At 72.1% G+C, this 57,671-nt stretch carries 50 protein-coding genes (2 of these 50 only partly in view); 37 read left to right on the top strand and 13 right to left on the bottom strand.

The window, feature by feature from the left end; genetic code table 11:
• The 4 genes from ABGB11_RS11980 to ABGB11_RS11965 form a co-directional block, all read right to left on the bottom strand.
• A protein-coding gene (locus ABGB11_RS11980) for a serine/threonine-protein kinase (RefSeq protein WP_347631853.1) crosses the window boundary here: on the bottom strand, nucleotides 1-1,009 show its 5' portion. Its footprint begins 527 nt before the window's first position; the window shows 1,009 of its 1,536 coding nt (coding positions 1-1,009); it begins with the start codon at nucleotides 1,007-1,009; its stop codon lies beyond the left edge, outside the window.
• Between the two features lie 34 nt (nucleotides 1,010-1,043).
• Nucleotides 1,044-1,577 carry a TrmH family RNA methyltransferase gene (locus ABGB11_RS11975; protein WP_347631851.1) on the bottom strand — a complete coding sequence of 178 codons (534 nt, stop codon included), beginning with the start codon at nucleotides 1,575-1,577 and terminating at the stop codon, nucleotides 1,044-1,046.
• 183 nt (nucleotides 1,578-1,760) lie between these two features.
• Nucleotides 1,761-2,603 carry a PAC2 family protein gene (locus tag ABGB11_RS11970; protein ID WP_347631850.1) on the bottom strand — a complete coding sequence of 281 codons (843 nt, stop codon included), beginning with the start codon at nucleotides 2,601-2,603 and terminating at the stop codon, nucleotides 1,761-1,763.
• Between the two features lie 178 nt (nucleotides 2,604-2,781).
• Nucleotides 2,782-3,243: a universal stress protein gene (locus tag ABGB11_RS11965; protein ID WP_347631848.1), complete on the bottom strand. Its 462-nt coding sequence runs from the start codon at nucleotides 3,241-3,243 to the stop codon at nucleotides 2,782-2,784.
• Between the two features lie 160 nt (nucleotides 3,244-3,403).
• Here ABGB11_RS11965 and ABGB11_RS11960 point away from each other — a divergent pair, with 160 nt between their 5' ends.
• The 7 genes from ABGB11_RS11960 to ABGB11_RS11930 all read left to right on the top strand — a co-directional run bounded on the left by ABGB11_RS11960 (nucleotide 3,404) and on the right by ABGB11_RS11930 (nucleotide 11,242).
• Nucleotides 3,404-4,060, top strand: coding sequence for an HAD family phosphatase (locus ABGB11_RS11960; RefSeq protein WP_347631846.1), 657 nt, complete (start codon nucleotides 3,404-3,406; stop codon nucleotides 4,058-4,060).
• A gap of 168 nt (nucleotides 4,061-4,228) precedes the next feature.
• Entirely contained in the window at nucleotides 4,229-4,660 is a 432-nt protein-coding gene (locus ABGB11_RS11955) for a hypothetical protein (RefSeq protein ID WP_347631844.1), read from the top strand.
• Nucleotides 4,661-5,098: 438 nt separating this feature from the next.
• On the top strand, nucleotides 5,099-6,091 hold the full coding sequence (locus ABGB11_RS11950; protein ID WP_347631842.1) for an ABC transporter permease: 993 nt from the start codon (nucleotides 5,099-5,101) through the stop codon (nucleotides 6,089-6,091).
• Between the two features lie 53 nt (nucleotides 6,092-6,144).
• Nucleotides 6,145-7,899 (top strand): ABC transporter substrate-binding protein, encoded by a 1,755-nt coding sequence (locus ABGB11_RS11945; protein WP_347631840.1) that lies wholly within the window; start codon nucleotides 6,145-6,147, stop codon nucleotides 7,897-7,899.
• 105 nt (nucleotides 7,900-8,004) lie between these two features.
• The gene (locus ABGB11_RS11940; RefSeq protein WP_347631838.1) at nucleotides 8,005-9,018 is read left to right on the top strand and encodes an ABC transporter permease; all 1,014 of its coding nucleotides are present in this window, start codon (nucleotides 8,005-8,007) and stop codon (nucleotides 9,016-9,018) included.
• The gene (locus ABGB11_RS11935; RefSeq protein WP_347631836.1) at nucleotides 9,018-10,085 is read left to right on the top strand and encodes an ABC transporter ATP-binding protein; all 1,068 of its coding nucleotides are present in this window, start codon (nucleotides 9,018-9,020) and stop codon (nucleotides 10,083-10,085) included. Before ABGB11_RS11940 ends, ABGB11_RS11935 begins: the two co-directional genes overlap by 1 nt.
• A 95-nt stretch (nucleotides 10,086-10,180) precedes the next feature.
• On the top strand, nucleotides 10,181-11,242 hold the full coding sequence (locus ABGB11_RS11930) for an ABC transporter ATP-binding protein (RefSeq protein ID WP_347631970.1): 1,062 nt from the start codon (nucleotides 10,181-10,183) through the stop codon (nucleotides 11,240-11,242).
• Between the two features lie 115 nt (nucleotides 11,243-11,357).
• Here ABGB11_RS11930 and ABGB11_RS11925 read toward each other — a convergent pair whose 3' ends face one another.
• The 5 genes from ABGB11_RS11925 to ABGB11_RS11905 form a co-directional block, all read right to left on the bottom strand.
• Nucleotides 11,358-13,859, bottom strand: a complete 2,502-nt coding sequence (locus tag ABGB11_RS11925; protein WP_347631834.1) for an ABC transporter permease — start codon at nucleotides 13,857-13,859, stop codon at nucleotides 11,358-11,360.
• Nucleotides 13,856-14,686, bottom strand: coding sequence for an ABC transporter ATP-binding protein (locus ABGB11_RS11920; protein WP_347631832.1), 831 nt, complete (start codon nucleotides 14,684-14,686; stop codon nucleotides 13,856-13,858). Before ABGB11_RS11920 ends, ABGB11_RS11925 begins: the two co-directional genes overlap by 4 nt.
• Before the next feature lie 281 nt (nucleotides 14,687-14,967).
• A complete protein-coding gene (locus ABGB11_RS11915) occupies nucleotides 14,968-15,648 on the bottom strand; it encodes a response regulator transcription factor (protein ID WP_021593612.1) in 681 nt (226 codons plus the stop codon).
• Between the two features lie 132 nt (nucleotides 15,649-15,780).
• Nucleotides 15,781-17,004 carry a sensor histidine kinase gene (locus ABGB11_RS11910; RefSeq protein ID WP_347631830.1) on the bottom strand — a complete coding sequence of 408 codons (1,224 nt, stop codon included), beginning with the start codon at nucleotides 17,002-17,004 and terminating at the stop codon, nucleotides 15,781-15,783.
• A 96-nt stretch (nucleotides 17,005-17,100) separates the two neighbouring features.
• The gene (locus ABGB11_RS11905) at nucleotides 17,101-18,024 is read right to left on the bottom strand and encodes a PD-(D/E)XK nuclease family protein (RefSeq protein ID WP_347631828.1); all 924 of its coding nucleotides are present in this window, start codon (nucleotides 18,022-18,024) and stop codon (nucleotides 17,101-17,103) included.
• Between the two features lie 104 nt (nucleotides 18,025-18,128).
• On the opposite strand from ABGB11_RS11905, the gene ABGB11_RS11900 reads away from it, so the two are divergent.
• The 12 genes from ABGB11_RS11900 (at nucleotide 18,129) to ABGB11_RS11845 (ending at nucleotide 31,351) form a co-directional block, all read left to right on the top strand.
• Nucleotides 18,129-19,310, top strand: a complete 1,182-nt coding sequence (locus ABGB11_RS11900; RefSeq protein ID WP_347631826.1) for a M50 family metallopeptidase — start codon at nucleotides 18,129-18,131, stop codon at nucleotides 19,308-19,310.
• A gap of 62 nt (nucleotides 19,311-19,372) precedes the next feature.
• Nucleotides 19,373-20,296, top strand: coding sequence for a tRNA (adenine-N1)-methyltransferase (locus ABGB11_RS11895; RefSeq protein WP_347631824.1), 924 nt, complete (start codon nucleotides 19,373-19,375; stop codon nucleotides 20,294-20,296).
• Nucleotides 20,297-20,531: 235 nt separating this feature from the next.
• Complete coding sequence (gene arc, locus ABGB11_RS11890; protein WP_347631822.1) at nucleotides 20,532-22,295, top strand: proteasome ATPase; 1,764 nt, start codon at nucleotides 20,532-20,534, stop codon at nucleotides 22,293-22,295.
• Between the two features lie 132 nt (nucleotides 22,296-22,427).
• Nucleotides 22,428-23,945, top strand: a complete 1,518-nt coding sequence (gene dop / locus ABGB11_RS11885) for a depupylase/deamidase Dop (RefSeq protein WP_024935909.1) — start codon at nucleotides 22,428-22,430, stop codon at nucleotides 23,943-23,945.
• Between the two features lie 296 nt (nucleotides 23,946-24,241).
• Nucleotides 24,242-24,451, top strand: coding sequence for a ubiquitin-like protein Pup (locus ABGB11_RS11880; RefSeq protein ID WP_089325987.1), 210 nt, complete (start codon nucleotides 24,242-24,244; stop codon nucleotides 24,449-24,451).
• A gap of 85 nt (nucleotides 24,452-24,536) precedes the next feature.
• On the top strand, nucleotides 24,537-25,733 hold the full coding sequence (locus ABGB11_RS11875; protein ID WP_347631819.1) for an endonuclease VII domain-containing protein: 1,197 nt from the start codon (nucleotides 24,537-24,539) through the stop codon (nucleotides 25,731-25,733).
• 168 nt (nucleotides 25,734-25,901) lie between these two features.
• Nucleotides 25,902-26,747 carry a proteasome subunit beta gene (prcB, locus tag ABGB11_RS11870; protein ID WP_347631817.1) on the top strand — a complete coding sequence of 282 codons (846 nt, stop codon included), beginning with the start codon at nucleotides 25,902-25,904 and terminating at the stop codon, nucleotides 26,745-26,747.
• Between the two features lie 21 nt (nucleotides 26,748-26,768).
• A complete protein-coding gene (gene prcA / locus ABGB11_RS11865; protein WP_347631815.1) occupies nucleotides 26,769-27,551 on the top strand; it encodes a proteasome subunit alpha in 783 nt (260 codons plus the stop codon).
• Between the two features lie 172 nt (nucleotides 27,552-27,723).
• Nucleotides 27,724-29,082 (top strand): Pup--protein ligase, encoded by a 1,359-nt coding sequence (pafA, locus tag ABGB11_RS11860; RefSeq protein WP_021593623.1) that lies wholly within the window; start codon nucleotides 27,724-27,726, stop codon nucleotides 29,080-29,082.
• 121 nt (nucleotides 29,083-29,203) lie between these two features.
• The gene (locus ABGB11_RS11855) at nucleotides 29,204-30,130 is read left to right on the top strand and encodes an FKBP-type peptidyl-prolyl cis-trans isomerase (RefSeq protein ID WP_347631812.1); all 927 of its coding nucleotides are present in this window, start codon (nucleotides 29,204-29,206) and stop codon (nucleotides 30,128-30,130) included.
• Between the two features lie 41 nt (nucleotides 30,131-30,171).
• The gene (locus ABGB11_RS11850) at nucleotides 30,172-30,825 is read left to right on the top strand and encodes a transcriptional regulator (RefSeq protein WP_347631810.1); all 654 of its coding nucleotides are present in this window, start codon (nucleotides 30,172-30,174) and stop codon (nucleotides 30,823-30,825) included.
• Nucleotides 30,826-30,856: 31 nt separating this feature from the next.
• A complete protein-coding gene (locus ABGB11_RS11845) occupies nucleotides 30,857-31,351 on the top strand; it encodes a DUF3291 domain-containing protein (RefSeq protein ID WP_347631808.1) in 495 nt (164 codons plus the stop codon).
• A 31-nt stretch (nucleotides 31,352-31,382) separates the two neighbouring features.
• Here the strand turns inward: ABGB11_RS11845 and ABGB11_RS11840 are convergent, their stop codons facing one another.
• Nucleotides 31,383-32,465, bottom strand: coding sequence for a DUF3866 family protein (locus ABGB11_RS11840; protein WP_347631806.1), 1,083 nt, complete (start codon nucleotides 32,463-32,465; stop codon nucleotides 31,383-31,385).
• Between the two features lie 95 nt (nucleotides 32,466-32,560).
• On the opposite strand from ABGB11_RS11840, the gene ABGB11_RS11835 reads away from it, so the two are divergent.
• The 6 genes from ABGB11_RS11835 to ABGB11_RS11810 all read left to right on the top strand — a co-directional run bounded on the left by ABGB11_RS11835 (nucleotide 32,561) and on the right by ABGB11_RS11810 (nucleotide 39,170).
• Nucleotides 32,561-33,589 (top strand): WYL domain-containing protein, encoded by a 1,029-nt coding sequence (locus tag ABGB11_RS11835; protein ID WP_347631804.1) that lies wholly within the window; start codon nucleotides 32,561-32,563, stop codon nucleotides 33,587-33,589.
• Nucleotides 33,586-34,590 carry a WYL domain-containing protein gene (locus ABGB11_RS11830; RefSeq protein ID WP_347631802.1) on the top strand — a complete coding sequence of 335 codons (1,005 nt, stop codon included), beginning with the start codon at nucleotides 33,586-33,588 and terminating at the stop codon, nucleotides 34,588-34,590. The genes ABGB11_RS11835 and ABGB11_RS11830 overlap by 4 nt, the downstream gene beginning before the upstream one ends.
• A gap of 156 nt (nucleotides 34,591-34,746) precedes the next feature.
• Nucleotides 34,747-34,968 carry a hypothetical protein gene (locus ABGB11_RS11825; RefSeq protein WP_347631800.1) on the top strand — a complete coding sequence of 74 codons (222 nt, stop codon included), beginning with the start codon at nucleotides 34,747-34,749 and terminating at the stop codon, nucleotides 34,966-34,968.
• 26 nt (nucleotides 34,969-34,994) lie between these two features.
• A complete protein-coding gene (gene tatA, locus ABGB11_RS11820) occupies nucleotides 34,995-35,357 on the top strand; it encodes a Sec-independent protein translocase subunit TatA (protein WP_347631798.1) in 363 nt (120 codons plus the stop codon).
• A gap of 55 nt (nucleotides 35,358-35,412) precedes the next feature.
• A complete protein-coding gene (tatC, locus tag ABGB11_RS11815; RefSeq protein WP_347631796.1) occupies nucleotides 35,413-36,276 on the top strand; it encodes a twin-arginine translocase subunit TatC in 864 nt (287 codons plus the stop codon).
• A 125-nt stretch (nucleotides 36,277-36,401) separates the two neighbouring features.
• On the top strand, nucleotides 36,402-39,170 hold the full coding sequence (locus ABGB11_RS11810; RefSeq protein WP_347631794.1) for a DEAD/DEAH box helicase: 2,769 nt from the start codon (nucleotides 36,402-36,404) through the stop codon (nucleotides 39,168-39,170).
• Nucleotides 39,171-39,191: 21 nt separating this feature from the next.
• Here ABGB11_RS11810 and ABGB11_RS11805 read toward each other — a convergent pair whose 3' ends face one another.
• Entirely contained in the window at nucleotides 39,192-40,091 is a 900-nt protein-coding gene (locus tag ABGB11_RS11805) for an oxygenase MpaB family protein (protein ID WP_347631792.1), read from the bottom strand.
• A 216-nt stretch (nucleotides 40,092-40,307) separates the two neighbouring features.
• On the opposite strand from ABGB11_RS11805, the gene ABGB11_RS11800 reads away from it, so the two are divergent.
• From ABGB11_RS11800 to ABGB11_RS11760, 9 genes are all read left to right on the top strand, one after another.
• Nucleotides 40,308-40,670 carry a hypothetical protein gene (locus ABGB11_RS11800; RefSeq protein WP_347631790.1) on the top strand — a complete coding sequence of 121 codons (363 nt, stop codon included), beginning with the start codon at nucleotides 40,308-40,310 and terminating at the stop codon, nucleotides 40,668-40,670.
• 177 nt (nucleotides 40,671-40,847) lie between these two features.
• On the top strand, nucleotides 40,848-41,864 hold the full coding sequence (locus ABGB11_RS11795; protein WP_347631788.1) for an ATP-binding cassette domain-containing protein: 1,017 nt from the start codon (nucleotides 40,848-40,850) through the stop codon (nucleotides 41,862-41,864).
• Nucleotides 41,861-42,694 carry an ABC transporter permease gene (locus ABGB11_RS11790; protein WP_347631786.1) on the top strand — a complete coding sequence of 278 codons (834 nt, stop codon included), beginning with the start codon at nucleotides 41,861-41,863 and terminating at the stop codon, nucleotides 42,692-42,694. The genes ABGB11_RS11795 and ABGB11_RS11790 overlap by 4 nt, the downstream gene beginning before the upstream one ends.
• A gap of 150 nt (nucleotides 42,695-42,844) precedes the next feature.
• Nucleotides 42,845-43,489, top strand: coding sequence for a TetR family transcriptional regulator C-terminal domain-containing protein (locus ABGB11_RS11785; RefSeq protein WP_347631784.1), 645 nt, complete (start codon nucleotides 42,845-42,847; stop codon nucleotides 43,487-43,489).
• Complete coding sequence (locus ABGB11_RS11780) at nucleotides 43,470-44,237, top strand: ABC transporter ATP-binding protein (protein ID WP_347631782.1); 768 nt, start codon at nucleotides 43,470-43,472, stop codon at nucleotides 44,235-44,237. Before ABGB11_RS11785 ends, ABGB11_RS11780 begins: the two co-directional genes overlap by 20 nt.
• The gene (locus tag ABGB11_RS11775) at nucleotides 44,234-46,603 is read left to right on the top strand and encodes an ABC transporter permease (RefSeq protein ID WP_347631780.1); all 2,370 of its coding nucleotides are present in this window, start codon (nucleotides 44,234-44,236) and stop codon (nucleotides 46,601-46,603) included. Before ABGB11_RS11780 ends, ABGB11_RS11775 begins: the two co-directional genes overlap by 4 nt.
• Nucleotides 46,604-46,670: 67 nt before the next feature.
• The gene (locus ABGB11_RS11770) at nucleotides 46,671-49,715 is read left to right on the top strand and encodes an FAD-linked oxidase C-terminal domain-containing protein (protein WP_347631778.1); all 3,045 of its coding nucleotides are present in this window, start codon (nucleotides 46,671-46,673) and stop codon (nucleotides 49,713-49,715) included.
• A 175-nt stretch (nucleotides 49,716-49,890) separates the two neighbouring features.
• Complete coding sequence (locus ABGB11_RS11765) at nucleotides 49,891-50,370, top strand: MarR family transcriptional regulator (RefSeq protein ID WP_347631776.1); 480 nt, start codon at nucleotides 49,891-49,893, stop codon at nucleotides 50,368-50,370.
• 85 nt (nucleotides 50,371-50,455) lie between these two features.
• Nucleotides 50,456-51,163, top strand: coding sequence for a DUF4142 domain-containing protein (locus ABGB11_RS11760; protein ID WP_347631774.1), 708 nt, complete (start codon nucleotides 50,456-50,458; stop codon nucleotides 51,161-51,163).
• 6 nt (nucleotides 51,164-51,169) lie between these two features.
• On the opposite strand, the gene ABGB11_RS11755 is transcribed toward ABGB11_RS11760, so the two are convergent.
• Nucleotides 51,170-52,033, bottom strand: coding sequence for an NAD-dependent protein deacetylase (locus tag ABGB11_RS11755; protein ID WP_347631772.1), 864 nt, complete (start codon nucleotides 52,031-52,033; stop codon nucleotides 51,170-51,172).
• On the bottom strand, nucleotides 52,026-53,018 hold the full coding sequence (locus ABGB11_RS11750; RefSeq protein WP_347631770.1) for a DUF3068 domain-containing protein: 993 nt from the start codon (nucleotides 53,016-53,018) through the stop codon (nucleotides 52,026-52,028). The genes ABGB11_RS11755 and ABGB11_RS11750 overlap by 8 nt, the downstream gene beginning before the upstream one ends.
• A 220-nt stretch (nucleotides 53,019-53,238) precedes the next feature.
• Between ABGB11_RS11750 and nirB the strand changes: the two genes are divergently transcribed.
• The 3 genes in view from nirB to ABGB11_RS11735 are tightly spaced (at most 24 nt apart) and all read left to right on the top strand, a layout consistent with a single transcriptional unit that may run on beyond the window.
• Complete coding sequence (nirB, locus tag ABGB11_RS11745; RefSeq protein WP_347631769.1) at nucleotides 53,239-55,740, top strand: nitrite reductase large subunit NirB; 2,502 nt, start codon at nucleotides 53,239-53,241, stop codon at nucleotides 55,738-55,740.
• Complete coding sequence (locus ABGB11_RS11740) at nucleotides 55,737-57,251, top strand: FAD-dependent oxidoreductase (protein ID WP_347631768.1); 1,515 nt, start codon at nucleotides 55,737-55,739, stop codon at nucleotides 57,249-57,251. Before nirB ends, ABGB11_RS11740 begins: the two co-directional genes overlap by 4 nt.
• Before the next feature lie 24 nt (nucleotides 57,252-57,275).
• On the top strand, nucleotides 57,276-57,671 hold the 5' portion of the coding sequence (locus tag ABGB11_RS11735; protein ID WP_347631766.1) for a gamma carbonic anhydrase family protein. The gene runs 126 nt beyond the window's last position; 396 of the gene's 522 nt are visible here — the first part of the coding sequence; it begins with the start codon at nucleotides 57,276-57,278; the stop codon falls past the right edge of the window.

The raw sequence follows: 57,671 nt of genomic DNA, 5'->3' as shown, positions 1-57,671 counted from the left end.
GGCCGAGCCGCCGCCTGCCGCGACGGCCGCCGTCGGGGTTCGGCGCGGTGGCCGCGGGCGGCAGCGTCGTGGAGCCGTCGCCGTCGCCGTCGCCGCCCGTGCCGTCCGCCGCGCCCTCGTCCGTGCCGTCCGGCGGGGGCACCGGCGGTGCGGGCGGGGGCCCGGCGGAGCCGGGCCCGGCCGGCGGCGACTCGAAGGCGTCCTCGTGCCCGACGAGCCGCAGCAGCAGCTGCGCCGCCGTCGGCCGCCGCGCGGGGTCCTTGTCCAGCGCCGCCGCGACCAGCTCGCGCAGCTCGCCGTCCAGGGCGCCGAGGTCGGGCTCGTGGTGCAGCACCCGGTACATGACCGCCGGGACGGAGTCGGACCCGAACGGGGGCCGCCCGGTCGCCGCGAACACCATCGTCGCCCCCCAGGCGAACACGTCCGCGGCGGCGCCGACGTCCCCGCCGGACACCTGCTCGGGCGCCATGTACGCGGGGGTGCCGACGGCGCGGCTGCTCACCGCGCTCGCGGCGTCCAGCACCCGAGACAGCCCGAAGTCGATCACCCGGGGCCCGTCGGGGCCGAGCAGCACGTTGTGGGGCTTGAGGTCGCGGTGCACGATCCCGGCGCGGTGGATGGCGGTGAGGGCGCTGGCGGTGCTGACGGCGAGCCGGTCCAGCGCGCCTCCGCGCATCGGCCCGTCCCGCGCGACGAGGCGGTTCAGCGCCTCGCCGGGGACGTACTCGCTGACGAGGTACGGGCTGTCCCCGGCGACCTCGGCGTCCAGGAACTGGGCGGTGCAGAACCGGGCGACCTGCTTGGCGACCTCCGCCTCCCGGACGAACCGGGCCCGCGCGGTGTCGTCCTCCTCGAACTGGACCCGCAGCAGCTTGACCGCGACGCGCTGCCCGTCGTCGCCCTCGCCGAGGTAGACCGTGCCCTGGGCGCCGGATCCGAGCCGCCCGAGCAGCGCGTAGCGGCCGAGGCGTCGCGGGTCGTGCTCGTTCAGCGGCCGGGGCTCCGGCAAGGTCCCGCGCTCCCTTCGGTCGGCGGTCGCGGGGTCACAGCAGGCCCGCCAGCTTGTACAGGACCAGCGAACCGGCGACCGCCACGTTGAGGCTGCTGCCGGTACCCACCATAGGGATCTCAACGGCGAGGTCGAGCAGGTCCAGTGCCTCGGGCGGGATGCCGGTCTGCTCGTGGCCGAGCACCACGACCGTCCGGACGCGCGCCGCGGGCAGGTCGGCGAGCCGCACCGCCTCGTCGGCCAGTTCCACGCCGGCGACCCGGGAGCCGGCCTCGCGCTGCCGCTCCAGCCAGCCGAGCGGGTCGTGCACCCAGTGGACGCAGGCGGGCCGGCGGAGGGTGTTGCCGCGGTCGAGGGCCTCCGGCACCCACGGGAACCGGGGGACGGCCATGCAGGCGCCGACGGCGTCGCAGGTGCGCAGCAGGGTTCCGAGGTTGGCGCCGTGCAGGGGCCACAGGGGCGCGACGACGAGGTGGTCCCAGCAGGTGTGGGCGCGGCCGCGGCGCTGGCGGCGCAGTTCGCGCGGCGTGCGGACGCGGATCGACGCGGCCGCCCGGCGGGGGCTCACCGGCCCCGGGCGCTACCGCCCTTCGGGAAAGAGGAGATCATGAGGGGGCGCACTTCGCGGCGTGCGCGGGCCATCGCCGGGGAGACTCGGACACGACCGAGTGTAGCCGCGCCCGCCCGGAGCCGCCCAGAGGCGGAGCCGCCGAGGAGCCGCCGGCCGGGGATCAGCCGGGGCCGCCGGGGATCAGCCGGGGTCGCGGCGGCGGAGGTAGCGCTCGAACTCCCGGGCGATGGCGTCGCCGCTCGCCTCCGGCAGCTCGGTGGCGTCCTTCTGCTCCTCCAGGGTGCGGACGTACTCGGCGACCTCGGAGTCCTCCTCGGCGAGCTCGTTGACGCCGTGCTCCCAGGCGCGGGCCTCCTCGGGCAGCTCGCCGAGCGGGACGGTCACGTCCAGCAGGTCCTCGACGCGGCGCAGCAGCGCCAGGGTGGCCTTCGGCGACGGCGGCTGCGCGACGTAGTGGGGGACCGCGGCCCACAGCGACACGGTGTCGAGGTCGGCCTTGGCGCAGGCGTCCTGGAGGACGCCGAGGATGCCGGTCGGCCCCTCGTAGCGGGCGGGCTCCAGGTGCAGGGTGTTGACGAGCCCGGCCTCGGACGCGGCGCCGGTGACCGGCACCGGGCGGGTGTGCGGGGCGTCGGCGAGCAGCGCGCCCAGCAGCACGACGTTGCGGATCTCCAGCTCGAGCATCAGCCCGACCAGCTCGCGGCAGAACGACCGCCACCGCATGTTCGGCTCGATCCCGTGCACCAGCACGACGTCCTTGCCGTTCGGCAGGCGCGCCCACGACACCCGGGTGGTGGGCCAGGTGATGCCGCGGGTCTCGCCGTCGGTCATCTCCACGATCGGGCGGGTGACCTGGAAGTCGTAGTAGTCGTCCGGATCGAGCTCGGCGATGGGCACCGCCTCCCAGGTCGACTCCAGGTGGGCGATCACCCCGCTGGCGGCCTCGCCGGCGTCGTTCCAGCCCTCAAAGGCGGCCACGAGCACAGGATCGACGAGTTCCGGCACGCTTTCGAGCTCGACCACGCGCTGCCTCCTTCCGACGCCCAGGTACAGCGTCACCGACGGGGGCCGTCATTCCCGGGGCGGGGGCCCCGCTCATGATCGGTGGCTGTCAGCCTACGTCCTGACAGTGACCTACCCCACCCCTCCGCAGGGCAGACCCCGCCCTGTACGCCCGCGGCGGAACCACGTCACGATCGGGTCACTTGCCCTTGGGGGTGGTGTGGACGATCAGCACGTCGCAGGGGGAGCGGTGCGACAGGTTGGCCGGCACGGACCCGAGGATGCGGCCCGCGAGGCTGTTGAGCCCCCGGTTGCCGATCACCAGCAGGTCCACCTCGCGCTCCTTGGCGAGCTTGGACAGCACGTCGACGGCGTCGCCCTCGACGGCGACCTGCTGGATGTCGGTGGCGCCGGCCGCGACGGCGCGCTCCCGCGCGGCCCGCAGCGCGTCGTCGGCGGGGGTGGACCCCTGCACCTTGTACGCCAGGTCGCCGAGCCGGTCGGCGGCGGAGGCGCGCTCGCGCTCGGGCATGGGGCTGTAGGCGGAGGCCAGCAGGAGCGTGGCGCCGGTGGCGGCGGCCAGCTGCGCGGCACGGTCGACCGCGCGGAACGAGGAGTCGGAGCCGTCGGTGCCGACGAGGACGATGCGGTACGCGCTCATGCCGTTCCTTACCCGTTGGTAGTCACTGGGGGAACGGTATCGGTCCGCCGACCCATCCGTCACGGCCTTCTTGCACGGCCCGTCCAAGAAGAGGCGCTGATCACGGCGGCTAGTGTGGAGGGCTGCATATCGACCCAGGATCGACCGGATGAGGAGAATCGTGACCCGTGGGGGCCTGCAGGCCGTGCTGTTCGACATGGACGGCCTGCTCATCGACTCCGAGCGCGTGTGGCTGGAGGTCGAGACGGAGGTCATGGCGTGGCTGGGCGGCGAGTGGAGCCCCGCCCACCAGGAGCACCTCGTCGGCGGCTCCCTCTACGTCGCCGCCGACTACATGCTGGAGCTGACCGGCGCCTCGGCCTCGCGCGAGGAGGTCGGCCGCCGGATGCTGGACGGCATGGCCGAGCGGCTGAGCGCCTGCGTCCCGCTGATGCCGGGCGCCAAGGAGCTGCTCGGCGAGGTCCGCGAGGCCGGGGTGACCGCGGCGCTGGTGTCCTCCAGCCACCGGCGGCTGATCGAGCCGGTGCTGGACGCCGTCGGCCGCGCCTACTTCGCGCTCAGCGTCGCCGGCGACGAGGTGGAGCGCGTCAAGCCCGACCCCGAGCCCTACCTGACGGCCGCGGCCCGGCTCGGCGCCGACCCCGCCCGCTGCGTGGTGCTGGAGGACTCGCCGAACGGCGTCGCGGCGGCGGAGGCGGCGGGCTGCGCCACCGTCGCGGTCCCCGGCGTCCTGCCGATACCGCCCGCGCCGGGACGCACGGTGGTCTCCTCGCTGCGCGAGGTCGACCTCGCGATGCTGCGCTCGCTCGCCGCCTGATACCCGCGCCGCCCGCCCCGCCTGATACCCGCGGGGTGGACCCTAGGGGGCGGGTACCGCCGAGGGAGGAGACGGCAGCGGGCGCAAACCGTCCGACGGGAGGAGCAGGACCGCCGCCTCGCGTGTGACGATGGAGGGAGCACCACCGCACGGAGTGAGGGGCCCGCCATGAGCGACGAAGTCATTTACGCGATCAGCATCGGGGTGACCCTGGTCGGGCTGGTGATCAGCTGGGGCGCCTTCCGCCGCAGGGGCGCCGGGGCCGGGATGCGCGGTGCCTCCCTGTCCCTGGTCCCGCTGGCGGCGGCGATGACCGGGGTGACCGGGTTCTTCGCCGACCTGGTGTTCAGCCCGGTGAAGTGGGCGGGCGTCGTCGTGGCCGGCCTGGCCGTCCTGCTCTACATGACGTCCGGGGCGATGCTGAGCCGCCGCGCCGGCGCGGCGGGCGGTGGGAAGGCCGCCGGGCGAGGCGCGGAGTCCAAGGCCGCGGGCCGCTCGGAGAAGAAGCAGAAGCGCGCCGTGGAGGGGCCCGCGCAGGGCGGCGGCGACCCCGAGATGGCGGAGATCGAGAAGATCCTGCGCGACCGCGGCATCTCCTGACCGCACCGCGGTCCCACCGCGCACGAGGCGCCGGCGGGCCGGGACGACCCCTTTCCAGGGGTGCGTCCCGGCCCGCCGTTTCTGTCCGTCGCGGCGCTGACCTGCGGACGTTCGATCTCGGAACGGACTCAGTACGGTAAACTTTCCCGGTCTAGACCGCCCGCGGCTTGCCTGTCCAGCTTGACACGTACGTACTATTCGCACGATTTGTCCGGCGTGCTGTACGAGCGCGTGTTGCCCAGATGACGACGAGATCACAAGTCAGATACGGGTACTGGCGAAGGTCGCTTCACGGATGGACAGTCGTGCCCGAAGGACTACGTTTCCCTTCAGCAAACGCGGCGTAACGGGCATGGAGGCAGCGGATGATCTCCGCGGCCGCCGGTCACGCGCCGACGCGTGGCCGAACCAGTGGCCGGACGGTAGGAGGTATGGAGCGTGGCCGCACCCATCGAGGTGAGCGGATCCGACACCGAGGCGCAACCGGAATCGGTCCTCGCCGGTGTCGACCGAAAGAAGATCCAGGGGCGTTCCCTCGGGCAGATCGCCTGGATGCGGCTGAAGCGCGACAAGGTCGCCCTGACCGGCGCGCTGATCGTCGTCCTGCTCATCCTGATCGCCATCTTCGGCCCGTACTTCGTGCAGAACCCGCTGACCTACCACCAGAACCTCATCGACCCGACCTACAACCGGCCGAAGTCGGGGTTCTGGCACTCGGGCATCAGCGGCGAGCACTGGCTCGGCGTCGAGCCCGGCACCGGCCGCGACATGCTCGCCCGGATCGTGCACGGCGCCCGGATCTCGCTGCTGGTGTCGTTCCTGGCCACCCTGCTGTCGGTGGTCATCGGCACGGTCATGGGGATCACCGCGGGCTACTTCGGCGGCTGGGTCGACTACCTCATCAGCCGGGCCATGGACGCGTTCCTGGCGTTCCCGCTGCTGCTGTTCGCGATCGCGCTGGTCGGCGTGGTGTCCGACGGGGCGTTCGGGCTGAACGGCAACGGCCTGCGGGTCTCGGTGCTGGTCGTGGTCATCGGGTTCTTCAACTGGCCCTACATCGGCCGCATCATCCGGGGGCAGACGCTGTCGCTCAGGGAGCGGGAGTTCGTCGACGCCGCCCGCAGCATGGGTGCCAAGAACGGCTACGTGCTGTTCAAGGAGGTCCTGCCGAACCTGGTCGCCCCGATCCTGGTCTACTCGACCCTGCTGATCCCGACGAACATCCTGTTCGAGGCGGCGCTGTCGTTCCTCGGCGTCGGCGTCATCCCGCCGACCCCGTCCTGGGGCGGCATGCTGACCCTCGCGGTGCCGATCTACTCCTCGGACCCGATGTACATGATCATCCCGGGTATGGCCATCTTCATCACCGTCCTCGCCTTCAACCTCTTCGGTGACGGGCTGCGGGACGCTCTCGACCCTCGGGGCAAGTGACTCGGGTTCATCCGACCCGTCTATTTGAAGGGGTGCGCCTGCACATGAACAAGATGAGACCAATCGCGGTCTTGGCGGCCGGGCTGGTCGCGGCCGCGGGGCTCGCCGCCTGTGGCGGCGGAGACTCCGAAGGGTCCGGGAGCGGGCCCGGCTACAACGCCGGAGTCAACGAGGTCGTCAACAAGTCGGACAAGAAGGGCGGGACGCTCAAGCTCGGCGACTCCGACGACTTCGACTCGCCGGACCCGGGCAACACGTACTACGCGTTCTCGCAGAACATCGCCCGCCAGTACGGGCGCGCGCTGACGACGTTCAAGCCCGCCGCCGGCACCGAGAGCAACGAGGTCGTCCCCGACCTCGCCACCGACCTCGGCCAGTCCAGCGACGGCGGCAAGACCTGGACCTACAAGCTGCGGACCGGCGTCAAGTACGACGACGGCACCACGGTCACGTCCAAGGACGTCAAGTACGCGGTCGAGCGCAGCAACTACACCAAGGAGCTGCAGCTCGGGCCGAAGTACTTCAAGCAGTACCTCGTCGACAACAAGCCCGCCTACAAGGGCCCGTACGACGACAAGAGCGACGCAGGCCTGAAGTCGATCGAGACCCCCGACGACCAGACGATCGTCTTCCACCTGAACACGCCGTTCCAGGAGTTCGACTACCTGGTCGCGATGTCGCAGACGATGCCGGTGCCGAAGGCCAAGGACACCGGCACCAAGTACGAGACCTCCATCGTCTCCAGCGGTCCGTACAAGGTCGACAACTACACGCGCGGCAAGTCGATGCAGCTGTCGCGGAACCCGCACTGGAACCAGAGCACGGACCCGATCCGCAAGGCGCTGCCCGACAAGATCGACATCCAGCTCAAGCAGAACGCGGACGACATCGACCAGCGGCTGCTGTCCGGCGCGCTGGACATGGACATCACCGGCGTCGGCGTCCAGTCGGGAACCCAGCCGAAGGTGCTGACCCCCGAGCAGAAGCCGTACGTCGACAACCCCGTCCAGGGCTTCCTGCGGTTCATGTCGCTGAACCAGCACGTCAAGCCGCTTGACAACGTCCACTGCCGCCTCGCCGTGCAGTACGCGACCGACAAGGTCGCCGCGCAGACCGCCTACGGAGGCCCGCTGGCCGGCGGCGACGTCGCCACCACGGTGCTGCCGCCGTCGGTGGAGGGCTACACCAAGTTCGACCTGTACCCGCAGAAGCAGGCCGAGGGCGGCGGTCTCGACCAGGCCACCCTCGACAAGGCCAAGCAGGAGCTGCAGGCCTGCGGCAAGCCGGAGGGCTTCTCCAGCAAGATCTCGGCGCGGTCCGACCGGCCGAAGGAAGTCGCGATGGCCGAGGCGATCCAGCAGAGCCTCGCCAAGGTCGGCATCAAGGTCAGCATCGTGCAGTTCCCGGCCGGTGACTACTTCAACAAGTACGTCGGCGTGCCGAAGTACGTGCACGACCACGGCATCGGCATGATGATCATGGCGTGGGCGGCGGACTGGCCGACCGGCTACGGCTTCCTGGCGCAGATCGTCCACGGTGACGCGATCAAGCCGTCCGGCGGCAACAACCTCGCCGAGCTGGACGACCCCGCGATCAACAAGGCGCTCGACGACGCGATCGCCAACCCGGACAAGGCCGCGCGCATGAAGGCCTACGGTGAGATCGACAAGCTGGTCATGCAGTCCGGCACGGAGGTCCCGCTGATCTACGCCAAGGCCCTGATGTACCGGCCGAAGCGTGTCACCAACGCGGGCATCACCTACGCCTACGGCGGCATGTACGACTACCTGAACATGGGCGTGGAGTGACACCTCCGCTCGTCCGTGCGTCCATCTGAAGGCAGGTGAAGGCGACGCCCGCCGGCCGGTCCGGGACCCACAGGTCCCGCCGGCCGGCGGGTGGGGCCGAGCAATGTGTTCGCATACATCATCCGGCGCCTCATCGGTGCCGTCATCATGTTGCTGCTGGTCAGCCTGGTGACCTTCGGCATCTTCTTCTGGCTCCCGAAGCTGGCGGGGCAGACCACCGACCAGATCGCGGCGTCGTACGTGGGCAAGGCCCCGACCGCCGAGGCCATCCAGGACACCAAGGAACGGCTCGGCCTCGACAAGCCGGTCATCGTGCAGTACGGCAACTACCTGAAGGCCATCGCGGTCGGCAAGGACTACAAGGCCGGCCCGGTCACCGACCACTGCCCCGCGCCGTGCCTCGGGTACTCGTTCCGCAGCAGCCAGCCGGTCCTGGAGACGCTCCTCGACCGCGCCCCGGCGACGCTGTCGCTGGCGCTCGGCGCCGCGATCGTCTGGCTCGCCGGCGGCATCACCACCGGCGTGGTGTCGGCGCTGCGAAGAGGAACGATCTGGGACAGAACGACAATGATCATCGCGTTGAGCGGTGTGTCGCTGCCGATCTACTTCACCGGCCTGGTGTCCCTCGCGCTGTTCTCCTACACACTCAAGATCTTCCCTGGCGGCGGCAGCTACACCCCGTTCACCGACAATCCGGTGCGGTGGTTCCAGGCGCTGGTGCTGCCCTGGGTGACGCTCGCGTTCCTTTACGCGGCGATGTACGCGCGGCTCACCAGAGCGGGCATGCTGGAGACGATGAACGAGGACTACATCCGCACCGCCCGCGCGAAGGGGCTGCCGGAGAGGACCGTCGTCACCAAGCACGCGCTGCGCGCGTCCCTGACCCCGATCCTGACGATCTTCGGTCTGGACCTCGGGCTGCTGCTCGGCGGCGCGGTGCTGACCGAGAACACCTTCGGGATCCCGGGGCTCGGGCAGCTCGCGATCAGCTCGATCCGGGGCGGTGACCTGCCCATGGTGCTCGGCGTCACGCTGCTCACGGCGACCTCGATCGTCATGATCAACCTGATCGTGGACATGCTGTACGCCATCGTCGACCCGAGAGTGAGGCTGGGCTGATGACCGGTACCGCTCCCGCCGCGGACACCGCGGGCACCGGCGACGCCCCCACGGCGTTCCTGGAGGTCCGCGACCTGAAGATCCACTTCCCGACGGACGACGGGCTGGTGAAGTCCGTCGACGGGCTGTCGTTCCAGCTGGAGCGCGGCCGCACCCTTGGGATCGTGGGGGAGTCCGGGTCCGGCAAAAGCGTCACCAGCCTCGGCATCCTCGGCCTGCACAACCGGCGCAACGCCGATGTGTCGGGCGAGATCTGGCTGGACGGCAAGGAGATCGTCGGCGCCTCGCAGGCGGAGGTGCGCAGGCTCCGCGGCCGGAACATGGCGATGATCTTCCAGGATCCGCTGTCGTCGATGCACCCCTTCTACACGGTCGGCCACCAGATCATCGAGGCCTACCGGGTGCACAACGACGTGTCGAAGGCGGTGGCCCGCAAGCACGCCATCGACATGCTCGGCAAGGTCGGCATCCCCAAGCCGGACAAGCGGGTGGACGACTACCCGCACCAGTTCTCCGGCGGCATGCGGCAGCGCGCGATGATCGCGATGGCGCTGTCGTGCGACCCGGAGCTGCTGATCGCCGACGAGCCGACGACGGCGCTGGACGTGACCGTCCAGGCGCAGATCCTGGACCTGATCCGCGACCTGCAGCAGGAGTTCAACTCCGCCGTCATCATGATCACCCACGATCTGGGGGTGGTCGCGGAGCTGTCGGACGACATCCTGGTGATGTACGCGGGCCGCGCGGCGGAGTACGCCTCGGTCGACGACGCGTTCCACCGGCCGCTGCACCCCTACACGTGGGGGCTGCTCGGGTCGATGCCGCGGCTGGACCGGGAGCGGTCGGAGCGGCTGCTGCCGATCGAGGGGTCGCCGCCGAGCCTGATCAACGTGCCGTCCGGGTGCGCGTTCCATCCCCGCTGCCCCTACGCCGACCTCAACGAAGGCAAGAGCACGACCAAGCGGCCGGAGCTGCTGGAGGTCGAGCCCGGCCACAAGGCGGCGTGCCATCTGCCCCTGGAGAAGCGGCGGCAGATCTGGAACGACGAGATCCGGGCGAAGCTGTGACGAGCACGGGTGGTAACGAGACTGTGAACACGACCAAGACGCCGGCCGGGCAGCCCGCCGCGGACGAGGAGACCCGCGCCCCGCGGGAGGGGGAGCTGCTGCTGGAGGTGGACAACCTCGGCAAGCACTTCCCGGTGACGGCGGGGCTGCTGCGCCGCCAGGTCGCGGCGGTGAAGGCCGTCGACGGGGTGTCGTTCTCGGTCCGCAAGGGCGAGACGCTCGGGCTGGTGGGGGAGTCGGGCTGCGGCAAGTCCACCACCGGCCGGATGATCATGCGGCTGCTGGACCCGAGCTTCGGGAAGATCACCTTCGAGGGTGAGGACATCACCCACATGTCGCAGGGCCGGCTCCGGCCGCTCCGCCGCGACCTGCAGATGATCTTCCAGGACCCGTACTCGTCGCTGAACCCGCGCAAGACGGTCGGCGCGATCGTCGGGGCCCCGTTCCGGCTGCAGAACATCGAGGCCCCGCAGGGCGTGAAGAAGGCCGTCCAGGAGATCCTGGAGCTGGTCGGCCTGAACCCCGAGCACTACAACCGGTACCCGCACGAGTTCTCCGGCGGGCAGCGGCAGCGCATCGGGATCGCCCGCACGCTGGCCCTGAAGCCCAAGCTGATCATCGCGGACGAGCCGGTGTCGGCGCTGGACGTGTCGGTGCAGGCGCAGGTCGTCAACCTGCTGGAGGACCTGCAGGACGAGCTCGACCTCACCTACGTGGTGATCGCGCACGACCTGTCGGTGGTCCGGCACATCTCCGACCGCGTCGCCGTCATGTACCTCGGCAAGATCGTGGAGCTGGCGGACCGGGCCGACCTGTACGAGCGGCCCATGCACCCCTACACCAACGCGCTGCTGTCGGCGGTGCCGATCCCGGACCCGAGCGAGCGCGGCGAGCGCAAGCGGATCCGGCTGCAGGGCGACGTGCCGAGCCCGCTCGACCCGCCGCCCGCCTGCCGGTTCCACACCCGCTGCTGGAAGGCGCAGGACATCTGCAAGCAGGTCGAGCCGCCGCTGGTGGAGCTGTCCCCGGGGCACCAGGCCGCCTGCCACTTCCCGGAGAACACCACGGTCAGCGCGACCGACGCGGTCGCCAAGGCCGCGGTGGCGCCCGCCCCCGCCGGCGACGGCGCGGCCGACGCCGCCGAGCCCGCGGAGTAGCCTCTCCCGGCGTGCCTCCCGCACGAGGAAAGACCCGGCCCCTCCTTCCGGGGGGACCGGGTCTTTCCGTTGCGGCTCCGTTGCCGCCGCTGCGCCTATGCCTGCCGCGTGCGGGTCACTCGGTGGAGATCGCCTTCAGGACGTCCATGCGCCCGGCCCGCCACGCCGGCCACAGCGCCGCGAGGACACCGATGACCGCGGCCACCACCAGGTAGACCACCAGCGTCCCGTACGGGACGGCGAGGACGCCGAGGCCCTGGTCGGCGAGCGCGTTCTGCAGCGCCGCGCCGAACGCCACCCCGATGCCCATGCCGAGCGCCGCGCCGAACACGGCGATCATGATGGACTCCAGCCGGACCATGCGGCGCAGCTGCCGCCGGGAGATCCCGATCGCGCGGAGCAGCCCGATCTCCCGGGTCCGCTCGATCACCGACAGCGCGAGGGTGTTGATGACCCCGACCGCCGCGATGATGACGGACATGACCAGCAGGATCGTCAGGAACGTCACGAACCCGTTGATCTGCTTGCGGGCGTCGGCCTTCAGCGACGCCTGGTCGGACACCTTCAGGTTCGGGTAGTCCTTCAGCGTCGACTCGATCGCCGTCTTCGTCGCCGCCGACGGCGCCGCGGCGTCCACCACGATCGCGTCGACCGAGGGCTTCACCGTGTGCCGCAGGTACGCCTGCTGGGAGATGATGCGGCTGCCGATCAGGTCGCTCTTGGCGTACACGCCCGTCACCGTCAACCGCTCGGTCTTCCCGTCGGTGAACTGCACGGGGACCGCCGTCCCGACCTTCCAGCCGTTGTCCTCCGCGGTCTTCTCGTCCACCATCATCCCGGTGCCGCCGATCGACGCCCCACCGGAGGTGATCTCCAGGTTGGCGCCCTTGACGACCGCCGGGACGTCGCCGGACATGTACGACGCCTTCTTCCCCGCGATCTTGGCGTCGCCCTCGTAGGTGGGGGACGCCGCCGCCACCCCGGGCACCGACCCGATCTTCTGCGCGACCTCGGCGCCGACACCGCCGGCGCCCTCGGCCTGGACGAGGTAGTCCGCGCCGAACTGCGCGTCCACCTGCTCGTCCACCGACGCCCGCATCGACGCGCCGAGCACGTTCACCGTGGTGATCAGCGCGAGGCCGATCATCAGCGCGGCGGCGGTCGCCGCGGTGCGGCGCGGGTTGCGCAGCGCGTTCTGCCGCGCGAGCCGGCCGGGCGACCCCATCAGCCGCGCGAACGGCGCGCCCAGCACCTTCATCACCGGCACGCTGATCACCGGGGCGAGCATCGCCACGCCGATGAACACCGCGAACGCGCCCGCGCCGACGGGGATCGCCGGGTTCCCGCCGTTCCCGGCGAGCCCGACGCCGATCAGCCCGGCACCGGCGAGGGTGAGCAGCGACCCGAGCGCGACACGGATCCGCAGCGACCGCTGCGGCAGCGCCACATCGTCGCGCATCGCCGCCACCGGCGGGATCTTCGCGGCGCGGCGGGCCGGGAAGTACGCCGACACGACCGTCACCAGGATCCCCACCGCGTACGACCAGATCACCGGGGTCGCTGTGAACGTCAGCCCGCCCTGCCCCGCGTCGCCCATCTGCGACTGCAGCAGCGACGCCAGGCCCGCGCCGGCCGCGAGGCCGAGGGTGGACCCGACCACGCCGACCGCGACGGCCTCGCCGATCACCGCCCGCGTCACCTGCGCGCGGGCCGCGCCGATCGCGCGCAGCAGCGCCAGCTCCCGGGTCCGCTGCGCGACCAGCATCGAGAACGTGTTGAAGATGATGAACGACCCGACGAAGATCGAGATGAGCGCGAACGCGAGCAGGAACGTGCGGAAGAAGCTCATCATCTGCGCGATGTCGCTCTTGGACTCCTCGCGGAGCTGCTCACCGGTGACGGCCTCCATGCCGGCCGGCAGCACCCGCGCGACCCGGTCGCGCAGCTCGGACTCCGGCACGCCGGTGGAGCCCATCTCGATGTCGCTGAAGTAGCCGGGCTTCAGCATCAGCCGCTGCGCCGTCGGGGTGTCGAACGCGGTGAGGGTCGCGCCCATCAGGTTCCCCGTGTCGACCAGCCCGACGATCCTCATGTTCGCGGGCGGCCCGGCGGTGACGACCCGGGTGGTGTCGCCGACGGCGAGCTCGCCCTTCTCCGCCGTCCTGGCGTCGATGACGACCTCGTTCGGGCCCTGCGGGGCGCGCCCCGACTTCAGGTCGTAGGACCCGCCGCCCGTCCAGTTCGCTCCGATCTGCGGCGGCCCGTCCTGCGCCGTCCCGACGATCTTCCCGTCCTTGCCGACGACGGCCGCGTACCCGTTGACGTTACCCTGCGGGTCCTTGACGCCCTCGACGCCCTGCAGCGCCTTCAGAACGGTCGCCGGCACCGGCTGCGCCGCCATGCCGTCGTCGTCGCCGTCCACGACCTTCTTGGCCCGCACGTCCACGGCGACGTTCGCGCCGACCCGGCTGAACAGCTCGTCGAACTGCTTGTTCATGCTGTCGGTGAAGATCAGCGTGCCGGCCACGAACGCGACGCCGAGGATCACCGCGACGGCCGTCAGCACCAGCCTGATCTTGTGCGCCGCGAGGTTGCGGAGCGTGACCTTGCCCATCATCGCGCCGACACCCCGGATTCCGGTGCGCCCGCGGGGCGGGTGTTGTGGCCGGCGGAGTCGAAGCCCTTCATGCGCTCCAGGACCCGCTCGGCGGTCGGCCCGGTCATCGTGTCGACGATCTGCCCGTCGGACAGGAACAGCACCTGGTCGGCGTAGGCCGCCGCGGACGGGTCGTGGGTGACCATCACGATGGTCTGGCCCATCCGCCGCACCGAATCGCGCAGGAAGCCGAGGACCTCGGCGCCGGACCGCGAGTCCAGGTTCCCGGTGGGCTCGTCCGCGAAGATGATCTCAGGCCGGGAGGCGAGGGCGCGGGCGCACGCCACCCGCTGCTGCTGCCCGCCCGACAGCTCGGTGGGCCGGTGCTTGAGCCGCGGCCGCAGCCCGACGGTGTCGATCACGCCGTCCAGCCAGTCCTTGTCGGGCCTGCGCCCGGCGATGTCCATCGGCAGCGTGATGTTCTCCAGCGCGGTCAGCGTCGGCACCAGGTTGAACGCCTGGAAGATGAATCCGATCTTGTCGCGGCGCAGCCGGGTCAGCTGCTTGTCCTTCAGCCGGGTCAGGTCGGTGTCCCCGATGAACACCTGCCCGGAGTCCACCGAGTCCAGCCCCGCCATGCAGTGCATGAGGGTGGACTTCCCGGACCCGGACGGGCCCATGATCGCGGTGAACCGGCCGCGGGGAATGCCGACGGTGACCCCGTCGAGCGCGACGACCTGGGCGTCGCCGCGCCCGTACACCTTCGCGATCTGCTGGGCACGAGCGGCGAATTCGCCCGCCCCGGGCGCGGTCTGCGCGCCGGCGGTCGATGGGGCGGTGTTCGTCACGTGATACTCCCGTGTGTGAGTGAGCCAGGAAAGGGGGCCCGGACCGCGTCGTTACCCCCGGCGGTCCGACACTTGAAACAGTAGAAGCCCGCTCTTCCCGTTTGATGCACCCAGGGAACGGACTTGGCCGTCCACCCACGGCAGGAGGAGCCGACCCTCCGTCGTCCTCCCGGAGTAGACCTCCACCCCCCGTGCGCCGGGGGTGCCTCAGGGATCCACGCTGAGGTCCACCCTGAGACCCCGGCCCCGCGGCACGCGGCCGACGGGCGACTCCGGCCCGGTCAGCTCTGGCCCGGCCTGCTCAGCCCCGTCTCGTACGCGTACACCACGGCCTGCACCCGGTCGCGCAGCCCCAGCTTCGCCAGGACGTTCCCCACGTGCGTCTTCACCGTCGTCTCGCTGACCACCAGCTCCGCCGCGATCTCCGCGTTCGACTGGCCGCGCGCCACGTGCGCCAGCACCTCGCGCTCCCGCTGGGTCAGCGTGTCCAGCCCCGGAGGCGGCGCCGCGTCCCGCACCGACGGCAGCCGGTTCGCGAACTTGTCCAGCAGCCGCCGCGTCACCGACGGCGCCACGATCGCGTCGCCCTCCGCCACGATCCGGATCGCCTGCACCAGGTCCTCCGGCGGGGAGTCCTTCAGCAGGAACCCGCTCGCACCCGCCCGGACCGCCTCGATCACGTACTCGTCCAGGTCGAACGTCGTCAGGATCAGCACCTTCGGGTCGTGCGACGCCGCGCCCTCCCGGATGATCCGCCGGGTCGCCTCGATTCCGTCCACACCCGGCATCCGGATGTCCATCAGCACCACGTCCGGCAGCAGCGACCGCGTCATCTCCACCGCCGCCGCGCCGTCCCCGGCCTCGCCGACCACCGCGATGTCGGCCTCCGCCTCCAGGATGAGCCGGAACCCCGTCCGCAGCAGCGGCTGGTCGTCGACGAGCAGCACCCGCACCGCGGTCATCGCGCCGCCCCAGCCCGCCGCAGTCCAGGACCGATCATCGCCAGCTCCTCGCCTCACCGGACCGCCGCTCCACGGCGGCCCTGCCAACCCTACGGCCCCGCCGGGCCCGCCGGACCCGGCGCCCGGACCGGCTCACGCCTCCAGCGGGAAACGGGCCCGCACGCCGAACCCGCCGCCGACCCGCGGCCCGATCTTCAACTCGCCACCGTACAGCGCGACCCGCTCGTACATGCCGACCAGCCCATGACCCGGATTGTCCCCGTTGTCCGCCATGAACGTCGCCGTGCCGCGCCCATCGTCCTCGATCTCCACCGTCAGGTCGTCGTCCCCGTAGTACAGCCGCACCCACGCCCGCGCCTGCGGGCCCGCGTGCTTCAGCGTGTTCGTCAGCGCCTCCTGGATCAGCCGGAACGCCGCCACGTCCACCCCCGGCGACGGCGACCGCGCCTCACCCTCGATCCACAACTGCACCGACAGCCCCGTCTCCCGCACATGGTCCAGCAACTCCCCGAGATCGCCCAGCCCCGGCTGCGGCGCCAGCTCCCGCCCCGCCCGGTCCTGGTCCCGGTCCGTCCGCAGCACCCCCACGATCCGCCGCATCTCGCTCAGCGCCGTCCGCCCGACCTCCTCGATCGTCGACATCGCCTCCCGAGCGCTCCCCGGGTCCTTGTCGATGATCCGCCGCGCCGCCCCCGCCTGCACCGTCATCACGCTCACATGGTGCGCCACCACGTCGTGCAGCTCCCGCGCGATCCGCGACCGCTCCTCGATCCGCGCCGCCCGCGCGTCCGTGCCCCGCGCCCGCTCCAGCCGCGCCGCCCGGTCCTCCAGCTCCGCGAAGTACGCCCGCCGCAGCCGCAGGTTCCGGCCCAGCACCCACACGCCGATCACCAGCGCGGAGTCGGTGATCACCACCACCGGCGAGATCGCCACCGGCAGCATCACCAGGTACACCACGAAATAGACGAACGCCGTCAGGCCCCCCAGCGCGCTCTGCGCCAGCCCCCGATGCGCCGCCACGCTGTACACCGCGATCAGGAACGCCGCCACATCCGGCACGGACGGCGGATACTGCGCCGCCGACAACACCAGCTCCCCGCCGATGATGAAGGCCAGCACCGGCATCGGATGCCGCCGCCGCCACACCAGCGCGAGCGTCACCACCGACACCAGCAGCCCGTCCCACACGTCCGGGTTCCGGAAGTCCTCCAGGCCGCCGCCCCGCGGGAACTCGCCCACGAACATCTGCGGCAGGCCCACCACCAGCAGCCCCAGCGCGAGCAACGCGTCGGCCGCCGTCGGACGCGCCTGCAACCAGGCGCGGACGGCGTGAAGTCCACGGATGCGGGGTGACACGACACTCACCCTAGGAGGCCGCGGCAGGTCCGACCCCCTCCTGGACGCGGATCCGCGGTCCTCCCCAAGGATGACCCGGGCACCGCCCGCCCCACCCTAGAGATCGTCGTGCTCTCGCACCAGCGCCGCACCCGCCCCCGCCGGCGCCCCCTCCAGGTCCGCCGGCGACGGACGGTCCACCGGCGCCGCCGGCAGCGGCGGGGGAGTGCCCCCGAACTCCGGGCACCGCTCCTTGTGGTCGCACCAGTCGCACAGCCGCCCCGCCCGTGCCCGCCACTCGCCCGACTCCATCGCCCGCCGGATCGCCGCCCACAGCGCCTCCACCTTCCGCTGCGTCGCCCGCAGATCCGCCTCGTCCGGCTCGTACCGCAGGATCTCCCCGTTGCCCAGGTACATCAGCTGCAGCAAACGTGGCACCCGCCCCCGCAACCGCCACAGCACCAGCGCGTAGAACTTCATCTGGAACAGCGCCCGCGCCTCGAAGTCCGCCCGCGGCGCCGTCCCCGTCTTGTAGTCCACGATCCGCACGTCACCGCTCGGCGCCACGTCCACCCGGTCGATGTAGCCCCGCAGCTTCAGCCCCGAATCCAGCACCGTCTCCACGAACAGCTCGCGCTCCGCCGGCTCCAGCCGCCGCGGGTCCTCCAGCGTGAAGTACCGCTCCACCATCCGCCGGGCCTGGCCCAGCCACTCCTCGCGGTCGGCGTCCCCGGCCTCGCCGTCCCCGAACAGCTCCGCCAGCTCCGGCTCCGCCTCCAGCAGCCGCTCCCACTCCGGCCCCAGCATCCCCAGCGCCGCCTCCGGCGTCCGCGCCTCCGTCGGCAGGTCGTACAGCCGCTCGAGCACCGCGTGCACCAGCGTCCCCCTGACCGCCGCCGCGCTCGGACGCTCCGGAATCCGATCTATCACCCGAAACCGGTACAACAGAGGACACGTCATGAAATCGCCCGCCCGGGACGGCGACAACGACCCCACCACCGCCACAGCCGAAACCCCGCCACCCGCCTCCGTCGTCGTCATGGCACAGCAGCGTAGGCGACACCGCCGACGAAAATCCCGCACCCGCCCCACACCCCGCACGCCCGGCACCACCCCGCCCCACCCGGGGCCGTAGCATCGAAGACGTGACACACAGCGCGCCCCCGACCCAGGGCACAACACCCGCCGGCGCCCCCGGCCCGGACGGCCACGGCCCCGAACGACCCGGCCTCCGCATGGGCCGCATCCTCGGCGTCCCCGTCTACGTCTCGCCCAGCTGGTTCCTGGTCGCCGCCCTCGTCACCGTCATGTTCGAAGGACAGGTCCACGACGTCGTCACCCGCCCCGCCAGCTACCTCGTCGCCTTCACCTACGCCGTCCTCCTCTACGGCTCGGTGTTCGTCCACGAACTCAGCCACGCCGTCACCGCCCGCGCCTTCGGACTCCCCGTCCGCTCCGTCACCCTCCACATCCTCGGCGGCGAAACCGCCATCGAACGCGAAGCCCCCACCCCCGGCCGCGAATTCCTCATCGCCTTCGCCGGCCCCCTCACCAACCTCCTCCTCGCCGGAGCAGGCCTCCTCGCCCACGCCACCCTCACCCTCCCCGACGTCGCACTCCTCCTCCTCGAAGCCCTCACCTTCGCCAACCTCCTCGTCGGCCTCTTCAACCTCCTCCCCGGCCTCCCCCTCGACGGCGGCCGCCTCGTCCGCGCCGCCGTCTGGAAAGCCACCGGAAACAGCCGCAACGGCGCCATCTTCGCCGGCTGGGTCGGCCGCGCCGTCGCCATCGCCTGCCTCATCGCCGGCGCCTACCTCGCCACCTACACCACCGCCGACGACGGCGGCATCGGCTGGCTCGCCCTCCTCTGGTCCGCCCTCGTCGCCTCCTTCATCTGGGTCGGCGCCACCCAGGCCATCCGCGCCGAACGCGTCCGCGACCGCATCCCCCACCTCTCCGCACGCCACCTCGCCCGCCGCGCCACCCTCGTCACCGCCGACACCCCCCTCGCCGAGGCCATCCGCCGCGCCCACGACGACCACGCCGGCGCCATCGTCATCACCGACCACGACGGCAGACCCCTCGGCCTCGTCAACGAGAAGGCCGTCACCGCCACCCCCGAACACCGCCGCCCCTGGATCACCGCCGGCGAACTCTCCCGCGGCATCGACGACGACCTCATCCTCCCCGCCACCCTCGCCGGCGAAGAACTCCTCGACGCCCTCCGCCGCGCACCCGCCTCCGAGTACCTCCTCACCGAACCCGACGGCCGCGTCTACGGCGTCCTCGCCACCACCGACGTCGACCGCACCTTCACCGGCATCTGAACCCCCCGCCCCACCCGCGGCACGGCCGAACCCGCCCCCACCCGCCGCTAGCCTTGACCCCCATGAGCGAACCCACGCCGCACCGCACCACCCCCATCCCCGGCCGCGCCCCCACCGGCCCCTTCCGCCCCGGCGACCAGGTTCAGCTCACAGACCCCAAAGGCCGCATCAACACCATCACCCTCCAACCCGGCAAGCACTACCACTCACACAAAGGCTCCGTCCCCCACGACGACATCATCGGCAACCCCGAAGGCACCGTGTACCGCTCCACCGGCGGCACCGAATACCTCGCCTTCCGCCCCCTCCTCACCGACTTCACCCTCCGCATGCCCCGCGGCGCCGCCGTCGTCTACCCCAAGGACGCCGCCCAGATCATCGCCATGGCCGACATCTTCCCCGGCGCCCGCGTCATCGAAGCCGGCGCCGGATCCGGCGCCCTCACCTGCTTCCTCCTCCGCGCCGTCGGCGAACACGGCCACGTCCACTCCTACGAACGCCGCCCCGACTTCGCCGACATCGCCCGCACCAACGTCGAGAAATTCTTCGGCGCCCCCCACCCCTCCTGGACCCTCACCGTCGGCTCCCTCGAAGACACCCTCACCGAAACCGGCGCCGACCGCGTCGTCCTCGACATGCTCGCCCCCTGGGAAACCCTCGACCCCGTCGCCAAAGCCCTCAACCCAGGCGGCATCCTCTGCGCCTACATCGCCACCACCACCCAGATGTCCCGCATCGTCGAAGACCTCCGCGCCCACGGCTCCTTCGCCGAACCCCACGCCTTCGAAACCCTCCTGCGCACCTGGCACGTCGACGGCCTCGCCGTCCGCCCCGACCACCGCATGATCGGCCACACCGGCTTCCTCGTCACCGCCCGCCGCCTCGCCGACGGCGTCACCCCGCCCGTACGCCGCCGCCGCCCCGCCAAAGGCGCCCACCCCACCGCCAACGGACACGCCACGCCCGACCCCACCGCAGAGTCCTAGATCACATTCCCGCGACACCCACCGCGCATCCCCCCGCCACACCCCACCGGCACCCACGAAACCGCAGGTCCAAGCGCCGTAACACCCCACCCCACCCCACCCCCACGACACCCCCCGCAACCCTCCCCGAACACCCCCGCACGACACGAACACCGAATGGGCAGGTTACGGAAGCCCTCCAGATAGGTAGGGTCTCAGTAGGTCGTCGGCTCTCTTCGTGAGGAGGTGACGGGGCGTGGCCGCTCGTGACGATGCTGGGGCGCGCAGGGCGCAGCACGAAAAGGAGGTCAGAGACCTCCAAACGCAGATCTCCTTCCTGGAGGAGGAGATCTCCGTGCTGCGCCGCAAGCTCGCGGAATCCCCCCGCCAAGTACGTGTTCTAGAAGAACGCCTCCATGAGGCACAGGCCAACCTTGCCGCGGTAACCGGGCAGAACGAGCGACTCGTAGCGACCCTCAAAGAGGCTCGCGAACAGATCGTCGCACTCAAGGAGGAGGTCGACAGGCTCGCACAACCACCCTCCGGATTCGGTGTCTTCCTCGAAGCACGCGACGACGGAACCGTCGACATCTTCACCGGCGGACGCAAACTCCGCGTCAACGTCAGCCCCGCCGTCGACGTCGACGAACTCCAGCGCGGCCAAGAGGTCATGCTCAACGAGGCCCTCAACGTCGTCGAAGCACTCAAGTTCGAAGAGCAGGGCGAAGTCGTCATGCTCAAGGAACTCTTCGACGACGGCGAACGCGCCCTCGTCATCGCGCACGCCGACGAGGAGCGCGTGGTCAAGCTCGCCGAACCCCTCCGCGGCGTCCCCCTCCGGGCCGGCGACTCCCTCATGCTGGAACCCCGCTCCGGATACGCCTACGAGAAGATCCACAAGGCCGAGGTCGAAGAACTCGTCCTCGAAGAGGTCCCCGACATCTCCTACAACGAGATCGGCGGCCTCGGATCGCAGATCGAAATGATCCGCGACGCCGTCGAACTGCCCTACCTGCACGCCGACCTCTTCCGCGAGCACCAGCTCCGGCCACCCAAGGGCGTCCTGCTCTACGGACCCCCCGGCTGCGGCAAGACCCTCATCGCCAAGGCCGTCGCCAACTCCCTCGCCAAACAGGTCGCCGAGAAGACCGGCCAGGAAGGCAAGAGCTTCTTCCTGAACATCAAAGGCCCCGAACTCCTCAACAAGTACGTCGGCGAGACCGAGCGGCACATCCGCCTCGTCTTCCAGCGCGCCCGGGAGAAGGCCTCCGCCGGAACCCCCGTCATCGTCTTCTTCGACGAGATGGACTCCATCTTCCGCACCCGCGGATCCGGAGTCTCCTCCGACGTCGAGAACACCATCGTCCCGCAGCTCCTCAGCGAGATCGACGGCGTCGAAGGCCTCGAGAACGTCATCGTCATCGGCGCCTCCAACCGCGAGGACATGATCGACCCCGCGATCCTGCGGCCCGGCCGCCTCGACGTCAAAATCAAGATCGAACGACCCGACGCCGAAGCCGCCAAGGACATCTTCTCCAAGTACATCCTCGACGGACTCCCGCTGCACCCCGACGACCTCAAGGAACACGGCAACTCCACCGAGGCCACCATCGAGGCCATGATCCAGCGCACCGTCGAGCGCATGTACACCGAAAGCGAGGAGAACCGCTTCCTGGAGGTCACCTACGCCAACGGCGACAAGGAAGTCCTCTACTTCAAGGACTTCAACTCCGGCGCGATGATCCAGAACATCGTCGACCGCGCCAAGAAGATGGCCATCAAGCAGTTCCTCGACACCGGCCAGAAAGGCCTCCGCGTCAACCACCTCCTCGCCGCCTGCGTCGACGAGTTCAGCGAGAACGAGGACCTGCCCAACACCACCAACCCCGACGACTGGGCCCGCATCTCCGGCAAGAAGGGCGAGCGGATCGTCTACATCCGCACCCTCGTCTCCGGCACCAAGGGCTCCGAAGCCGGACGCTCCATCGACACCGTCGCCAACACCGGCCAGTACCTCTGACCCGGCCCTGACCGTGACACCGTACGCGGCGGCCCCCACACCAGGGGCCGCCGCCTACGCCTGCCACGCCACACCCCCCGCGAAGAGCGGGCCCCATGGCTCCACCCTCCCGGCCCCGATAGGCTCGACGATATGAGTGTTCGGCGGGTGATGGGCATCGAGACCGAGTACGGCATCTCCGTACCCGGCCAGCCAGGGGCCAACGCGATGGTGACCTCGTCCCAGGTCGTCAACGCCTACCTCGCGGCATCGGCCGCACGGGCCCGCAGAGCCCGCTGGGACTTCGAGGAGGAGAACCCCCTCCGCGACGCCCGCGGCTTCGACCTCGCCCGCGAGGTCGCCGACCCCACCCAGCTCACCGACGAGGACCTCGGCCTCGCCAACGTCATCCTCACCAACGGCGCCCGCCTCTACGTCGACCACGCCCACCCCGAGTACTCCGCGCCCGAATGCACCAACCCCCGCGACGCCGTCATCTGGGACAAAGCAGGCGAACGCGTGATGGCCGACGCCGCCCAGCGCGCCGCACTCGTCCCCGGCACCCACCCCATCCAGCTCTACAAGAACAACACCGACAACAAGGGCGCCTCCTACGGCTGCCATGAGAACTACCTCATGCGCCGCGAGACACCCTTCGCCGACATCGTCCGCCACCTCACCCCCTTCTTCGTCTCCCGACAGGTCGTCTGCGGCGCCGGCCGCGTCGGCATCGGCGTCGACGGCCGCGGCGACGGCTTCCAGATCAGCCAGCGCGCCGACTTCTTCGAAGTCGAGGTCGGCCTCGAGACCACCCTCAAGCGCCCCATCATCAACACCCGCGACGAACCTCACGCCGACCCCGAGAAATACCGCCGCCTCCACGTCATCATCGGCGACGCCAACATGGCCGAGCTCTCCACCTACCTCAAGCTCGGCACCACCTCCCTCGTCCTCGCCATGATCGAAGACGGCTTCCTCACCGTCGACCTCTCCGTCGACATGCCCGTCGCCGCACTCCGCGCCGTCTCCCACGACCCGTCCTGCAAGCACCTGCTCACCCTCCGCGACGGCCGCAAGATGACCGCCGTCCAACTCCAGATGGAATACCTGGAGCAGTCCCGCAAATACGTCGAGGACCGCTTCGGCGCCGACGTCGACGAGATGACCAGGGACGTCCTCGACCGCTGGGAATCCGTCCTGCACCGCCTCGGCGACGACCCCATGCAGCTCTCCCGCGAACTCGACTGGGTCGCCAAGCTCTCCCTCCTGGAGGGCTACCGCAGCCGCGACGGCCTCGACTGGTCCCACCCGCGCCTGCAGCTCGTCGACCTCCAGTACACCGACATCCGCCCCGACAAGGGCCTCTACAACCGCCTCGTCGACCGCGGCCGCATCGACCGCGTCATCACCGAGGCCGAGGTCCAGGACGCCGTCGAGGACCCGCCCGAGGACACCCGCGCCTACTTCCGCGGCCGCTGCCTGCGCCAGTACGCCGAATCCGTCGCCGCCGCCTCCTGGGACTCCGTCATCTTCGACGTCCCCGGCAGGGAGTCGCTGCAGCGCGTCCCCACCCTGGAGCCCCTGCGCGGCACCAAGCAGCACGTGGGCGCCCTCCTGGACCGCTGCCGCACCGCGGCCGACCTCGTGGCCACCCTCACCGGCCAGAGCTGAACCAGAGCCTTTCCGGGCAGAGCCTCTCCGGGCCGGGCGGCGAGAACGCCGCCCGGCCCGTTCGCGCACCCGTCGGATAGCGCAGCTATCGAATTCGAACGCACTCCGCTGACCTGCGGCGACGGCCGAGGTCTCGGTTTCGTGACCGCTATGCCCGTTTCACCGGTGCACCGACCGGCGATAACCCGAGCAAGTCCCCGGCCCCCGGGGTGGAGGCGGCGAAACGGGTCTTCAAGATTCGCTGGCGGCCGAAGATCGGAGATAGGGTCGAAGGACCGGCAGAGCGGAGGTACCGAATGGCCACGAAGGACACCGGCGGTCAGAAGCAGACCACCCGGCGCACGGAAGAGGTCGAAGAGACCGAGGCCACGACCACCGAGGACGTGCAGGAGCGCCAGGAGAAGCTCACGGACGACGTGGACTCAATTCTGGACGAAATAGACGAAGTATTGGAAGAGAACGCAGAAGACTTTGTCCGTGCATATATCCAAAAAGGGGGGGAATGAACCCATATGTCCGATTTGCTCGGCCATTCTGATCGGGCAACGGATGTGGACATTCTCCGCATAACCAAATAGCGGCATCGAAGGTGTGGGCGAGACCGTTAAGGTCTCGCCCATGCGTTCGAAAAAATGCCGCGACTGCGGCATGATCAAACCCTCGACGGAGTTCTGGAAGAACAAGTCGTCCAGCGACGGCCTGGCCTACTACTGCAAGGTCTGCTTCGGCCTACGCAACAGCCGCGCGTACCGAAAGAAACAGGCGAATCTAAGCAAGGAAGCCCGACCGTACCGCAGACATTCGGATGTCCCTGAAGGGATGAAGTACTGCCCGCAGTGCACAGAGATCAAATCGGTCGATGAGTTCGGGCGTAACCGTGCGTCCCGGTCAGGGCTGACCCACTACTGCCGTCCATGCCATGCCAAGGTCATGGCAGAGAACAGGAACCGCAAGCATGGAAGCGCACGCAACTATCTGCTGAAGCATCGCTACGGCCTGACCGAGGACCAGGTCGGCCAGATGATCGCGGATCAAGGCGGCATGTGCGTCATCTGCTTGCGGTCCGCGGCGGAGCAGGTAGATCACGATCACAGAACGGGGCTCGTCCGCCGGGTCCTGTGCTTCAAGTGCAACGGAGGGCTGGGGCAGTTCGGAGACGATCCGGAACGTCTCCGGCTCGCCGCCGAGTACCTCGAACTCGAGGGCTCACATGCGCGGAGCTTGGTCCTCGAGCTCGGCAGGCCCGTCTTCGCCGGCCGCCGGTACCTGCAAGAGCGCGAATGGTGGAGGAGGGTGAGGCCTGCCAGCGGCTCCCGCGAGCAGCATCTGCGCCGGAGGTACGGGATCGACGACGCGGATGCGCATTGGCTGCTCACGATGCAGTCGGGTCACTGTGCGGTCTGCTTCGAGTTCCCGGCGGAGCACATCGACCATGATCACGCTACCGGTGCCGTACGCGGGATCGCGTGCAGTGGCTGCAACACTGGGATGGGCCAGTTCGGCGACGATCCGGTCTCGTTGAGGCGAGCGGCGGACTACCTACTGGGCGAGCTGGTCAGGGAGATGCCCTCGAACGAAGGGGCGATCCGGTTGTCGTTCACGGTCCCCGACGTGGATCCACGGAGGGCGGCGAAGGCCGACTGGGAACGTCATCGAGAGGCGGACGGACGCCACCGCAGGACGATATGGGTGGTTGACGACGACCACGAGGGGCCGACATGGCTCTCTCAGTGCCTGAAGAAGATCCAGGATTCATACGCGCTCATGGTCGAGGAACTAGCGCGTTGACGGGCTCCAGGATGCTTCCCGGTCCGGTGTGGAGGCGCGGGCGGGTTCGCCGTGGGCTGATCGGGGCGGGGGAGCGTGGCATGCGCGCGGGCGACCTTGAACAGTAGGGTCGTAGACGTCCGCGCCGGGGGGTCGAGATCCGGCGCATGTGGAGGGGAAGGGAGTCGCGTGGCGTCCCACGATTCGTACACCGGACGTCTGCCGGGGTTGTTCGCGAGCCCGGACACGTCGTCGTTCACGGAGTTCCTCGGGGCGTACTCCCCGCAGCTGCTGCCCGGTGGGCGGACGCCGCCCGCGTCGCGTGCGGGTGATGAGATCCCGCATGGTACGACGATCGTCGCGGTGGGTTTCCCGGGCGGGGTGGTGATGGCGGGGGACCGGCGTGCGACGGCGGGCAACGTCATCGCGCAGCGCGACATCGAGAAGGTGTTCCGGGCGGATGAGTTCTCGGCGATCGCGATCGCGGGGACGGCCGGGATCGGGATCGAGATGGTGCGGTTGTTCCAGGTGGAGCTGGAGCATTACGAGAAGCGTGAGGGCCGGACGCTGTCGGTGGAGGGGAAGGCGAACCGGCTGGCGACGATGGTGCGGCAGAACCTGGGCATGGCGATGCAGGGTCTGGCGGTGGTGCCGCTGTTCGCGGGCTACGACGAGGATCGGGACGAGGGGCGGATCTTTTCCTACGATCCGGCGGGTGGCCGGTACGAGGAGCGGGACTTCCATTCGATCGGTTCGGGGTCGGTGTTCGCGCGGGGTGCGCTGAAGAAGCTGTACCGGCCGGATCTGTCGGCGGAGGATGCGGCGCTGGTGTGCGTGCAGTCTCTGTACGACGCGGCCGATGACGATTCGGCGACGGGTGGTCCGGATCTGGCGCGCCGGATCTTTCCCGTGGTGGCGTCGGTGACGTCGGACGGGTACCGCCGGCTGGGCGAGGACGAGGTGGGCGCGTTGGCGCAGGCCGTCGTCGATGGACGTTACGACTCGCCGGGCGGTCCGACCGCCCCGCTGCGATAGAAGGGATCCTGACCGGTGTCCATGCCGTTCTATGTGTCGCCCGAACAGCAGATGAAGGACAAGGCGGACTATGCGCGTAAGGGGATCGCGCGGGGCCGCAGTGTCGTGGTGCTGCAGTACGACGACGGCATCCTGTTCGTGGCGGACAATCCGTCGCGGGCGCTGCACAAGATCAGTGAGATCTATGACCGGATCGCGTTCGCGGCGGTGGGGAAGTACAACGAGTTCGAGAATCTGCGGCTGGGCGGGGTGCGGTACGCGGACATCAACGGGTACCAGTACGACCGGCGGGATGTGACGGCGCGGGGTCTGGCGAACGTGTACGCGCAGTCGCTGGGGACGATCTTCACGGAGACGAACAAGCCGTATGAGGTGGAGCTGGTCGTCGCGGAGGTGGGGGAGGACGCGGAGACGGATCAGATCTACCGGTTGACGTTCGATGGTTCGGTGGCGGATGAGCACGGTTATGTCGCGATGGGCGGGCAGGCCGAGGCGGTGGCGCAGTCGCTGAAGGACGGGTACCGGGAGGGTTCGTCGCTGGAGGAGGCGTTGCGGACGGCGGTCCGGGCGCTGGAGGCGCAGGATTCGGAGCGGCGGTTGGAGGCGCGGTCGCTGGAGGTGGCCGTGCTGGACCGTAATCGTGAGCATCGGTTGTTCCGGCGGCTGTCGGCGGCGCGGATCGGTGATCTGCTGTCGGCGGGGGACGACGGTGGGTCGGGGATCACGTCGGGCGGCGGGGAGGCCGCTGAGGGTGATGAGGGTGCCGGTGAGGGCGCTGCCGGTTCGGGGGCGGACGAGGAGTGAGTTGGGCCGGTTCGTCGCCCGGTGGGGTGGCGGGCCGGTGCCGGGCCCGTCGTGGTTGGGGTGTGGTGCCCTTGCCGTGGCGGGCCTGCGGCGTTTGCGGGGTGGGTGGCGGCGGGGAAACGGTGGGCTGTTGAGACTGCCAAGTGAGGGCTGCGCCGCATAGGGTCATGGTGTGGACAGGCGCATCTTCGGGCTTGAGAACGAGTACGGCGTCACCTGTACGTTCCGCGGGCAGCGGCGGTTGTCACCGGATGAGGTGGCGCGTTATCTGTTCCGCAGGGTGGTGTCGTGGGGTCGTAGCAGCAACGTGTTCCTGCGGAACGGGGCGCGGCTCTATCTGGATGTGGGGAGTCACCCGGAGTACGCGACGCCGGAGTGCGACAGTGTCGTGGATCTGGTGACGCATGATAAGGCGGGTGAGCGGATCCTGGAGGGTCTGCTGGTGGATGCGGAGCGGCGGCTCCGTGAGGAGGGTATCGCCGGCGACATCTACCTGTTCAAGAACAACACGGACTCGGCGGGGAACTCGTACGGGTGTCATGAGAATTATCTGGTGGGGCGGCATGGGGAGTTCGGCCGTCTGGCGGATGTGCTGATCCCGTATCTGGTGACGCGGCAGATCATCTGCGGGGCGGGGAAGGTGCTGCAGACGCCGCGTGGTGCGGTGTACTGCGTGTCGCAGCGGGCGGAGCACATCTGGGAGGGTGTGTCGTCGGCGACGACGCGGTCGCGTCCGATCATCAATACGCGGGATGAGCCGCATGCGGATGCGGAGCGGTTCCGGCGCCTGCATGTGATCGTCGGTGACTCGAACATGAGTGAGACGACGATGCTGCTGAAGGTCGGGGCGACGGACCTGGTGCTGCGGATGATCGAGGCCGGGGTGGTGATGCGTGATCTGACGCTGGAGAACCCGATCCGGGCGATCCGGGAGGTCAGTCATGACATGACGGGGCGGCGGAAGGTGCGGTTGGCGAACGGCCGGGAGGCGAGTTCGCTGGAGATCCAGAAGGAGTATTTCGGGAAGGCGCGCGACTTCGTGGACGCGCGTGGCGGGGACGCGACGGCGAAGCGGGTGCTGGAGCTGTGGGAGCGGACGCTGCGTGCGGTGGAGACGGGTGATCTGGATCTGGTGTCGCGTGAGATCGACTGGGTGACGAAGTACAAGCTGATCGAGCGGTATCGGCGGAAGTACGATCTGCCGTTGTCGTCGCCGCGTGTGGCGCAGCTGGATCTGACGTATCACGATGTGCATCGTGACCGCGGGTTGTACTACCTGCTGGAGAAGCGGGGGTCAGTGGATCGGGTGTCGCGGGATTTGGACATCTTCGAGGCGAAGTCGGTGCCACCGCAGACGACGCGGGCGCGGTTGCGGGGGGAGTTCATCCGGAAGGCGCAGGAGAAGCGGCGTGATTTCACGGTGGACTGGGTGCATCTGAAGTTGAACGATCAGGCGCAGCGGACGGTGTTGTGCAAGGACCCGTTCCGGTCGGTGGATGAGCGGGTGGACAAGCTGATCGCCGGTATGTAGCGGGAGGTCGGGTGTGTGGTGTTCCGGCGCGGGGTGTTGTGCGCGCCGGACGCTACTGGCAGGTCACCTGGGCGGTAGGGTGAGCGCGCAGTGACGCTCGTGACCCCCCGAAGGACCGTGTATGCGCCGTGGTGTTCGGTTGTTGTCCGTGGTCGTGCTGGCCGCGCCGTTGGCGTTGTCCGCCTGTTCGGGCGGTGGGGTGGACGTCGATGTGAGCGGGGATTTCGGGAAGTTGCCGCAGGTGCGGTTCCCGAAGGGCGAGCCGGGTGATTCGTTCGCGGTGAAGACCGTGAAGGAGGGCAAGGGGACGGCGGCGCGCAAGGGTGATCTGGTGGTGGCCGATTATGTGGGCTACCGGTGGAACAAGGGTGGGCGGAAGCTGCTGGCGAGCAGTTACGCCAAGGGGCAGCCGGGGGCGTTCCCGACGGGTCGGCTGGTGCCGGGGTTGACGAAGGCGTTCGACGGGGTGCGGCCGGGGTCGCGGGTGGTGGCGCGGATTCCTCCGAAGGACGGGTTCGGGGATGAGGGGGATCCGAAGCACCAGGTGGGTGCGGGTGACACGCTGGTGTACGTGCTGGACGTCCGGGCGGTGTATCCGCGGGCGGCGGGTCCGCACGGTGAGAAGCAGGCGCCGCTGGGTGATCCGCGGTTGCCGAAGGTGGGGGAGGCGGCTGCGGGGCAGGCGCCGGTGGTGACGATGCCGCGTTCGGCGCCGCCGCGGAAGTTGCAGGTGCGGGTGCTGGTGAAGGGGGACGGCCCGGCGGTGCGGAAGGGCCAGTTGCTGGCGCTGCAGTATGCGGGGTACTTCTGGCGGGACGGGAAGGTGTTCAACTCGTCGTGGTCGGAGGGGCATCCGTTCGGGGCGGTGATCGGGACCGGTCAGGTGATGAAGGGCTGGGACCAGGGGCTGGTGGGGCAGCGGGTGGGGAGCCGGGTGCTGCTGGTGGTGCCGCCGTCGCTGGGGTACGGGTCGAAGGGTCTGGCGCAGTTCGGGATCAAGGGGAACGACACGCTGGTGTTCGTGGTGGATCTGCTGGGTGCGCACTGAGGCTTTCTAAACGGGATCCTCGTTGTTCATAGAATGGCGGGGTGGAGGACATCGACGCGATCGCGCTGCTGCAGGATCCGCTGCGGCGGCGGTTGTACGAGTTCGTGACGGCGCAGGGCCGTGAGGTGGGGCGGAACGAGGCCGCCGAGGCGGCGGGTGTGGCGCGGACGCTGGCGGCGTTCCATCTGGACAAGCTGGTGGACGCGGGGCTGCTGGAGGCGGGCAGCCGGCGGTTGACGGGGCGGTCGGGGCCGGGGGCGGGGCGTCCGGCGAAGGTGTACCGGCGGTCGGCGGTGGAGCGGGGCGTGTCGGTGCCGGCGCGGGATTACCGGACGGCGGCGGGGCTTCTGGCGGAGGCGGCGGAGGCGGCCGGTCTGGACATGGAGCTTCAGGACGCGGCGCGGCGCCGGGGGAGGGCTCTGCGCGGGGGCGGGTCGTGCGGGGATCTGGACGATGTGGCGGAGGTTCTTGCCGGTCGCGGGTATGAGCCTGTGCGTGATGAGGGCGGGGCGGTTCTGCGGATGCGGAACTGCCCGTTCCATGCGGTGGCGGAGCAGTTCCCGCCGCTGGTGTGCGGGATGAATCTGGCGTTGCTCGAGGGGCTGGTGGAGGGGTCGCGGGTGCGGGTGCGGATGGATCCGCGGCCGGGGTGGTGCTGTGTCGCGGCCGAATCTTCTAAAAACAACGAAGATTGACATAGAGGGGGCGGCGTGGTGAGGTGAGGCCATGACCGAAGACGCCCGGTACCACCTCGCCCAGTTCAACGTCGCCACGCTCCACTTCCCCCTGGACGATCCGCGCATGGCGGACTTCGTCGCGCTGCTGGAGCCCGTCAACGCGCTCGCCGACGCCGCGCCCGGGTTCGTGTGGCGACTGGTGGAGGAGGGGGAGGCCGACGCGACGGGGATGCGTCCCGCCGGCGAGGACGTGATCGTGAACTTCTCGGTGTGGGAGTCGTCGGAGGCGCTGTGGGACTTCGTCTACCGCAGCGCGCACCTGGAGACGATGCGGCGCCGCCGGGAGTGGTTCCGGCGGCATGTGGACGCGCACCTGGTCCTGTGGTGGATCCCGGCGGGGCACGTCCCGACGGTCGGCGAGGCGCTGAAGCGGCTCGCGCTGCTGCGTGAGAGCGGGCCGTCGCCGCGGGCGTTCACGTTCAGCTCGTCCTACACGGCGGAGGAGGCCGCGGGTGCCGGCGAGGCCGAGCCCGCGGCCGTGTGAGAGCCAGTGGCCGTGTGAGAGTCAGTGAGGGTCAGTCGAGCAGCGCGGCGGTGTGGCGGCCCGCGGCCGCGGCGGTGAGGAAGTACGGGAGGTCCTCGTCCAGGCGGCGGCCCATGGTGGACAGCCGGACGCCCCAGTCCTTCTCGGCGGCGCGGAGGACGTCGTGGAGGCCGTCGACGGGGACGGGGACGAGGCGGTGGCGGTCGCCGAGCGGCGCGGCCTCGGCGGCGACGCGGGCGCCGAAGGGGCCGCCGAGCTCGGGGACGGGGATGTCGGCGGCGGCGAGCGCGACGCGCCCGTAGGCGGTGAGGCAGTGGTGCGAGATGCCGATGTGGCGTTCGCGCCGGTCGCCCTCGCTGACCCTCAGGGAGCCGACGGGGCGGCCGCCGAGCACGGACGCGGCGTTGACGGCCTCGCCGGCCGAGACGCCGGAGAACCCCCAGCGGGTGCCGGTCCCGAGGTTCCCGGGGCCCTGGGCGAGGACGGCGACGTCGGCGTCCAGGACGAGCCGCGCCGCCAGCAGGCCGGTGTGGACGGTGACGGTCTCCAGGTCGCCGCCGAACGACTGCCCGGCGGTGACGGTGGCGGCCAGGGCGCCGGCGTCCTTCAGCCGGGCGATCGACATGGAGAACCAGGACGGCAGCGCGCCGCCGTCCGGCATGACGTAGACGACCCGGGTGGAGGGCCGTGCGGCGAGGAGGGCGGCCAGGATCGGCGGGAGCGCCGAGTGCAGGTCGGCGACGATGACGGGCATGCCGTCGAGGGAGTCGGCGTCGCGCAGGGTGTCGTGGTGGGGGGAGTCCTGCTCGTCGGCGCCGAGGACGGTGGCCTGCAGGGGGGTGTAGCGGGCCTTGACGAGGTGGCCGGGCCCGTCGGGGTCCGGGGGGAGCCGGTCGGGGACCGCGACGACCATGGCGTAGCCGCCGGTGCCGAGGCCCATCGCCAAGGCCGTAGTGTTGAGCAGGACGGTGTCGCCCGGCTCGGGCCGCCCCACCAGGGCGGGGTAGGCGAGGGCGCGGTGGGTGCCGTCGCCCCCGATCGAGACGTTCAGTTCGACCGCCCCGGGCCATTCACGGCGGATGTCCTCGACTGTGCCTTTGCGCCATCGGATCACACCGGGAAACGGTAGCGTCCTGGAGGACGGCACGCGGGGACGATCGGCACGTCGGCCGGGCCGGGGGCTCACGGAGGGAACGAGGTGGTGGCGAAGTGTCGCGGCGCAAGACCGAGCGGCTGCTGAACCTGGTGGTCTGCCTGCTCGCCACCCGGCGCTATCTGACGGCGGAGCAGATCCGCCGGGCGGTGCCCGGTTACCCGGAGTCCGACGAGGCGTTCAAGCGGATGTTCGAGCGCGACAAGGAGGAGCTGCGCGAGCTCGGCGTCCCGCTGGAGGTGGGCAGCGACCAGCAGGGCGGCGGCGGTGAGGAGATCGGGTACCGGATCCCGCCGCAGGCCTACGAGCTCCCCGACATCCACCTGACCCCGGACGAGGCGGCGGTGCTCGGCCTCGCGGCGCGGGTGTGGCAGCGGGCGAGCATGGCGGAGGCGGCGTCGGGGGCGCTGCTGAAGCTGCGGGCGGCGGGGGTGGAGACCGACGCGGCGACGGCCGTGGGCATCGAGCCGCGCGTGAACACCCAGGACCCGTCGTTCCCGGCGCTGTGGGAGGCGGTGCGCGACGGCCGCCCGGTCGCGTTCGACTACCAGGGGATCGGCCGGACGTCGGTGGCGCGGCGGCACCTGGAGCCGTGGGGCGTGGTGAGCCGGCGGGGCCGCTGGTACGTGGTCGGGTTCGACCGGGACCGCGACGAGCAGCGGGTCTTCCGGCTGAGCCGCATCGTCGGGGAGGTCGCCGCGGACGGCCCGGCCGGGTCGGTGACCGTCCCGGACGGGGTGGACGTGCGGCGGATCGCGTTCGACTGGGGCGAGCCGGTGAGCGAGCCGCGGCCGGCGACGGTGCGGCTGCGGCGGGGCGCGGCGCAGGGCCCGCGGCGGTGGGCCCGGGACGTGCGGCCCGTCGACGACCCGGAGTGGGACGGGGAGTGGGACGAGGCGGTCCTGACGTTCCGCGAGGTGGACCGGTTCGCTCCGTATCTGGCGCGGTTCGCCGGTGATGTGGTGGTGCTGGATCCGCCGGACCTGCGGGAGGCGGTGATCCAGCATCTGAAGTCGGTGCTGGCCGTGGCCGGCGCCCACGCGACGAGCGGTCACGCGGAGCTGGGGGAGGTGAACGGCCGATGACGGCGAAGGCGGCCGCGAAGACGGCGGCGACGACGTCCACGGACCGGCTCGGGCGGCTGCTGGCGCTCGTCCCGTACGTGGTGAACCGCGACTCGGTGGCGCTGGAGGAGGCGGCCGCCGCGTTCGGGGTGACGCAGAAGCAGCTGATCGACGACCTGAACCTGCTGTGGTGCGTGGAGCTGCGCGCGCCGGACCCGTACTGCCCGATCGACCTGTCCTACGAGGGCGGGGAGATCACGGTGGCGGAGGCCGAGTCGATCGCGCGGCCGCTGCGGCTCAAGGTGGACGAGGCGAGCGCGCTGCTGGTGGCGCTGCGGATGCTCGCGGGGATCCCCGGCCTGGACGACCGGGACGCGCTCAGCCGCGTGATCGCGAAGCTGGAGAGCGCGGCGGGCGCCGCGGCGGCGGTGTCCAGCCAGGTCGCGGTGGAGGTCGACGCCTACGGCGGCGCGGGTGACCCGGCCCGCACCGCGGTCGGGGTGCTGCGGGACGCGATCGCCGCCGGCCGCCGCGTCCACCTGACGTACTACGTCCCGGCGCGGGACGAGAACACCGAGCGCGACGTGGACCCGATGCGGCTGCTGGTCGTGGAGGGCAACACCTACCTGGAGGGCTGGTGCCGCCGGGCGGAGGCGGTGCGGCTGTTCAAGCTGGACCGGATCGCCGACCTGTCCGTGCTGGACGTCCCCGCGCAGGTGCCGGACGACGCGGAGCCGATCGACGTGGACGCGGGCCTGTTCCGCCCGTCGCCGCAGGACGAGGCGGTGACGCTGGAGCTGTCCCCGCGAGGCCGGTGGGTCGCCGACTACTACCCGTGCGAGAGCGTGGAGGAGCTCGGGGAGGGGCGGCTGCGGGTGGTGCTGCGCACCCCCGACCCCCGCTGGGTGCGGGGCCTGGCCCTGCGGCTCGGCGACCAGGGCCGTGTCGTCGCGCCCCCGCACCTCGCGGACGGCGTCCGCGAGGACGCGCTCCAGGCGTTGTCCCGGTATGGCCTGGCTTGAGCGGTAGCGAACCGGGGGGTGTGGGGGGTCGTCCCCCCACAGGGCACGGGCTTGAGCGCCAGCGAACCGGGGGGTGTGGGGGGTCGTCCCCCCACAGGGCACAGGCTTGAGCGGCGGACGTGGGCGCTCGTCGGGTTGATCGGATAGCGTGGCGGCGTGGCGTGGGTCTCGGTGTCGGTGTCGCTCGGTTTCGCCGGTCTGGCCGTGCTCGCCTGGTGCGCGTTCAAGGTGTGGCTGGGTGTGCGGCGCTTCGGACGTGAGCTGGAACGCACCAGGCGGCGGCTGGAGCCGAAGCAGTCGGCGCTGCGCGATGAACTGTCCCGTCTCGATGAGGCTCGGTCGTCACAACCGCCCGGGGAGGGCGTACGATCGTCCTGAACGGGCCCCTGCTGAAGAGGATTGACATGGCTGGACTTGGCACGACCGAGATTCTGATCATCCTTGCGGTCGTTCTGCTGCTGTTCGGGTCGACGAAGCTTCCGCAGCTCGCGCGGTCGCTGGGCAAGTCGGCGCGGATCCTGAAGGCCGAGACCAAGGGCCTGCACGACGACGAGGACGACGGCACCGCCAAGTCCGGTGAGACGGCGCAGGCCGCGCAGGGTGACGATGCGCGCAAGGAGGCGGCGCGGCTCCGCGAGGAGGCGGCGCGGCTGGAGCGCGAGGCGGCCTCCGGAGAGGCCGGGCAGCGTCCGCGCGGCGCGCTCGGCTCGGGCGAGCCGATCCAGGGTGTGCCGGTGTCGGACCCCGGCCGGATCCACAAGGGCTGACCCCCGGCCCCGCCCCCCGATTCCTGTCGCCGAACACCGAGCCTGATTGCCCACGATGAAGCTGAGCAGGCGCGACGCCGCCGCCCCCGACGGCCGCATGCCCCTCATGGAGCACCTCCGTGAGCTGCGGAACAGGTTGATCAAGGCGATCCTGGGTCTGGTGGCCGGTGCGCTGGTCGGGTGGATCCTGTTCGACCCGATCTGGGACTTCCTGAAGCAGCCGTACACGCGGATCCCGCCGGAGCACTGCCTGAACGGCAAGTGCGACCTGGTCGTGCACGGGATCTTCGACGGTTTCTTCATCCACCTGAAGGTCGCGCTGATCGTCGGTGCGGTCCTGTCGTCGCCGATCTGGCTGTACCAGATCTGGGCGTTCGTGGCGCCGGGCCTGTACCAGAAGGAGCGCCGCTGGACGTACACGTTCATGGCGGCGGCGGTGCCGCTGTTCGTGCTCGGCGGCGGGCTGGCGTACCTGACGATGGACAAGGGCCTGAAGATCTTCATCGGGCTCGCGCCGGGCGACACGACCGTGCTGGTCGGCGTGCAGGACTACCTGGGCTACGCCCAGGCGATGCTGTTCATCTTCGGGCTGACGTTCGAGCTGCCGCTGTTCGTGGTCATGCTGAACCTCGTCGGGGTCCTCACCCACGAGCGGATCCGCAAGTCCCGGCGGATGCTGATCTTCGGGGTGTTCGTGTTCGCGGCGGTCGCCACCCCCAGCCAGGACCCGTTCACCATGCTGGCGCTGGCGCTGCCGACGATCCTGCTGTTCGAGGTCGCCGAGCTGCTCGCGTTCTTCCACGACCGGCGGATCGCCCGCCGGCCCGACCCCTACGAGGGCCTGTCGGACGACGAGGCGTCCCCGCTCGAACTGGAACGGATCGACGCCGAGCTGGAGAAGGGCGACCGCGCCGTCTGACCGTCCGCCCGTCTGACCGTCCGCCCGCCTGACCGACCGCGCCGCCTGACGACCCGGGCCCGTCCTGTCGCCGCCGGGCGGGCCGGATTGGTGGTGGGGACGGTCGGAACCGTAGGCTCGAAGGCATGACCACCCCCGACACGACGTCGGCCGGGGAGAGCCCGGCCCAGCGGTACGCCGCCTACCGCAGGCGCACCGCGGGGCAGGGCCCGGCCCTGCTGGACTTCCGCACCCTGTACGACTTCGAGCTGGACAAGTTCCAGCTGGAGGCGTGCCAGGCGCTGGAGGACGGCAGCGGCGTCCTGGTCGCCGCTCCCACCGGATCCGGGAAGACGGTGGTGGGGGAGTTCGCCGTCCACCTCGCCCTCACCGGCGGCACCAAGTGCTTCTACACGACGCCGATCAAGGCGCTGTCGAACCAGAAGTACGCCGACCTCGTCCGCCGGTACGGGCCGGAGAAGGTGGGGCTGCTCACCGGCGACAACAGCGTCAACGGGGAGGCCCCGGTCGTCGTGATGACGACCGAGGTCCTGCGGAACATGCTGTACGCCGGGTCGCAGACCCTGGCCGGCCTCGCGTTCGTCGTCATGGACGAGGTGCACTACCTCGCCGACCGGTTCCGCGGCGCCGTCTGGGAAGAGGTGATCATCCACGTTCCGGACTCGGTGCGGATCGTGGCGCTGTCGGCGACCGTCAGCAACGCCGAGGAGTTCGGCGAGTGGCTGCACGAGGTGCGCGGCGACACCGCGGTGATCGTGGACGAGCACCGTCCCGTGCCGCTGTTCCAGCACATGATGGTCGGGACCCGCCTGTACGACCTGTTCGTCGACACCGGCAAGGGCAAGGACCGGCAGGCGCGCCTGAACCCGCAGCTGACCCGGATGGCGGTGGAGGAGGTCCGCCGCGCCAAGGTCAACCAGGGGCGCCGGACGGGACGCCGCCGCGCGCCGCGCCCGCAGCGGTTCCGCCCGCCGGCCCGGCCGGACGTGATCGAGCGGCTGGAACGTGCCGGGCTGCTCCCGGCGATCACGTTCATCTTCAGCCGCGCCGGCTGCGACGCCGCCGTCCTGCAGTGCCTGCACGCGGGGATCCGGCTGACCTCCAAGGAGGAGTCGGAGGAGATCCGGGCGCACGCCGAGCTGCGCACCGCCGACATCGCGCCCGAGGATCTGCGGATCCTCGGCTACGGCGACTTCCTGGACGGGCTGCAGCGCGGTGTCGCCGCCCACCACGCCGGGATGCTGCCGACGTTCAAGGAGATCGTCGAGGAGCTGTTCACCCGCGGGCTGATCAAGGCGGTGTTCGCGACGGAGACGCTGGCGCTCGGCATCAACATGCCCGCCCGCACCGTGGTGATCGAGAAGCTCGACAAGTGGAACGGCGAGGCGCACGTCGACCTCACCCCCGGCGAGTACACGCAGCTGACCGGGCGGGCCGGGCGGCGCGGCATCGACGTCGAGGGGCACGCGGTGGTGGTGTGGGGCCCGAACGTGGAGCCGGCGTCGGTCGCCGGGCTCGCCGGCACCCGCACCTACCCGCTGAACTCCAGCTTCCGGCCGTCGTACAACATGGCGGTCAACCTCGTCGGCGCCGTCGGCATCGAACGGGCGCGCACTCTTCTGGAGGAGTCGTTCGCGCAGTTCCAGGCCGACCGGGCCGTGGTCGGCCTGGCCCGGCAGGTCCACAAGAACGAGGAGGCGCTGGAGGGGTACGCGAAGGCGGCGCAGTGCCACCTCGGCGACTTCATGGAGTACGCCGCGATGCGGCGGCGGCTGTCGGACCGGGAGGCGGAGCTGTCGCGCGAGCGCGCCGGGGCGCGCCGCGCCGAGGCCGCCCGGTCGCTGGAGCACCTGCGGCCCGGCGATGTGATCATCGTGCCGTCGGGGCGGCGGTCCGGGCTCGCCGTGGTCCTCGACCCGGGTGTCGGGCGCCGTTCCGACGGCCCGGCGCCGCTGGTGCTGACGGTGAACCGGTCGGTGCAGCGGCTGTCGATCCAGGACTTCCCGCGCGCCGTGGAGCCCGTCGAGCGGATCCGCATCCCGAAGTCGTTCAGCCCCCGCAACCCGCAGGACCGCCGCGACCTGGCCTCCACGCTCCGCAACAAGGTCCCCGACGACGTCCGGGAGCGGCGGCGGTCCCGCGGCGACTCCGCCGCCGCCGACGACGCCGAGATCACCCGGCTGCGCGCCGAGCTGCGCCGGCACCCCGTGCACGGCTGCGACAAGCGCGAGGACCACGCCCGCTGGGCCGAGCGGTACCACCGCCTCGACCGGGAGACCGAGCAGCTCCGCCGCCGCGTCGAGGGCCGCTCCCAGGTGATCGCCCGGACGTTCGACCGGGTGTGCGCGGTCCTGCAGCAGCTCGGCTACCTCGACGGCGACTCCGTCACCGAGGAGGGCCGCCGCCTCGGCCGCATCTACAACGAGCTGGACCTGCTCACCGCCGAGAGCCTGCGCGAGGGGCTGTGGGAGAAGCTCGACCACGCCGAGCTGGCGGCGTGCGTGTCCGCGCTGGTGTACGAGTCGCGGCAGCCGGACGACGCCGCGCCGCCGCGCACCCCGGGCGGGGCCGCGCAGGACGCCCTGGCCGCGATGGTGCGGCTGTGGGGGGAGCTGGACGCCGTCGAGCGCGACAACCGCGTGTCGTTCCTGCGGGAACCCGACCTGGGGTTCGCGTGGACCGCCTACCGGTGGGCCCGGGGCGACGACCTCGACGAGGTGCTGCTGGAGAGCGACCTGACCGCCGGCGACTTCGTCCGCGCCGTCAAGCAGCTGCTGGACCTGCTCGGGCAGGTCGTCGACGCAGCCCCGCCGAACAGCCACCTCCGCAAGACCGCGCGCCGTGCCATGGACGCGATGCGCCGCGGCGTGGTGGCGTACTCCTCGGTCGCCTAGCGGGGGCCGCCGAGCGGCGGTTCAGCCCGCGCGGCGCCGGGCGCGGCGGGCCGACAGGGTCCGGTCGACGCGGTAGGCGGCCAGGCGCACCAGCAGCCGTTCGGGCGGGCGCCGCAGCGGGCGGGGTGTGACCCGGTGGGTGAGCGCGGCGGTCCCCAGCAGCGCCCCGGCGGCGCGGCGGCGGGCCGGGGTCCAGGGCAGCCCGAACCCGGCGCGCAGCTCGTCGGGGAGGAGCGCGGCGGTGACGAGGCGGAACACGGCCAGTGCCGGGAACAGGGCGCGCAGGCGGCGCGGCCACAGGACTGCGGCGGTGACCTCCCTGGCGGTGCCGGTGACCTCCAGTTCCGCGAGCGTCTCGGCCATGTAGGCGCGGAACGCGGCCAGGTCCGGCGGCTGGGACTCCAGCGGGCATCCGAGGACGTCGGCGACGATCCTGGCCTGGCGGTAGTAGGCCTCGGCGAAGTCGGGGTCGTCGCCGCCGCGCATGAGGCGCTCGTGGACGTGCAGGGCCGAGTCGATGAGGGTCGCGTTGACCCACAGCTGCAGGTCGGGGTCGTTGCCGGTGTAGCCGTCGCCGCGGACGGTGGTGTGGATGCCGCGGACCTTCGCCGCGACCCGCGCCACCTGGTCCGGGGTCCCGTAGGTGGTGATCAGCAGGAAGTCGAGGGTGCCGAACAGGCGGGCGAGGGGGCGGTCGGCGAAGTCGCTGTGCTCGGCGACGCCCCGCGCCACGGCCGGATGCGCGAGCTGCATGAGGAGGGCCCGCCCGGCGGCGAGGCCGACGAGCGGCTCGGAGGCCAGCGTCCGCAGGACGTCCCGGTCGGCGAGCAGGGCGGCGAGCCGGTCCTCGGCGCCGCCCGGGGAGCCGGCGTTGGGACGGGCGGCGGGGCGCTCGGTCGGGACGCGGGGTGTGGCGGGCACGGAACCTCCCGGGGGTCGGGGCCTGCCCCGCCATCCTCCCGCACCTATTGACAGACGGTCAATAACGGGGGGTTCCGCCTGCCGGGCCGCAAAGCTCGCCGAGGATGCGAAACCGGCACGGGCCGCGCTGATCCGATGCGACAATCAGGGACGCCCGGCCGCCATGAGACCGTGGGAGCCGGGCACCCCCTGTGTACCCCGAGAAAGGTCCCGACCGTGGCCATCCGCGACAAGATGCGCGCCAACGCGGCCCACGTCCTGCAGCCGGGTGAGAACATCCAGGCGGTGTTCGGCGCCCAGACCACCAGCCAGTACTTCGCCCTGATCTCGATCTGGATCATCATCTTCAGCAACGCCTACCGGGTCGTCGTGGTCACCGACCGCCGCATCCTGGTGTGCAGGTCCGGGCGGATGCGCATGACCCCCGTCAACGAGGTCGTGCGCGAGCTGCCGCGCAACACCCGCATCGGCCCCCCGAGCGGCCTGTGGTGGCGGTGCGAGACGCTCGGCGAGCGCCTGTACGTCCACAAGCGGTTCCACAAGGACGTCAACGCCGCCGACGGCGTCACCGCGTCCTGACCGACGCCCGGAACGCCGGACGAGACGCCCTCCCGCCGCGTGGAGGGCGTCTCGCCTTGTGCGGTCTCATGCCGGAGGCGGAGACGGATCGGCTTGCAGGAGGATCCGAGCCGCTCGCCTCCGCGCTAGTGTGATCACGATCACCAGCATCCGTGACGGACGAACCCGGGAAGAGGCATGATCGAGGCGGAGAACCTCACCAAGCGCTACGGCGACAAGACCGCCGTGGACGACCTGTCGTTCACGGTCGTGCCCGGGCGGGTCACCGGGTTCCTCGGCCCGAACGGCGCCGGGAAGTCGACCACCATGCGGCTGCTGCTCGGCCTCGACCGCCCCGACCGCGGCGACGCCCGCATCCACGGCCGCCACTACCGCGACCTGAACGCCCCGCTGCGGGTCGTCGGCGCGCTGCTGGAGGCCCGCGCCGTGCACACCGGCCGCAGCGCCTACAACCACCTGCTGTGCCTGGCGCAGACGCAGGGCATCGGCAGGAAGCGCGTCGACGAGGTCGTCGAGCTCGTCGGCCTCACCGGCGTGGCCCGCAAGCGCGCCGGCGGCTTCTCCCTCGGCATGGGGCAGCGGCTCGGCATCGCCGCCGCCCTGCTCGGCGACCCGTCGGTCCTCGTCCTGGACGAGCCCGTCAACGGCCTCGACCCCGAGGGGATCGTCTGGATCCGCACCCTCATGAAGCACCTCGCCGCCGAGGGCCGCACCGTGTTCGTCTCCAGCCACCTCATGAACGAGATGGCCGTCACCGCCGAGCACCTCATCGTCATCGGCCGCGGCCGGCTGATCGCCGACTGCTCCACCGAGGAGTTCATCGAGCGCTCCACCGAGAAGACGGTGACCGTCCGCAGCCCCGAGGCCGGGCGGCTCGCCGACGCCGTCGCGGCCGAGGGCGGCAAGGTCGCCCCGGGCGAGGGCGACCTGATCACCGTCACCCACATGGAGGCGCCGCGCGTCGGGGAGCTCGCCGCCGCCGAGGGCATCGTCCTGCACGAGCTCACCCCGAGCCGTGGCTCGCTCGAGGCGGCGTTCATGGAACTGACCCGCGAGAGCGTCGAGTACGGCGCGGTCGGCGGCACCGCCCCCGCGGCGCCCCCCGCGGCGGCCGGCGCCGCCGTTCCCGCGGCTCCGCCCGGAGCCGCTCCCGAAGCGCCGCCCGTTCCCGCCGAGGAGGGGGAGTCCCGATGACCACGGCCACCACCGAGCCCGCCGCGGGCGCGCAGGCCCACCCCCGGCCCGGCTTCGGGCGGCTCCTGCTCGCCGAATGGACGAAGATCCGCACGGTCCGGTCCACGCTGTGGTCGCTGATCCTGCTCGTCGTCCTCGACCTCGGGTTCACCGCGCTGTTCGTCGGCCTCACCGTCGCGCAGTGGGACAACATGCAGCCCGGCGACCGCGCCCAGGTCACCGCCGACCCGGTCAGCATGATCCTCGGCAGCGGGTTCTTCCTCAGCCAGCTGACCGTCTGCGTCCTCGGCGTGCTGGTGATCGCCTCGGAGTACTCCACCGGCATGATCCGCGCCAGCCTGCTCGCCGTGCCGCGGCGGCTGCCGATGCTGTGGGCCAAGGCCCTGGTGTTCTCCCTGGTCGTCCTCGCCCTCGGCGTCGCCGTGTCGTTCGTGTCGTTCTTCATCGGCGCGGCCATCCTCGGTGGCAAGGCCGAGGTGTCCCTCGGCGACGAGGGAGTGCTGCGCGCCGTCATCGGCGGCGGCCTCTACCTGGCCATGCTCGGGCTGTTCGCGCTGGCGATCGGCGCGATCGTGCGGCACCCCGCCGGCGGCATCACCGGCGTGATCGGGTTCGTCCTCGTGCTGGCGCCCCTCGCCGCGCTGCTCCCCGGCAGCATCGGCGAGCATGTCCACGCCTACCTGCCCTCCGAGGCCGGCACCCTGATCGCCAAGGCCCACCAGGGCCCCGACGACCTGCTCACCCCCTGGCAGGGCTACGGCGTGTTCGCCCTGTGGACCGTCGTGCTGCTCGCCCTCGCCGCGTTCCTCCTCAAACGCCGCGACGCCTGACACCGGCGGGTCGTCCCCGCGCAAGCCGCCCCCGTGGTCCCGCGCCCCGGGGGCTTTCTCCGCCCAGAAGTTTGCATACTGCAACGATCCGGCCTACCGTTTGGGCAGTTGCTTTAAGCAGATGCCCAACCGAGATCCGGGGGAGTGGAGATGGGGGACGACGCGGTGCCGACCCGGCTGCGGCTGCTGGAGGCGGCCGTCGCGGTGATGGCCGAGAGCGGCTGGGCCGCGGTCACCTCGCGGGTGGTGGCGGACCGGGCGCAGGCCAACAACGCCCTCGTGCACTACTACTTCGGGTCGGTGGGCGCGCTGCGCCGGGCCGCGGTCATGCACGCCGTGGAGAAGGAACTGGAAGGCCCCGTCGAGACGATCCTGCGGGCCCGCGACGTCCTGGACGGCGTCACCGAGGCCGTCCGGGACCTCATCGACCGCAGCGCCGACACGCCCGGCCGACGCGTCGTCATGGAAGCGCTCGTGCACGGCCTCCGCGACGACGAGCTGCGAGCCGAGAGCGAACGGCAGATCCGCGTGTTCCGGGACCTGCTGGCCTCCCGGCTCGCCGAGGACAGGGCGGCCGGGCTGCTGCGCCCCGACGCCGACCCCGCCGCCCTCGCGGTCGTGCTCACCGCGCTGATCGACGGGCTGCTCCTGCACGCGCTGATCGCCCCCGGCGCCGACATCGGCGCGTCGATCGCCGGGCTGACGGCCCTGCTCCGGCCGCCCGCCGCACCCACCGGCCGCGACGACCGCGAAGACGACGACGAAGGAGACGGCGATGACGCGACACGGCCATGAGCGGGCGGTCGCCCAGAACGACCGCGACGGGCACGGCGAGCCGCCGCTCGCGGTGCTGCTGCGCGGAGCGCGCAAGACCTACGGCACCGGCCCGGCCGAGGTCCACGCGCTCAAGGACGTGGACCTGGAGGTGCGGCAGGGCGATTTCGCCGTCCTGCTCGGCCCGTCCGGATCGGGCAAGACGACCCTGCTCAACCTCATCGGCGGGATCGAGCCCGCCACCGCGGGCGAGGTCATCGCCGGCGGCCGCGACATCACCGGGCTCGGCGAGGACGCCCGCACCGCCTACCGGCGCGACACCGTCGGGTTCGTCTTCCAGTTCTTCAACCTGGTCCCGTCGCTGACCGCACTGGAGAACGTCCGGCTGGTCGCCGAGCTGACCGGCCGCGGCGACCGGGAGCGGTCGCGGGCCGCGCTCGAGGCCGTCGGGCTCGCCGAGCGCGCCGCCCACTTCCCCGCGCAGCTGTCGGGCGGCGAGCAGCAGCGCGTCGCCATCGCCCGCGCCATCGCCAAGGACCCCGCGCTGCTGCTGTGCGACGAGCCGACCGGGGCGCTCGACCTGGAGACCGGGCGCGGCGTCCTGCGCGTCCTGCAGGACCTCAACCGGCAGGGCCGCACGGTCCTGGTCGTCACTCACAACGCCGCGATCGCCGCGCTCGCGCACCGCACGATCCGGATGCGCTCCGGCGCCGTCGTCGAGGTCACCACGCAGGCCGCGCCCGCCACCGCCGCCGAGGTGACGTGGTGAGCACCCTCAACGTCAAGCTTCGCCGCGACCTGCGCCGCCGCCCCGCCCAGCTGGTGTCGGCGGTGGTGCTGGTGATGCTCGGCGTCGCCCTGTTCGGCGCCTCCTACGACGCCTACAAGAACCTCGACGCCGGGTACCAGGCGCTCTTCGGCAAGTACCGGTTCGCCGACCTCACCGTCACGGGCGGCGACACCGCGGCGATCACCGCGCAGGCCCGGGCCCGCCCCGGCGTCCAGGCCGTCACCGCCCGGACCGTCGCCGACGTCCCGCTGCGCATGCCGGACGGCGCCACCCTCGTCGGACGCGTCGTCGGGCTCCCCGCCGCCGCGCAGCCCGCGGTCAACCGGGTGAAGGTGCGCGACGGCCGCTACCTCGACCCCGCCGCCCCCGCGGGTGTCCTCGCCGAGAAGCACATCGCCGACCACGCCCGCCTCGGGCCCGGCTCCGAGGTGGCCGCCTGGGACGGCCGTGCGTGGCGGAACCTCGGCGTGCGCGGCACCGCGTCCTCACCCGAGTACCTGTGGCCCGCCGCCGACCGCCAGAACGTGCTGCCCGCGCCCGGATCGTTCGGCGTCCTGTTCGTGCCCGAGCCGCTCGCCCGCCAGATCGCCGGCACCACGGCCCCCAACCAGGTCGCGGTCTTCTACACCGGCGCCGGGCGCCGCGACGCCCCCCGTCTCGACGCCGCCCTGTCCGCCGCCGCCCGCGGCCACGGCGCGGGCGCGGCCCTCACCCGCGCCGAGCAGCCCAGCAACGCCACCCTCGCCGAGGACATCGAGGGGTTCTCCGAACTGGCCGTCATGTTCCCGATGCTGTTCCTCGCCGCCGCCGGCGTCGCCGTCTACGTCGTGCTGACCCGCCGCGTCGCACGCGACCGAGTCGTCATCGGGACGCTGCGCGCCAGCGGGTTCCGCCGCCGCACGCTCATCGCGCACTACCTGGCCACCGGGGTCGCGGTCGGGCTCGCCGGCTCCGTTCCCGGCGTGGCCGCCGGGCTCCTTCTCGCCGGGACCGTCACCCGCCTGTACGGCGACGCCATCGGCCTGCCCGAGACACTGGTGTCGATCCGCGCGTCCACCGTCGCGGCCGGACTGGCCTTCGGCGTGGTCGCCGCCGCCCTGGCCGCCCTGGCGCCCGCGGTGTCGGCCGCGCGGGTCCCGCCCGCCGAGGCGATGCGCGGCGCCGTCCCCGCCGCCCGCGGCGGCGGGCTCCTCGCCCGGCTCCAGCGGTCCGTGCCCGCCGCGGGACGGCTGCCCGCCGGCGCGTGGCTGGTGCTGCGCGGGCCCACCCGCCAGTTCCGCCGCACCCTCTACACGATGGCCGGCGTCGTCCTCGCGCTCGTCCTGATCCTGGTCTCGTGGGGGATGCTCGACTCCTCCCGGGCGACCGTCTCCCGCCAGTTCGACCAGGTCCAGCGGCAGGACGCCGAACTCACCCTCGCACGCCCCGTCGACGGCGCCACGCTGAAGGCCCTGGCCGGGACGGACGGCGTGCGCGCCGCCGAACCGTCCGCCCGCGTCCCCGTCACGATCACCGCGGGCGGCGGCGAGTACTCCACCACCCTCGTCGGGCTGCCCGCCCGCACCCGCATGCACCGGTTCCTCACCCCCGGCGGCGGCGAGCGGACCCTGCCCGGCGAGGGCGCGCTCATCGGAGCGGCCCTGAAGGGCAGGCTCGGCGTGGACGCCGGCGACCGCGTCGGGCTCCGCCTCGGCGACGGCCGCACGGTCACCACCACCGTCGCCGGATTCGTCGACGAGCCGCTCGGCACCCGCGCCTACGCCACCCTCGGCCAGGTCGCCGCGTGGGCGCCGGCCGCCGGGCCCGACACCGTCCTCGCCCGGTTCGACCCCCGCGCCGACCGCGCCGCCCTGCAGCGCGCCCTGTCGGCGCGGCCCGGCGTCGTCGCCTACACCGACGCCCAGGCGCTCGAGCAGACCATGGACGACTACATGGACCTGTTCTACGTGTTCGTCGCCGTCATGCTCGTCTTCGGCGGCCTGCTCGCCTTCACCGTCCTGTTCGCCACCCTGTCGGTCAACCTCGCCGAACGCGGCACCGAACTGGCGACCCTGCGCGCCGCAGGTGTCGGCCGGCGCCGGCTCGCCCGGCTCGTGACCGCCGAGAACCTCCTCGTCGTGACGGCCGGCGCCGTCCCCGGCCTGATCGCCGGGCGGCTGGCCACCGGCGCGTTCCTCGCCGCCTTCAACAGCGACCTGATGGCGTTCCACACCGACATCCGGCCCGCGACCTACGCCTGGTCCGCGCTCACCGTGATCGCCGTCGCCTGGCTGGCGCAGCGCCCCGGCCTGCGCGGCGTCGCCCGCATGAACCTCGCCGCCCTGGTCCGCGAACGGACCGGCTGACCGCGCCCGGCCGCATAAACGGGGCCGGTCCACGGTTGAACCGAGGAGCCCGGGTAGTCGTACCGCCATGGCGGTTTCGGTGAAGAAGACCAGGAGGGACCGGCGGCGCGCGGGCGCGACCGCCCGCGGAACGGACGGCCTGCGGCGCGCGCTCGCCGAGAGGGTCGACGGCGAGATCCGGTTCGATCCCGGATCACGCGCCGCCTACTCCCACGACGCGTCCAACTACCGGCGGCCCCCCATCGGGGTGGTGGTACCGAGAACGGTCGAGGCCGGCGCCGAGACCGTCCGGGTCTGCGCCGAGCACGACGTGCCCGTCTTGTCGCGCGGCGGCGGGACGAGCCTGGCCGGACAGTGCGTCAACGAGGCCGTCGTCATCGACTGGTCCAAGTACTGCCACCGCCTGCTCTCGGTGGACCCGGACGCGCGCCGCGCCGTCGTGGAGCCCGGCGCCTGCCTGGACGACCTCAACGACGAACTGTCCGCGCACGGCCTCATGGTCGGGCCCAAGCCGTCCACCCACGACACCTGCACGATCGGCGGGATGATCGGCAACAACTCCTGCGGCGCGTCCGCGCAGGCGTACGGGAAGACGGCCGACTCCGTCGCCCGGCTGGAAGTGCTCACCTACGACGGGCTGCGCATGTGGGTCGGGGAGACCTCCGACGAGGATTACGAGGCCGTCCAGGCCGCGGGCGGGCGCCGCGCCGAGATCTACCGGGCGCTGCGCGCCCTGCGCGACGACGGCATGGAGCTCGTCCGCACCCGCTACCCCGACATCCCCCGCCGCGTGTCCGGCTACAACCTCGACGCGCTGCTGCCCGAGAAGCACTTCGACGTGGCCCGCGCCCTCGTCGGCTCGGAGGGCACGCTGGTCACCGTGCTGCGCGCCGAGATCCGCCTCGTGCCGGTCCCCGCGCACGAGGCGCTCGTCGTCCTCGGCTACGACGACATCGCCGCCGCCGGCGACGCCGTCCCCCGCGTCCTGCCGTCCCGGCCGCTCGCCCTGGAGGGCATGGACGACACCCTCCTCGACCTCGCCGAACAGGACCACCTCGCCGGCCCCGACGTGCTGGCCGAGATGCCCGAAGGCGCCGGCTGGCTCATGGTCCGCCTCGGCGGCGGCACCCGGGACGAGGTGGACGAGCGGGCCCGCGCCCTGATCCGGGACATGCGGAGCGGGCCGAACCCGCCGCGCTGCGGCTTCCTGCACGACCCCGCCGAGGAGGAGCGGCTCTGGAGGGTCCGCGAGGCCGGGCTCGGCGCGACCGCCTACCCGCCCGGGCACCCCGACACCCACGAGGGCTGGGAGGACGCCGCCGTCCCGCCCGACCGGCTCGGCGACTACCTGCGCGACTTCCGCGCCCTCATCCGCGAGTTCCGCTACGACCCCGTCGCCCTCTACGGGCACTTCGGGCAGGGCTGCGTGCACACCCGCATCCCGTTCGACCTGGCGGACCAGTCCGGCGCCGCGCGGTACCGGGAGTTCGCCGGGCGCGCCGCCCGCCTCGTCGCCTCCTACGGCGGCTCCCTGTCCGGCGAGCACGGCGACGGCCAGTCCCGCGGCGAACTGCTGCCGGTCATGTTCGGCGCGGAGGTGGTCCGGCTCTTCGAGCGCCTCAAGGCGATCTTCGATCCGGGCGACCGGATGAACCCCGGCAAGATCGTCCACCCGTACCGGCTCGACGAGAACCTCGACCGCCTCGCCTACCACCCGGCCGAGCCGGACACGCACTTCTCCTTCCCCGGCGACCGCCACCGGTTCACCCACGCCGCCGCCCGCTGCGTCGGCATCGGCAGGTGCCGGGCGTCGTCGGGCGGGGTGATGTGCCCCAGCTACCGGGTCACGGGGGAGGAGGAGCACTCCACCCGCGGCCGGGCCCGCGTCCTCATGGAGATGATGCGCGGCATGCCCGGCGGCGCCCCGCCCGGGGACGGCCTGCCGGACCCGTCCGCGCCCGGACCGGCCGGCGCCGCCGTCATCACCGCCGGGTGGCGGTCCGAGCACGTCCGCGACGCCCTCGACCTGTGCCTGGCCTGCAAGGGATGCCGCAGCGACTGCCCCGTCAACGTGGACATGGCCACCTACAAGGCCGAGTTCCTCGCCCACCACTACCGGCACCGGATCCGGCCGCCCGCGCACTACACCATGGGCTGGCTGCCGGTGTGGGCCCGGATCGCCGCGCTCGCGCCCGGCGCCGCCAACACCGCGCTGCACCTGCCCGTCCTGGCCGGGATCGGCAAACGGGCCGGCGGCATCGACCCGCGCCGCGACCTGCCCCGCTTCGCCCGCCGCCGGTTCACCGACCGGTTCAAGGACCGCCCACCGCGCCGCGGCGGCGGCCGGCGCGTCGTCCTGTGGCCCGACACCTTCACCGACGCCTTCCACCCCCACATCGGCGAGGCCGCCGTCCGCGTCCTGGAGGCCGCCGGATACCGGGTCGAGGTACCGCCCGTCCCGCTGTGCTGCGGCCTGACCTGGATCTCCACCGGGCAGTTCGGCGTCGCCGCCCGCGTCCTGCGGCGCACCGTCCGCGCGCTCGCGCCCCGGCTGCGCGAGGGCGTCCCCGTCGTCGGGCTGGAGCCCAGCTGCACCGCCGTGTTCCGCGCCGACGCCCCCGAGCTGATGGAGGGCGACCCCCTGGAGGACGACGTGCGACGGCTGCGGGACCAGACCAGGACCCTCGCCGAACTGCTCGACGAGCACCAGCGCGAGACCGGCGGCGCCTCGCCCCTCGCGTCCCACGATGTCGTCGCCGGGCTCGACACCCCCCGGGTGCGCGCGATCGCCCAGCCGCACTGCCACCAGCACGCGATCATGGGCTTCGGCGCCGACCGCCGCGTCCTGTCCCGCGCCGGCGTCGAGGTGGCGGTCCTCGACGCCGGATGCTGCGGGCTCGCAGGAAATTTCGGCTTCGAGGCGGGCCACTACGAAACCTCCACGGCCATCGCCGAGCAGGGCGTGTGGACAGCCGTGCGGGACGCCGCCCCCGGGACGGCCGTCCTCGCCGACGGATTCTCCTGCCGGACCCAGATCGAGGCGGGCACCGCCGCCCGCCCCCGCCACCTCGCCGAGCTCCTCGCCGGCCTGCTGCCGGAGGACGGCCGGTGACCGCGCTCGCCGCGTCCGCCTCCACCGTCCCCACCGACGCGCCCGAGGCCGACGGCACGCCGGCGTGGGACTCCACCACGCTCCTGCTCGCCGAGGCGGGGCCTGACCCGCCATTGACTGGAGCGTTCCGTGGAGGGGTTGGCGCCCACCCGTCCCGGCGTTGTAGAAAGTCGTCATGAGCGAGCGGGCGGACGACGGCGTCGACGAGGTCACCTCGGCGCTGCTGACCGCGTCCCGGCTGCTGGTGGCCATCTCCGTGCGCTCCCTGGCCGCCGTGGAGGACGCCGTCACGCTGCCGCAGTTCCGGCTCCTGGTCGTGCTGTCCTCGCAGGGGCCGGCCAAGCTCGTCACGCTCGCCGGGCTGCTGGAGGTGAACCCGTCCACCGCGATGCGGATGGTGGACCGGCTCGTCGCCGCCGGGCTGGTGGACCGGCAGGCCAGCCCCGACAGCGGCCGCGAGATCCGCATCCAGCTCACCGCCGCCGGGCGCGCCATCGTCGACGACGTGACCGCCCGCCGCCGCGCCGACATCGCCGAGGTCGTGTCGCGGATGCCCGCCGACCAGCGGCACGTCCTCGTCGAGGCCCTGCGCGCCTTCACCGACGCCGGCGGCGAACCCCGCGTGCCCACCCTCGTCCAGCTCGGCTGGACCTGACCGCCCCGCGGTGAACCTTCGGGCCCGGACGCGCGTACCGCTGCGTAACGCCCGAACTCTCGACCGATCCGAAAGGCGGCCGCCGATGCGCACCCCCCGACCGGCCATCGCGGCGAGCGGCCTCGTCGCGGCGCTGCTGCTCGGCGCCTGCACGCCGGTGGGGCGCCAGGCGACCGACGGCGGTGCGGTGGCGCCCCAGGCCGACAACGGCGACGAGGCCCAGTCCACCGTCAACACCCGCTTCGGCCCGCTCGGCCCCGCCGACCGCGCCCTCATCGTGTCGATCCGGCAGGCCGCGCTCTGGGAGATCCCCGTCGCCCGGGACGCCCAGCGCCGCGCCGCCCGGACCGCCACCCGCCGCAATCTCGCCGAGATCGCCCGCCGCCATGTCCGGCTCGACACGCTGGACCGCACCGTCGCCGCCCGGCTGAACGTCCCGCTGCCGAACCAGCCCACCCCCGACCAGCAGAGCTGGATGTCGGAGATCAGCGGCAAGTCCGGCAACGAGTACGACCGCACGGCCGTCGCCCGGATGCGGACCGCGCAGGGCCAGACCTACGCGATGATCGGCGCGGTCCGCGGCAGCACCCGCAACACCCTCATGCGGACGTTCGCCGAGCAGGCCGAGCCGTTCGTCCGCGCCAACCTCAAGTTCCTGGAGGGCACCGGCTTCGTCACCGGCGACACGCTGCCCGACCCGCCGCGGGTCACCGACGCGCCGCCGCCCGGCAACCAGGGCCGTCCGGCGAGCCCCGCGCCGCCGGTCACCACCGTCCTCGGCGGCGGCCGGTAGCGGGCGCTAGGCGTCCAGCTCGCCCAGCAGGGCGCCGAGGGCCGCGCCGAGCGGCGCGTCGAGGGTGACCAGGGCGTGCCCGTCGCCGCGGGTCGCGCCCCGGTTGACGATCGCGACCGGGACGCCGTGCCGCGCCGCGTGCCGGACGAACCGGTACCCCGACAGCACCGTCAGCGACGAGCCGAGCACCAGCAGCGCCCCCGCCCGCTCGGTCAGGGCGTAGCAGTCGCGAACGCGGGCCGGCGGCACGTTCTCCCCGAAGAAGATCACGTCCGGTTTGAGCGGGCCGCCGCACCGCTCGCAGCCCACGAGGCGGAACTGCTCGACCGCCGCGTCGGCGAGGACGGCGTCGCCGTCGGGATTGACCGCCTCGGGGGAGACCGCCGCCACCCGCTCCTCCCAGCCCGGGTTGGCCGCGCGCAGCCGCTCCTCCAGCCGGGTGCGCGGGGTCCGCTCGCCGCAGGACAGGCACACCACCCGGTCCAGGGCGCCGTGCAACTCGATCACGCCGTCCGCCCCGGCGGCCTGCTGCAGCCCGTCGACGTTCTGCGTGATGATCCCGGCCAGCAGCCCCCGCCGCTGCAGCGCGGCGACCGCCCGGTGCCCGGCGTTCGGGCGCGCCCGCGCGATGTGCCGCCACCCGAGATGGCTCCGCGCCCAGTAGCGGCGGCGCGCCGCCTCGCTCCCGGTGAACGCCTGGTAGGTCATCGGCTCCGCGCGCCGGCGCCGCCCCGTCTCCCCACGGTAGTCGGGAATGCCCGACTCGGTCGACAGGCCCGCGCCGCTCAGCACCACCACGTCGCCGTCAGAGACGAGGTCGGCCAGCACCCGCAGGCGGGTCCCCGTCCCGTCCTCAGCAACCTCAGTCACCACTCCATGGTGCACGACCGGGACGGGCGGCCGAGCGCCGGGCCGTACCGCGCCGGCCCCGCTCCCGCCCGCCCCGCAGGGTGAGCGGCAGGCCCGCCACGGCGAGCAGCAGGCCGGCCCCGCCCGCGGCGAGCGGCCCCGCGGTCTCCAGCAGGCGGATCTTCTGCGCGCCGTCCTCCGACCTGCCGATCAGCGCCTTGCGCGACTCCGGCGTCATCCGCAGGGTCAGGTCGGCGACCACCAGGCGGCCGGGGCCCTCCTTCGGGCGGAGCGTCGACAGCACCCGCTGCCGCTGGTCGATCGGCGCGCCCGTGCGCGGATCGACCCAGTAGGTGGCCTCGGCCTGGTAGTAGCGGTCCACCGGCACCGCCGCGCCGCCCGCGCGGCGCCCGAGGAGCTCGCCCGGCACCGGCGGCAGCTCACCGGCCACCTTCGTCTCCGGGATGCGCGCCACGAAGCGGTAGGCGGCCACGCCCGCGACGCGCTCCTCCCCGTCGAAGGCGACCGGCCAGGTGCGCCGCGTCGCCGGGTCGAACAGCTCCAGGCCCCGCCTGCGGACGTCCACCGGCCAGAACAGGCCGATCCCCGACATGCGCACCCCGGTGTCGCCCTGCACCGCCGCGCCGCAGCAGTTCCGCAGCTCCCCGGTGCGCCGGTCGAAGGCGTAGCGCTGCTTCTGGATCTCGATCGTGGTGCCGCGGCCGACGTCCTGGACGATCGTCGTGGTGTCCCAGACGGCGACCCCGTCATGGGTGGAGCCCGGATCGCCCCGGACCGTGTTGGTGGCCACCACCGTGGCGCCCGAGCGCGGCGTGGCCGACGCCGCGTCCAGGTAGGAGGCGTTCTCGGCCCTCAGCCGCGTCACCTGGTACAGGTCCGGCGGCGCGCCGATCAGCGTCGGGGCCACGTAGAACCGGGTGAGGACGGCGGCGGCGAGGAGGAACACGCCGAGGCCGACGAGGGACGCACCGATGATCCGTCGCACTGCCCTGCCCTTCATCATCCGACCTTCTCGTACAGAACCCCCGAAGGGAACGAATCCGGCGCACGACTTCTCCGCGGCCGTGCGCCCGCCCCGGCCGGCCGGTCCACGACCCGCCCCCGTCCGGCCCGCCTGGCGGGCGGGACCGGAGTGAGCGCCAGTTAACGTGTGGGTGACATCCGGGATCCATATGGGAAATACGGGCCGCCGAGGATCGGGGCTCATGGGAGCCGACAGCAAACCGGACAAACGGCTGGTCGTGGCGGGCCACGGACCGGCCGCGCACCGCCTGGTGGAGGCCCTGCGCGAGCGCGACGCCGCCGGGACGTGGACGATCACCGTGATCGGCGAGGAGCCGCGCCCCGCCTACGACCGGGTCGCGCTGACGACCCACCTGGAGGGCGCCGACCTGGCCTACCCGGCGCACGGCGGCGAGGTCGCCGTGCGCACCGGCGAGAAGGTCACCTGCATCGACCGCGCGGCCCGCATCGTCACCACCTCGGCCGGACGCGAGGAGCCCTACGACGCGCTCGTCCTCGCCACCGGGTCGGCGCCGTTCGTGCCGCCCGTCGAGGGCCGGGACCTGCCCGGCGTGTTCGTCTACCGCACCATCGACGACCTGGACGCCATCCGCGAGTACGCCCAGGGCAAGACCACCGGCGCCGTCATCGGCGGCGGGCTGCTCGGCCTGGAGGCGGCCCGCGCCCTGCAGGGCCTCGGCCTGCGCAGCGGCGTCGTCGAGGTCGCGCCGTGGCTGATGCCCCGCCAGCTCGACGAGGGCGGCGGCGCGATGCTGCGCCGCCACATCGAGGCCCTCGGCATGGCCGTCCACGCCGGCACCCCGATGCGCGCCCTGGAGGCCGGCGACGGCGACGCGGTCCGCCGCGTCGTCCTCGACGGCGGCGCGGAGATCGACGCCGAGGTCGTGGTGTTCTCCGCCGGCATCCGCCCTCGCGACGAGCTGGCCCGCGGCAGCGGGCTGCCGGTCGGGGAGCGCGGCGGGATCGTGGTGGACGCCTCCTGCCGCACCGAGGACCCCGCCATCTGGGCGATCGGCGAGTGCGCCCTCGTCGGCGGCGCCGTCCACGGGCTCGTCGGGCCCTGCTTCTCCATGGCCGAGGTCGTCGCCGACCGGCTGCTGTCGGACGCCAGCACCGCGGTCTTCGAGGGCGCCGACATGTCGACCAAGCTCAAGCTGATGGGCGTGGACGTCGCCAGCTTCGGCGACCCGTTCGCCGGCCCGGAGCAGGGCGCGCTCGGCGTCACCTACACCGACCCCGTCGCCGGCGTCTACAAGAGGCTCCTCGTCAGCGACGACGCGCAGACCCTGCTCGGCGGCGTCCTCGTCGGCGGCGCCGAATCGTACGGGACCCTGCGCGCCTACGTCGGCGGCAGCCTGCCCGGCCCGCCCGAGCAGATGCTTTTCGGCGGGACCGAGACCGCGGGCGGCGACCTGCCCGGCGCCACCGTGATCTGCTCCTGCAACAACGTCACCGCCGAGGGCATCCGCTGCGCGATCGCCGACCACTCCCTCACCGACGTCCCCGGCGTCAAGGACCGCACCCGCGCCGGGACGAGCTGCGGCAGCTGCGTCCCCCTCGTCAAGCGGATCCTGGACGCCGAGCTCACCGCCGCCGGCATCGAGGTCAGCAAGGCCCTCTGCGAGCACTTCGACTACAGCCGCGCCGAGCTGTTCGACATCGTCCGCGCCGGACAGGTCACGAGCTTCACCCAGCTCGTCGAGGAGCACGGCACCGGCCGCGGCTGCGACATCTGCAAGCCCGCCGTCGCCTCCATCCTCGCCAGCCTCGGCAACGGCCACATCCTGGAGGGCGAGCAGGCCGCCCTGCAGGACACCAACGACCACTTCCTGGCGAACCTGCAGAAGAACGGCACCTACTCGGTCGTCCCGCGCGTCCCCGGCGGGGAGATCACCCCCGACAAGCTCATCGTGATCGGCGAGGTCGCCCGCGACTTCGGCCTCTACACAAAGATCACCGGCGGGCAGCGGATCGACCTGTTCGGCGCGCGCGTCGAGCAGCTCCCCGGGATCTGGCGGCGGCTCGTCGACGCCGGGTTCGAGTCCGGGCACGCCTACGGCAAGGCCCTGCGGACGGTGAAGTCGTGCGTCGGATCCACCTGGTGCCGCTACGGCGTCCAGGACTCCGCCGCCATGGCGATCCGCCTGGAACTGCGGTACCGGGGGCTGCGCGCCCCCCACAAGCTGAAGTCCGCCGTGTCCGGATGCGCCCGCGAGTGCGCCGAGGCGCAGAGCAAGGACTTCGGCGTCATCGCCACCGAGAACGGCTGGAACCTCTACCTCGGCGGGAACGGCGGCATGCGGCCCCGGCACGCCGACCTGTTCGCCACCGACCTCACCGACGACGAGCTGATCACCTACATCGACCGGTTCCTGATGTTCTACATCCGCACCGCCGACCGGCTGCAGCGCACCGCGAGCTGGCTGGAGGCCCTCGACGGCGGCCTGGACTACCTCCGCGAGGTCATCGTCGACGACCGGCTCGGCATCTGCGCCGACCTCGACGCCGCCATGGAGCGCCACGTCGCCGCCTACTCCGACGAATGGCGCGACACCCTGGACGACCCCGACCGGCTCGGCCGGTTCGTCTCCTTCGTCAACGCCCCCCAGACCCCCGACCCGAGCATCGCCTTCGCGGTCGAGCGCGACCAGATCAAGCCCCTTCCCCTGGAGGTGAAGCGGTGAGCACCGCAGCCGAGGCGGGCCGCGGCATCGTCGTCGTCGGCAACGGCATGGCCGGCTCGCGGTTCGTCGGCGAACTGCGCGCCCGCGACGCCGCGACCCCGGTCACGGTGTTCGGCGCCGAGCGGCAGCGCCCCTACAACCGGGTCCTGCTGTCCAACGTCCTCGCCGGAAAGACCCGCCCCGACCACATCAGCCTCGTCGACACCGCCTGGTACGCCTCGCACGGCGTGGACGCCCGGCTCGGCGTCGAGGTCACCCGCATCGACCGCGAGGCCCGCACCGTCCACGCCTCCGACGGCACCGTCACCCCCTACGCCACCCTCGTCCTCGCGACCGGCAGCACCGCGTTCATCCCGCCGATGCCCGGCCTCGAGGACGGCCTGCCGCAGGGCGCGCTGGTGTTCCGCACCCTCGACGACTGCCGCCGCATCTCCGACCTGGCCGACTCCGCGCGGCACGCGGTCGTCGTCGGCGGCGGCCTGCTCGGCATCGAGGCCGCCCGCGGGCTGGTGGGCCGCGGGCTGGAGGTGACCGTCCTGCACCTCGCCGGCCACCTCATGGAGCGCCAGCTCGACCCCGCCGCCGGCAAGGTCCTCGCCCGCACCCTCGCCGCCCTCGGCATCGGCACCCGCCTGCAGGCCGACGTCGCCGCGCTGCGCACCGCCGGCGGCGTCGTGACCGGCGTCGAGCTGGCCCTGCCCGCCGGCGGCACGGAGGTCATCGGCACCGACCTGGTGATCCTGTCGTGCGGCGTCCGACCGGAGGTGTCCCTGGCCCGCGACGCCGGCCTCGCGATCGGCCGCGCCGTGATCGTCGACGACGAGCTGCGCTCGGTCACCGACCCGTCCGTCCGCGCCATCGGCGAGTGCTCCGAGCACCGCGACGAGGTCTACGGGCTGGTCGCGCCCGCCTGGGAGCAGGCGGGCGTGCTCGCCGGGCTGCTCGCCGGCACCGACCCCGGCGCCCGCTTCACCGGCGCCCGCCGGATCACCCGCCTCAAGGCCGCCGGGATCGAGCTGGCGTCGATGGGGGAGACCCACTTCGGCGACGATGACGACGACGTCGAGGTCGTCCGCTTCACCGACTCCGCCCGCGGCACCTACAAGAAGGCCGTCATCCGCGACGGCCGGCTGATCGGCGCGATCCTGCTCGGCGAGACCTCCACCGCCGGCACCCTCACCCAGCTCTACGACCGGGCCGCGCCGCTGCCCGCCGAGCGCCTCGGCCTGCTGTTCCCCGGCGTCGGCGCCGCCGCCGAGGCCGAGTCGCCGCTGCGGATGCCCGACGCCGCGACCGTCTGCCAGTGCAACAACGTCAGCAAGGGCCAGATCCGCGCCTGCTGGCAGGCCGGCGCCCGCACCGCCGCCGACGTCGCCCGCGAGACCCGGGCGAGCACCGGCTGCGGGAGCTGCCGCGGCGCCGTCGAGGGCATCGTCGCCTGGCTCGACGAGCAGGACTCGGTGGACGCCCAGGACCCGGCGGGCACCCGGGACTCGATGGACGCCGCCTGACACGGCGCGGGTAGGCTCCGCCGCATGGCCGTCTACGCGCTGGGAGACCAGGTACCCGACATCCATCCGTCCGCGTACGTCCACCCGGACGCGACCGTCATCGGGTCGGTGACCCTCGGGGAGGACGCCACCGTGTGGCCCGGCGCCGTGCTCCGCGGCGACTACGGGACGATCACCGTCGGCGCCCGCACGTCCGTCCAGGACGGCACCGTCGTGCACACCACCGCGCGGTGGCCGACCGTCATCGGCGCCGACTGCGTGATCGGCCACAACGCCCACCTGGAGGGCTGCGTCGTCGAGGACCGCTGCCTCGTCGGATCCGGCTCCGTCGTCCTCAACCGCGCCCGCGTCGGCACCCGCGGCGTCGTCGGCGCCGGCGCCGTCCTCACCGAGGACGGGGCCGTCCCGCCCGAGCACACC

The organism is Actinomadura sp. B10D3 (assembly GCF_039871695.1).
Classification (GTDB): Bacteria; Actinomycetota; Actinomycetes; order Streptosporangiales; family Streptosporangiaceae; genus Spirillospora; species Spirillospora madurae.
This window is presented reverse-complemented; position numbering and strand designations above follow the sequence as displayed.

Excerpts from the sequence above, each read along its gene's own strand:
- ABGB11_RS11965 (WP_347631848.1), bottom strand. The coding sequence starts at position 3,243 with ATGAGCGCGTACCGCATCGTCCTCGTCGGCACCGACGGCTCCGACTCC.
- ABGB11_RS11955 (WP_347631844.1), top strand. The coding sequence starts at position 4,229 with ATGAGCGACGAAGTCATTTACGCGATCAGCATCGGGGTGACCCTGGTC.
- ABGB11_RS11945 (WP_347631840.1), top strand. The coding sequence starts at position 6,145 with ATGAGACCAATCGCGGTCTTGGCGGCCGGGCTGGTCGCGGCCGCGGGG.
- ABGB11_RS11935 (WP_347631836.1), top strand. The coding sequence starts at position 9,018 with ATGACCGGTACCGCTCCCGCCGCGGACACCGCGGGCACCGGCGACGCC.
- ABGB11_RS11925 (WP_347631834.1), bottom strand. The coding sequence starts at position 13,859 with ATGATGGGCAAGGTCACGCTCCGCAACCTCGCGGCGCACAAGATCAGG.
- ABGB11_RS11915 (WP_021593612.1), bottom strand. The coding sequence starts at position 15,648 with ATGACCGCGGTGCGGGTGCTGCTCGTCGACGACCAGCCGCTGCTGCGG.
- ABGB11_RS11905 (WP_347631828.1), bottom strand. The coding sequence starts at position 18,024 with ATGACGACGACGGAGGCGGGTGGCGGGGTTTCGGCTGTGGCGGTGGTG.
- ABGB11_RS11895 (WP_347631824.1), top strand. The coding sequence starts at position 19,373 with ATGAGCGAACCCACGCCGCACCGCACCACCCCCATCCCCGGCCGCGCC.
- dop (WP_024935909.1), top strand. The coding sequence starts at position 22,428 with ATGAGTGTTCGGCGGGTGATGGGCATCGAGACCGAGTACGGCATCTCC.
- ABGB11_RS11880 (WP_089325987.1), top strand. The coding sequence starts at position 24,242 with ATGGCCACGAAGGACACCGGCGGTCAGAAGCAGACCACCCGGCGCACG.
- prcA (WP_347631815.1), top strand. The coding sequence starts at position 26,769 with ATGCCGTTCTATGTGTCGCCCGAACAGCAGATGAAGGACAAGGCGGAC.
- ABGB11_RS11855 (WP_347631812.1), top strand. The coding sequence starts at position 29,204 with ATGCGCCGTGGTGTTCGGTTGTTGTCCGTGGTCGTGCTGGCCGCGCCG.
- ABGB11_RS11845 (WP_347631808.1), top strand. The coding sequence starts at position 30,857 with ATGACCGAAGACGCCCGGTACCACCTCGCCCAGTTCAACGTCGCCACG.
- ABGB11_RS11830 (WP_347631802.1), top strand. The coding sequence starts at position 33,586 with ATGACGGCGAAGGCGGCCGCGAAGACGGCGGCGACGACGTCCACGGAC.
- tatA (WP_347631798.1), top strand. The coding sequence starts at position 34,995 with ATGGCTGGACTTGGCACGACCGAGATTCTGATCATCCTTGCGGTCGTT.
- tatC (WP_347631796.1), top strand. The coding sequence starts at position 35,413 with ATGAAGCTGAGCAGGCGCGACGCCGCCGCCCCCGACGGCCGCATGCCC.
- ABGB11_RS11810 (WP_347631794.1), top strand. The coding sequence starts at position 36,402 with ATGACCACCCCCGACACGACGTCGGCCGGGGAGAGCCCGGCCCAGCGG.
- ABGB11_RS11795 (WP_347631788.1), top strand. The coding sequence starts at position 40,848 with ATGATCGAGGCGGAGAACCTCACCAAGCGCTACGGCGACAAGACCGCC.
- ABGB11_RS11790 (WP_347631786.1), top strand. The coding sequence starts at position 41,861 with ATGACCACGGCCACCACCGAGCCCGCCGCGGGCGCGCAGGCCCACCCC.
- ABGB11_RS11785 (WP_347631784.1), top strand. The coding sequence starts at position 42,845 with ATGGGGGACGACGCGGTGCCGACCCGGCTGCGGCTGCTGGAGGCGGCC.
- ABGB11_RS11780 (WP_347631782.1), top strand. The coding sequence starts at position 43,470 with ATGACGCGACACGGCCATGAGCGGGCGGTCGCCCAGAACGACCGCGAC.
- ABGB11_RS11770 (WP_347631778.1), top strand. The coding sequence starts at position 46,671 with ATGGCGGTTTCGGTGAAGAAGACCAGGAGGGACCGGCGGCGCGCGGGC.
- ABGB11_RS11765 (WP_347631776.1), top strand. The coding sequence starts at position 49,891 with ATGAGCGAGCGGGCGGACGACGGCGTCGACGAGGTCACCTCGGCGCTG.
- ABGB11_RS11760 (WP_347631774.1), top strand. The coding sequence starts at position 50,456 with ATGCGCACCCCCCGACCGGCCATCGCGGCGAGCGGCCTCGTCGCGGCG.
- nirB (WP_347631769.1), top strand. The coding sequence starts at position 53,239 with ATGGGAGCCGACAGCAAACCGGACAAACGGCTGGTCGTGGCGGGCCAC.